General features: G+C 68.3%; 64 protein-coding genes and 1 riboswitch (2 of these 65 only partly in view). Of the genes, 5 read left to right on the top strand and 59 right to left on the bottom strand.

Annotated elements, in window-relative coordinates; all coding sequences use genetic code 11:
- A protein-coding gene (locus SALPAC3_RS0118190; RefSeq protein ID WP_018222613.1) for a sensor histidine kinase crosses the window boundary here: on the bottom strand, positions 1–1993 show its 5' portion. Its footprint begins 1082 nt before the window's first position; only the first 1993 of its 3075 coding nucleotides appear in the window; it begins with the start codon at positions 1991–1993; its stop codon lies beyond the left edge, outside the window.
- A 432-nt stretch (positions 1994–2425) separates the two neighbouring features.
- Between SALPAC3_RS0118190 and SALPAC3_RS0118185 the strand changes: the two genes are divergently transcribed.
- On the top strand, positions 2426–3604 hold the full coding sequence (locus SALPAC3_RS0118185; protein ID WP_018222612.1) for an ABC transporter substrate-binding protein: 1179 nt from the start codon (positions 2426–2428) through the stop codon (positions 3602–3604).
- A 63-nt stretch (positions 3605–3667) separates the two neighbouring features.
- Here the strand turns inward: SALPAC3_RS0118185 and SALPAC3_RS0118180 are convergent, their stop codons facing one another.
- Both SALPAC3_RS0118180 and SALPAC3_RS0118175 read right to left on the bottom strand, forming a co-directional pair.
- Positions 3668–4513, bottom strand: a complete 846-nt coding sequence (locus SALPAC3_RS0118180; RefSeq protein ID WP_018222611.1) for an ABC transporter permease — start codon at positions 4511–4513, stop codon at positions 3668–3670.
- 85 nt (positions 4514–4598) lie between these two features.
- Positions 4599–5618, bottom strand: a complete 1020-nt coding sequence (locus SALPAC3_RS0118175; protein ID WP_026185693.1) for an ABC transporter substrate-binding protein — start codon at positions 5616–5618, stop codon at positions 4599–4601.
- Positions 5619–5878: 260 nt separating this feature from the next.
- Between SALPAC3_RS0118175 and SALPAC3_RS0118170 the strand changes: the two genes are divergently transcribed.
- From SALPAC3_RS0118170 to SALPAC3_RS0118155, 4 genes are all read left to right on the top strand, one after another.
- Positions 5879–6655 carry an ABC transporter ATP-binding protein gene (locus SALPAC3_RS0118170; protein WP_018222609.1) on the top strand — a complete coding sequence of 259 codons (777 nt, stop codon included), beginning with the start codon at positions 5879–5881 and terminating at the stop codon, positions 6653–6655.
- Positions 6655–7605, top strand: coding sequence for an LLM class F420-dependent oxidoreductase (locus tag SALPAC3_RS0118165; RefSeq protein WP_018222608.1), 951 nt, complete (start codon positions 6655–6657; stop codon positions 7603–7605). Before SALPAC3_RS0118170 ends, SALPAC3_RS0118165 begins: the two co-directional genes overlap by 1 nt.
- The gene (locus SALPAC3_RS0118160; protein WP_018222607.1) at positions 7602–7904 is read left to right on the top strand and encodes a cupin domain-containing protein; all 303 of its coding nucleotides are present in this window, start codon (positions 7602–7604) and stop codon (positions 7902–7904) included. Before SALPAC3_RS0118165 ends, SALPAC3_RS0118160 begins: the two co-directional genes overlap by 4 nt.
- An 80-nt stretch (positions 7905–7984) precedes the next feature.
- Positions 7985–9310, top strand: a complete 1326-nt coding sequence (locus SALPAC3_RS0118155) for a hypothetical protein (RefSeq protein ID WP_026185692.1) — start codon at positions 7985–7987, stop codon at positions 9308–9310.
- Between the two features lie 95 nt (positions 9311–9405).
- Here the strand turns inward: SALPAC3_RS0118155 and thiC are convergent, their stop codons facing one another.
- From thiC to nusG, 56 genes are all read right to left on the bottom strand, one after another.
- Positions 9406–10998: a phosphomethylpyrimidine synthase ThiC gene (gene thiC / locus SALPAC3_RS0118150; protein WP_018222606.1), complete on the bottom strand. Its 1593-nt coding sequence runs from the start codon at positions 10996–10998 to the stop codon at positions 9406–9408.
- A gap of 17 nt (positions 10999–11015) precedes the next feature.
- The gene (gene thiD, locus SALPAC3_RS0118145; RefSeq protein ID WP_018222605.1) at positions 11016–11804 is read right to left on the bottom strand and encodes a bifunctional hydroxymethylpyrimidine kinase/phosphomethylpyrimidine kinase; all 789 of its coding nucleotides are present in this window, start codon (positions 11802–11804) and stop codon (positions 11016–11018) included.
- Complete coding sequence (locus SALPAC3_RS0118140) at positions 11801–12409, bottom strand: thiamine phosphate synthase (RefSeq protein WP_018222604.1); 609 nt, start codon at positions 12407–12409, stop codon at positions 11801–11803. Before SALPAC3_RS0118140 ends, thiD begins: the two co-directional genes overlap by 4 nt.
- Positions 12406–13185 (bottom strand): thiazole synthase, encoded by a 780-nt coding sequence (locus SALPAC3_RS0118135; protein ID WP_018222603.1) that lies wholly within the window; start codon positions 13183–13185, stop codon positions 12406–12408. The genes SALPAC3_RS0118140 and SALPAC3_RS0118135 overlap by 4 nt, the downstream gene beginning before the upstream one ends.
- Positions 13182–13382 carry a sulfur carrier protein ThiS gene (gene thiS, locus SALPAC3_RS0118130; RefSeq protein ID WP_018222602.1) on the bottom strand — a complete coding sequence of 67 codons (201 nt, stop codon included), beginning with the start codon at positions 13380–13382 and terminating at the stop codon, positions 13182–13184. Before thiS ends, SALPAC3_RS0118135 begins: the two co-directional genes overlap by 4 nt.
- Positions 13373–14569: a glycine oxidase ThiO gene (gene thiO / locus SALPAC3_RS0118125; protein ID WP_018222601.1), complete on the bottom strand. Its 1197-nt coding sequence runs from the start codon at positions 14567–14569 to the stop codon at positions 13373–13375. The genes thiS and thiO overlap by 10 nt, the downstream gene beginning before the upstream one ends.
- Positions 14563–15189 carry a thiamine phosphate synthase gene (locus tag SALPAC3_RS0118120; RefSeq protein WP_026185690.1) on the bottom strand — a complete coding sequence of 209 codons (627 nt, stop codon included), beginning with the start codon at positions 15187–15189 and terminating at the stop codon, positions 14563–14565. Before SALPAC3_RS0118120 ends, thiO begins: the two co-directional genes overlap by 7 nt.
- A riboswitch (TPP riboswitch) is annotated at positions 15184–15293 on the bottom strand. It overlaps the preceding gene by 6 nt.
- 142 nt (positions 15294–15435) lie before the next feature.
- A complete protein-coding gene (locus tag SALPAC3_RS0118115) occupies positions 15436–16404 on the bottom strand; it encodes an aldo/keto reductase (RefSeq protein ID WP_018222599.1) in 969 nt (322 codons plus the stop codon).
- Between the two features lie 16 nt (positions 16405–16420).
- Entirely contained in the window at positions 16421–18100 is a 1680-nt protein-coding gene (locus SALPAC3_RS0118110; protein WP_018222598.1) for an ABC-F family ATP-binding cassette domain-containing protein, read from the bottom strand.
- 77 nt (positions 18101–18177) lie between these two features.
- Positions 18178–18783, bottom strand: coding sequence for a class I SAM-dependent methyltransferase (locus SALPAC3_RS0118105; protein WP_018222597.1), 606 nt, complete (start codon positions 18781–18783; stop codon positions 18178–18180).
- A gap of 38 nt (positions 18784–18821) precedes the next feature.
- Complete coding sequence (truA, locus tag SALPAC3_RS0118100; RefSeq protein ID WP_018222596.1) at positions 18822–19652, bottom strand: tRNA pseudouridine(38-40) synthase TruA; 831 nt, start codon at positions 19650–19652, stop codon at positions 18822–18824.
- Positions 19653–19720: 68 nt separating this feature from the next.
- Positions 19721–20293, bottom strand: a complete 573-nt coding sequence (gene rplQ, locus SALPAC3_RS0118095; protein WP_018222595.1) for a 50S ribosomal protein L17 — start codon at positions 20291–20293, stop codon at positions 19721–19723.
- 32 nt (positions 20294–20325) lie between these two features.
- Positions 20326–21348, bottom strand: coding sequence for a DNA-directed RNA polymerase subunit alpha (locus tag SALPAC3_RS0118090; protein ID WP_018217041.1), 1023 nt, complete (start codon positions 21346–21348; stop codon positions 20326–20328).
- A 98-nt stretch (positions 21349–21446) separates the two neighbouring features.
- Positions 21447–22073 carry a 30S ribosomal protein S4 gene (gene rpsD / locus SALPAC3_RS0118085; protein ID WP_018222594.1) on the bottom strand — a complete coding sequence of 209 codons (627 nt, stop codon included), beginning with the start codon at positions 22071–22073 and terminating at the stop codon, positions 21447–21449.
- A 13-nt stretch (positions 22074–22086) separates the two neighbouring features.
- Positions 22087–22494, bottom strand: coding sequence for a 30S ribosomal protein S11 (gene rpsK / locus SALPAC3_RS0118080; RefSeq protein ID WP_012015102.1), 408 nt, complete (start codon positions 22492–22494; stop codon positions 22087–22089).
- A gap of 18 nt (positions 22495–22512) precedes the next feature.
- Entirely contained in the window at positions 22513–22893 is a 381-nt protein-coding gene (rpsM, locus tag SALPAC3_RS0118075) for a 30S ribosomal protein S13 (protein ID WP_018222593.1), read from the bottom strand.
- 265 nt (positions 22894–23158) lie between these two features.
- On the bottom strand, positions 23159–23272 hold the full coding sequence (gene rpmJ, locus SALPAC3_RS0118070) for a 50S ribosomal protein L36 (RefSeq protein ID WP_012184307.1): 114 nt from the start codon (positions 23270–23272) through the stop codon (positions 23159–23161).
- A gap of 91 nt (positions 23273–23363) precedes the next feature.
- Complete coding sequence (gene infA / locus SALPAC3_RS0118065) at positions 23364–23585, bottom strand: translation initiation factor IF-1 (protein ID WP_007073013.1); 222 nt, start codon at positions 23583–23585, stop codon at positions 23364–23366.
- Positions 23586–24112: 527 nt separating this feature from the next.
- Positions 24113–24958 (bottom strand): type I methionyl aminopeptidase, encoded by an 846-nt coding sequence (map, locus tag SALPAC3_RS0118060; RefSeq protein WP_018222591.1) that lies wholly within the window; start codon positions 24956–24958, stop codon positions 24113–24115.
- 79 nt (positions 24959–25037) lie between these two features.
- Positions 25038–25691 carry an adenylate kinase gene (locus SALPAC3_RS0118055; RefSeq protein WP_018222590.1) on the bottom strand — a complete coding sequence of 218 codons (654 nt, stop codon included), beginning with the start codon at positions 25689–25691 and terminating at the stop codon, positions 25038–25040.
- On the bottom strand, positions 25692–27017 hold the full coding sequence (gene secY / locus SALPAC3_RS0118050) for a preprotein translocase subunit SecY (RefSeq protein ID WP_018222589.1): 1326 nt from the start codon (positions 27015–27017) through the stop codon (positions 25692–25694).
- Positions 27018–27940: 923 nt separating this feature from the next.
- Positions 27941–28384, bottom strand: a complete 444-nt coding sequence (rplO, locus tag SALPAC3_RS0118045) for a 50S ribosomal protein L15 (protein ID WP_018217048.1) — start codon at positions 28382–28384, stop codon at positions 27941–27943.
- Positions 28384–28566, bottom strand: coding sequence for a 50S ribosomal protein L30 (gene rpmD / locus SALPAC3_RS0118040; RefSeq protein WP_012015110.1), 183 nt, complete (start codon positions 28564–28566; stop codon positions 28384–28386). Before rpmD ends, rplO begins: the two co-directional genes overlap by 1 nt.
- Positions 28566–29180 carry a 30S ribosomal protein S5 gene (gene rpsE / locus SALPAC3_RS0118035; RefSeq protein ID WP_018217050.1) on the bottom strand — a complete coding sequence of 205 codons (615 nt, stop codon included), beginning with the start codon at positions 29178–29180 and terminating at the stop codon, positions 28566–28568. The genes rpmD and rpsE overlap by 1 nt, the downstream gene beginning before the upstream one ends.
- 34 nt (positions 29181–29214) lie before the next feature.
- Positions 29215–29604 (bottom strand): 50S ribosomal protein L18, encoded by a 390-nt coding sequence (gene rplR / locus SALPAC3_RS0118030; RefSeq protein ID WP_018217051.1) that lies wholly within the window; start codon positions 29602–29604, stop codon positions 29215–29217.
- Positions 29601–30143, bottom strand: a complete 543-nt coding sequence (gene rplF / locus SALPAC3_RS0118025; protein WP_018222588.1) for a 50S ribosomal protein L6 — start codon at positions 30141–30143, stop codon at positions 29601–29603. Before rplF ends, rplR begins: the two co-directional genes overlap by 4 nt.
- 16 nt (positions 30144–30159) lie before the next feature.
- Positions 30160–30567: a 30S ribosomal protein S8 gene (rpsH, locus tag SALPAC3_RS0118020; protein ID WP_018217053.1), complete on the bottom strand. Its 408-nt coding sequence runs from the start codon at positions 30565–30567 to the stop codon at positions 30160–30162.
- 93 nt (positions 30568–30660) lie between these two features.
- Positions 30661–30846, bottom strand: coding sequence for a type Z 30S ribosomal protein S14 (locus SALPAC3_RS0118015; RefSeq protein ID WP_007073023.1), 186 nt, complete (start codon positions 30844–30846; stop codon positions 30661–30663).
- Between the two features lies 1 nt (position 30847).
- The gene (gene rplE / locus SALPAC3_RS0118010; RefSeq protein ID WP_018222587.1) at positions 30848–31417 is read right to left on the bottom strand and encodes a 50S ribosomal protein L5; all 570 of its coding nucleotides are present in this window, start codon (positions 31415–31417) and stop codon (positions 30848–30850) included.
- Complete coding sequence (gene rplX, locus SALPAC3_RS0118005) at positions 31417–31737, bottom strand: 50S ribosomal protein L24 (RefSeq protein WP_013288626.1); 321 nt, start codon at positions 31735–31737, stop codon at positions 31417–31419. The genes rplE and rplX overlap by 1 nt, the downstream gene beginning before the upstream one ends.
- Complete coding sequence (gene rplN, locus SALPAC3_RS0118000) at positions 31734–32102, bottom strand: 50S ribosomal protein L14 (RefSeq protein ID WP_007073026.1); 369 nt, start codon at positions 32100–32102, stop codon at positions 31734–31736. The genes rplX and rplN overlap by 4 nt, the downstream gene beginning before the upstream one ends.
- A gap of 97 nt (positions 32103–32199) precedes the next feature.
- The gene (rpsQ, locus tag SALPAC3_RS0117995) at positions 32200–32475 is read right to left on the bottom strand and encodes a 30S ribosomal protein S17 (RefSeq protein ID WP_012015117.1); all 276 of its coding nucleotides are present in this window, start codon (positions 32473–32475) and stop codon (positions 32200–32202) included.
- The gene (gene rpmC / locus SALPAC3_RS0117990; protein ID WP_012015118.1) at positions 32472–32708 is read right to left on the bottom strand and encodes a 50S ribosomal protein L29; all 237 of its coding nucleotides are present in this window, start codon (positions 32706–32708) and stop codon (positions 32472–32474) included. The genes rpsQ and rpmC overlap by 4 nt, the downstream gene beginning before the upstream one ends.
- Positions 32708–33133, bottom strand: a complete 426-nt coding sequence (rplP, locus tag SALPAC3_RS0117985) for a 50S ribosomal protein L16 (RefSeq protein ID WP_007465292.1) — start codon at positions 33131–33133, stop codon at positions 32708–32710. The genes rpmC and rplP overlap by 1 nt, the downstream gene beginning before the upstream one ends.
- Positions 33134–33136: 3 nt before the next feature.
- The gene (gene rpsC, locus SALPAC3_RS0117980) at positions 33137–34003 is read right to left on the bottom strand and encodes a 30S ribosomal protein S3 (protein ID WP_018222586.1); all 867 of its coding nucleotides are present in this window, start codon (positions 34001–34003) and stop codon (positions 33137–33139) included.
- On the bottom strand, positions 34003–34461 hold the full coding sequence (gene rplV, locus SALPAC3_RS0117975; protein WP_018222585.1) for a 50S ribosomal protein L22: 459 nt from the start codon (positions 34459–34461) through the stop codon (positions 34003–34005). The genes rpsC and rplV overlap by 1 nt, the downstream gene beginning before the upstream one ends.
- A 40-nt stretch (positions 34462–34501) precedes the next feature.
- Complete coding sequence (rpsS, locus tag SALPAC3_RS0117970; RefSeq protein WP_018222584.1) at positions 34502–34783, bottom strand: 30S ribosomal protein S19; 282 nt, start codon at positions 34781–34783, stop codon at positions 34502–34504.
- A 12-nt stretch (positions 34784–34795) separates the two neighbouring features.
- Entirely contained in the window at positions 34796–35635 is an 840-nt protein-coding gene (rplB, locus tag SALPAC3_RS0117965; RefSeq protein ID WP_018222583.1) for a 50S ribosomal protein L2, read from the bottom strand.
- A gap of 12 nt (positions 35636–35647) precedes the next feature.
- Positions 35648–35950: a 50S ribosomal protein L23 gene (gene rplW / locus SALPAC3_RS0117960; RefSeq protein ID WP_012015123.1), complete on the bottom strand. Its 303-nt coding sequence runs from the start codon at positions 35948–35950 to the stop codon at positions 35648–35650.
- A complete protein-coding gene (rplD, locus tag SALPAC3_RS0117955) occupies positions 35947–36597 on the bottom strand; it encodes a 50S ribosomal protein L4 (RefSeq protein WP_018222582.1) in 651 nt (216 codons plus the stop codon). The genes rplW and rplD overlap by 4 nt, the downstream gene beginning before the upstream one ends.
- Positions 36594–37253 (bottom strand): 50S ribosomal protein L3, encoded by a 660-nt coding sequence (gene rplC / locus SALPAC3_RS0117950; protein ID WP_018222581.1) that lies wholly within the window; start codon positions 37251–37253, stop codon positions 36594–36596. The genes rplD and rplC overlap by 4 nt, the downstream gene beginning before the upstream one ends.
- Before the next feature lie 11 nt (positions 37254–37264).
- Positions 37265–37573 carry a 30S ribosomal protein S10 gene (gene rpsJ, locus SALPAC3_RS0117945; RefSeq protein WP_007073037.1) on the bottom strand — a complete coding sequence of 103 codons (309 nt, stop codon included), beginning with the start codon at positions 37571–37573 and terminating at the stop codon, positions 37265–37267.
- A 348-nt stretch (positions 37574–37921) separates the two neighbouring features.
- The gene (gene tuf, locus SALPAC3_RS0117940; protein WP_018222580.1) at positions 37922–39115 is read right to left on the bottom strand and encodes an elongation factor Tu; all 1194 of its coding nucleotides are present in this window, start codon (positions 39113–39115) and stop codon (positions 37922–37924) included.
- Positions 39116–39335: 220 nt separating this feature from the next.
- Positions 39336–41432: an elongation factor G gene (fusA, locus tag SALPAC3_RS0117935; protein WP_018222579.1), complete on the bottom strand. Its 2097-nt coding sequence runs from the start codon at positions 41430–41432 to the stop codon at positions 39336–39338.
- 74 nt (positions 41433–41506) lie between these two features.
- Positions 41507–41977 (bottom strand): 30S ribosomal protein S7, encoded by a 471-nt coding sequence (gene rpsG / locus SALPAC3_RS0117930; RefSeq protein WP_012015128.1) that lies wholly within the window; start codon positions 41975–41977, stop codon positions 41507–41509.
- Position 41978: 1 nt separating this feature from the next.
- Positions 41979–42353 (bottom strand): 30S ribosomal protein S12, encoded by a 375-nt coding sequence (rpsL, locus tag SALPAC3_RS0117925; RefSeq protein WP_007465318.1) that lies wholly within the window; start codon positions 42351–42353, stop codon positions 41979–41981.
- Positions 42354–42830: 477 nt separating this feature from the next.
- Positions 42831–43202 carry a hypothetical protein gene (locus SALPAC3_RS0117920; protein WP_018222578.1) on the bottom strand — a complete coding sequence of 124 codons (372 nt, stop codon included), beginning with the start codon at positions 43200–43202 and terminating at the stop codon, positions 42831–42833.
- Positions 43203–43550: 348 nt separating this feature from the next.
- A complete protein-coding gene (locus SALPAC3_RS0117915; protein ID WP_018222577.1) occupies positions 43551–43922 on the bottom strand; it encodes a hypothetical protein in 372 nt (123 codons plus the stop codon).
- Positions 43919–44290 carry a VOC family protein gene (locus tag SALPAC3_RS0117910; RefSeq protein ID WP_018222576.1) on the bottom strand — a complete coding sequence of 124 codons (372 nt, stop codon included), beginning with the start codon at positions 44288–44290 and terminating at the stop codon, positions 43919–43921. The genes SALPAC3_RS0117915 and SALPAC3_RS0117910 overlap by 4 nt, the downstream gene beginning before the upstream one ends.
- 114 nt (positions 44291–44404) lie before the next feature.
- Positions 44405–48298, bottom strand: a complete 3894-nt coding sequence (locus tag SALPAC3_RS0117895) for a DNA-directed RNA polymerase subunit beta' (protein WP_018222574.1) — start codon at positions 48296–48298, stop codon at positions 44405–44407.
- A gap of 80 nt (positions 48299–48378) precedes the next feature.
- Positions 48379–51810, bottom strand: coding sequence for a DNA-directed RNA polymerase subunit beta (gene rpoB, locus SALPAC3_RS0117890; RefSeq protein WP_026185688.1), 3432 nt, complete (start codon positions 51808–51810; stop codon positions 48379–48381).
- 579 nt (positions 51811–52389) lie between these two features.
- Complete coding sequence (gene rplL, locus SALPAC3_RS0117885; RefSeq protein ID WP_018222572.1) at positions 52390–52776, bottom strand: 50S ribosomal protein L7/L12; 387 nt, start codon at positions 52774–52776, stop codon at positions 52390–52392.
- 55 nt (positions 52777–52831) lie between these two features.
- Positions 52832–53377, bottom strand: a complete 546-nt coding sequence (gene rplJ, locus SALPAC3_RS0117880) for a 50S ribosomal protein L10 (protein WP_018222571.1) — start codon at positions 53375–53377, stop codon at positions 52832–52834.
- 405 nt (positions 53378–53782) lie between these two features.
- Positions 53783–54499, bottom strand: coding sequence for a 50S ribosomal protein L1 (gene rplA / locus SALPAC3_RS0117875; protein ID WP_018222570.1), 717 nt, complete (start codon positions 54497–54499; stop codon positions 53783–53785).
- A gap of 80 nt (positions 54500–54579) precedes the next feature.
- Complete coding sequence (rplK, locus tag SALPAC3_RS0117870) at positions 54580–55011, bottom strand: 50S ribosomal protein L11 (RefSeq protein ID WP_018222569.1); 432 nt, start codon at positions 55009–55011, stop codon at positions 54580–54582.
- Positions 55012–55204: 193 nt separating this feature from the next.
- Positions 55205–55215, bottom strand: partial view of a transcription termination/antitermination protein NusG gene (nusG, locus tag SALPAC3_RS0117865; RefSeq protein WP_018217074.1) — the 3' end only. 718 nt of this gene lie beyond the right edge of the window; 11 of the gene's 729 nt are visible here — the last part of the coding sequence; the start codon falls outside the window, past its right edge; its stop codon occupies positions 55205–55207.

Here is a 55215-nt window from a genome sequence, read left to right as displayed (position 1 = left end):
CTGGCCCCCGCCCAACGGGCAGCACAACCGCGGCCGTCGGCAGGGTCACCTGCGCGACGATGCCCCCCTCGACGTTGCGGCGCAGCTCGACCCGAATGCTGTGCCGCTCAGCGAGCCGCCCCACCACGGCCAGGCCCATCAGCCGGAACGCCGTGACATCGACGCCCTGCGGCTCCGCCAGCCGCTGGTTGAGCGAGTCGAGCTGCTCGTCGGAGAGGCCGAGACCACGGTCCTCGACCTGGATGAGCACGTAGTCGCGGATCCGCCGCCCGTCAGCGACCACGGTGGTGTTCGGCGGCGAGAAGCGGGTGGCGTTGTCTAGCAGTTCGGCGACGAGCCGGACCGCGTCGTTAACCACGTGGGCGGCCACCGACACGTCCGTGTCAACGGTGCCGAACTCGATCCGGTTGTAGAGCTCGACCTCGGACTGTGCCGCCCGCAGCACGTCCACCAGGAGAGCGTCCTCCCGCCGAGGTGCGGTCGAGTCGGCTCCGGCGAGGACCAGCAGGTTCTCGTCGTTGCGGCGCATTCGGGTGGCCAGGTGGTCCAGTTCGAAGAGCTGGGCCAGCCGCTTCGGGTCCTCCTCACCACGCTCGATCGCGTCCAGTTCCCCGATCATGCGGTCAACCAGCGTCTGACTCCGCCGGGCCAGGTTGAGGAACATCGCTGAGACGCTGGTCCGCAGTGCGGCCTGCTCCGCCGCCACCCGGACCGCCTCCCGGTGCACCACGTTGAAAGCGACGGCGACCTGACCGACCTCGTCCTGGTTGGTGAGCCGGATCGGATCCCGGATCCCCCGGACGATCTCGTCAACCCCGCCCTCGTCAACCGCCTCCATGCTCTGCAGGCGACGCACCGCTTCCGGCAGATCGTGGTTGGCCACGGCCAGGGCGCCCTCCCGCAGCCGGTGCAGCGAGTGGTTCAGCGAACGGGCCAGCACCACGGCGAGGGTGACGGCGATAATCAGGGTCAGCAGGACCAGTAGCAATTCGATGACAGCCTGCCGGAGGACGTCCGAACGGTCCTGCTCGGTGTCGGCGAGCAGCTCCGCCTGGAGCCGGGCCTCGGTCCACCGCATGAGGTCGTGGACGGCACCGACGGCGGCGCTGGCCTCCTCCGCGCCCACCAGGGACTGCTGCCCGACCGAGCGGCCGATGTCCACGGCGACGGTGTCCGACAGTGTGACCGCGTCGCCCGAGATGGTGTTCTCCACGAACGAGCGTTGCTGCGGCTCCGCCGCGAGGGCGAAGCGGAGTAGCGCATCCTGCTGGCTGGTCAACGTCGCCACGAAGGAGGAGTACTGCTCCTCGTCGAAGCCACCGGCGCTCAACGCGGTGTAGGCGACGGACTCTTCCTCGGCGACTGCTGCCTTGGCCCGGGCGAAGGCCGCGACCGCCCGCCGGGCCTCTGCCAGCCGCTCGTCGCCGGGGAGCTGGGCGAGGCCGTCGCCGTACGCCACCAGGTCGGTCAGGATGACGCCGTAGCGCAACGCCGACTCGGCGACCGCCATCTGCTTACGTTCCCGCACCTGCTGTCGAATCGCGTCCAGCGTCTCAAGGTGCCCGTCGATAGCCGCCACCCGGTCGCTGACAGCGGCGGGCAGCTCGTCGAAGAGCTCGCGCTCCTCCCGGTATGCCCGTACCCGCTCGTCGGTACGGCGCACCTGCAGGTTGTAGGCGTCGGCGGCTGCTTCCGCCTCTCCCGTCGATGCGATATAGACCGCAGCCGCCATTCGTTCGGTATGCAGGTCCTGGGTAAGGGCCGAGATGTCGATGGAGAGTTCGGTGAGCGCTTTGGCCCGCGTGGCGTCGTACGCACCCTCGCCGACTGTGATCAGACGAACAGTTGCCAGCGCGATGACTGCGGCGACCGGCACGACCAGGATCAGCGCCAGCTTCGAGCGGATTCGCGCATTGTGGAGCTGAGGCAGCCGGCGCCGCTTCGGCTGCGGAATGCCGCTCCTTGCGGACAGGGTCGTCGGTCCGGTGCTCACGACATCGCCTCCGTCATTTCACCCACGCCTGAACCGCCGACCCATGTCTGGTCCAGCAGAAGAGAAACCATGCGCGGCACGGCCGCGATTTCATCAGACGAGACGAGTTTTGGGAAGTCGAGCTGGAGGTGAAAGGGCCAGATGACGGCCAGCCGATGCGACAGTCCACAGATGCTACCAATTCAACACCGCCCTGAACAGGCAATGTAGACGTACATTGCTGCACCAATACGGTTTGGAATCAGGCGCAAACTTTACGTGACCCCAGCATGTGAGATTTTCGTCCCGAAACGCCTCCGCCCGGCCCGCTTGACCACGGGGGCCCGACATTGGCAAGGTTCTCCAGGCTGCGCGCACACCGTACGGGAAGTGATCGACTCCCAACGATAACGGACGATCCGCTGGCTCCCGTGCCGTACCTGGAGGACAACGTTGAGCCCCATCCGCTCCGCAACCGCGGCACTCACCTCGGCCGTCCTGGCCGCCACGCTCACCGCCTGCCAGCTCGGCACGGAGGAGCAAGATACCAGCCCGATCATCATCGCCGCCGACCTCGAATTGTCCGGGCCCGGCGCGCCACTGGGCAAGACCTACCAACGGGCGCTCGAGCTCAAGGCCGAACAGCTCAACGCATCCGGCGCGCTCAACGGACGGCAGATCGAGCTCCGGGTCAGGGACAACCGCTCCGAGGCGAGCGAGTCCCTCCGCAACGTCACCGACTTCAGCGCCGATCCCCAGGTCAGCGCGATCGTCATGGGCGGTTGCAACGAATGCGCGATGGACGCGGTGGAGACCGTCAACGGGCAGCGGATGCCGACGGTGGCGCTGGCCGCCGCCGAGGCCATCACCAGCCCGGCAACGGAGCGCCGGTACGTGTTCAAGCTGGCTCCGAGCGCCCCTGACAGCGCCGAAGCCCTCGCTGTCGAGCTTCGCCGCAACAAGATCAATGAGGTGGGGGTACTGCGCAGCGACGACGCCTACGGCGAAGAGGGGCTCACCGCCCTCGAGGCCGCGCTGGACAAGGCCGACATCAAGGTCTGGGGTGTCCAGACCGTCCGCGCCACCGACACCGATGTCTCCAGCCAGATCACCGCGCTGGCTGGGGTACGACCCAGGGCACTGGTGCTCTGGACCCGCGCCGAGCAGGCTGACCTCGCCGCCGTCGCCGCGCGAAAGGCCGGCTTCGAGGGCGCGCTCTACTTCGATGCCTCGGCCGCGGGCGAACTCTTCCTCGGCCCGACGGCCCAGGCCGCGGAGGACGCCACGATGGTCTTCACCCAGACCATGGTGATCGACGACGTGATCGCCACCACCCCGGCGAAGGCGGCCCGGCGACAGTGGTTCCAGGACTACACCGCCCGCTTCGGTGGATACCACGGCTCCTCCTCGTTCGCCGCCGATGCCCTCCAGCTCATCACCGATGCCGCGGTGCGGTCCGGCAACATCGGTGGGGAGCCCGACCGGGAGGGCATCCGGGACGTGCTGGAGACCACCCAGCTGGATGGTCTGTCGGGTCCGATCCGACTGACTCCGGACAACCACTCCGGCCTCATGCCGCAGGCACTGACCACACTGGTCGTGCGCAACGGCCGCTGGCATCTGGCCGGGTGACACCCCGGCCCGGCCCGGTGTGGACCGGGCTGGGCCGGGCCGGGCCGGTCCACACCGGCTGGGTCACCGAGCCGACGTGGTCGCGCGAACCCAGGGCAGGGCGAGGCGTTCGACGAGGTAGAGCAGGGAGTAGAGCCCGATGCTCATCGCGGCGATCAACACGATCGCCGCCCACGCCGTCGCGGTCTCCCCGATTCCGTTGTACTGCAGGATCTGGTAGCCCAGGCCCGGCTGGTCCGAGTAGAACTCCCCGATCACCGCCCCGATGGCCGCCAGCGGCATCGCCACCTTGAGGCCGACGAAGACCTGCGGTAGCGCGGCCGGGAGGCGCACCTTCCGGAACGACTGCCACCAGGAGGCGTGCAGCGACCGCGCCAGTTCGGCGAGGTCCGCCGGGGTGGTCGTCAGACCAGTCGAGGTGGAGAGCACGATCGGGAAGAAGCAGAGCAGGAACACCATCGTCAGGACCGGCTTCGCACCCCAGCCGAAAGACACCACGAGTAGCGGGCCAAGCGCGATCTTCGGTACCGCGTTGACGGCGACGAGCAGCGGTGCGAACATCCGCTCCAGGTGTCGAGACGCGGCCAGGGCAATTCCGATCAGCACCCCGGTGGCCGCCGAGAGCAGGAAACCCACCACCGTCATCAGGGTGGTGATCCCGAGCGCGGGTAGGAGCACACCGCTCCGATCGGCCATCGAGGCCCCGACGGCCTGCGGTGACGGCAGGGCAGCCGGGTGCACCAGGCCGAACCCGGTGGTGACCAGCCACCAACAGGCCAGTGCGATCACCAGTCCGAGGAACGGAAGCCCGGCGGCCCCGACCGGAATCGCACGCCGTCGGCGGGCCGGCGCGGACGGGTTCCCCACCCCCGCCGACGGTCCCTCAATACGGGTCCGGGTCTCGGTCACCGCCTCCTCCTTCCTGCCGGCTGCGGGCCGGCACACGGCGGGGGTGTGGACCGGGACCCGGTCCACACCCCCGAATGGTGGTCGATCAGGCCTTCGGGGTGAGGCTGAAGTCGATGACCTGGTCCGGCTCGAGCTCCTGCGTGAGCTGTCCCGCACCACGCAGGATGGCGATGCTCTTCGCTACCCGGGCACTGTCCAGCGTGCCCAGCGTCGCACCACTGTTGCTGGACCGAACGTAGCCGGCCATCAGCTCGAGCTCCGCCTGGGCGGACTCGACGTTCGTCGAGTCCACGTTCTTCTTCAGCAGCTCGGCTGACTCCTTCGGGTTCTCCAACGCGTACTCCAAGCCCTTCAACAGGGCCTCGCTGAACCGCTTGACCATCTCCGGCTTTTCTTCGGCGATCTTCGCGGAGGTGATCAGCACGTTGCCGTAGAGGTCCTGCATGTACTCGCTGTACGGCAGCATGAACGCCTTCTTCTTGGCGATCGCCTCGATGGTTGGCTGGCCCACGACGAACTGCCCGATGCCGTCGACCGTGCCGGCGGCGAGGGTGCCCATCAGGTCCTGCGGCTGACCGTTGACCCAGGTCACCTTGCTCGCGTCCACGCCGGCCAACTCCGCGTACGTGGGGAAGAGGTTACGGACCACCGAGGTGGGGGAGTCCGCGATCTTCTTGCCCTCGAGGTCCTTCGGCGTGGCGATGTTCGTACCCTCGACGGTGGCGATGCCGGCCATAGTGCGCTGTTGGATCGCGGCGACGACGACGAAGTCCTTGGCCTCGCCGTTGCCGAACTGGAGCAGGCTACCGGTGAGGTCGACCGGCCCGAAGTCCGCCTGGCCGGCGGAGACCGTCTGAATAGTACTCCCGGTGCCCTGTCCCGGCTTGATCTCGACGTCAAAACCCGCGTCGCGGAAGAAGCCCTTCTCCTGCGCCACCCAGGCGTAGGAGTCCCGGCCGAAGTTCCCAAAAGAAGTGAGGTAGGTGACCTTCTCCAGCGCGTCGTCACCCCCCTCAGTGGATTCCGAGTCGCTGCTACACGCCCCAACCGTCGCCAGCGCAGCGGCCATCGTAGCCGCGGCGACCGTACGGGTCAGCCTTCTCATCTGTACACCTTGTCCTTTCCGACCGGGGCCGAGCGCCACCGGAGGGTAGTCGGGTGGCGGCGGCCCGAAGGATGAAGCCAGCGCCGCCATCGTCAGGGGACTCTTCGGGGGCACAGCGTACGAGAAAACCGCCGCCGCGCCACCAGGCATATCGGGTTGCGGAACGGACACAACTAATCCCACCCCAGCCAGCATCATTGCCACGCCCGACCGGTACTCTGTCGCTTGATCACTGACCGTCAACTCAGGAAGGTCCGCGGATGATCCGGCTGTCCGGGGTATCCCGGAGCTTCAATGGCCGCTCCGGCCAGGTCGAGGCCCTGCGTGACATCGACCTTGACATCGGCGACGGCGAGTTCGTTGCCGTACTCGGCCGCTCCGGCTGCGGCAAATCCACTCTGCTCCGACTCATCGCCGGGCTACTCCCGGTTACGGTCGGGGAAGTCACCGTCGCTGGCGCGCCGGTCACCCATCCCCGGCCGGACGTCGCGATGCTGTTCCAGCGACCCGCCCTACTGCCCTGGCGCACGGTGCTCGACAACGTCCTCCTCCCGGTGGAGATCTTCGGCTGGAAGCGGGCCCAACACCGCGACCGGGCCCGGCAGCTGCTGGAGCTGACCGGCCTCGCCGGGTTCGAGAAGCGGCTGCCACACGAGCTCTCCGGCGGCATGCAACAGCGGGTCTCGCTCTGCCGCTCACTGATCGGCGAGCCCCGGGTGATGCTGATGGATGAACCCTTCTCCGCCCTGGATGCGCTCACCCGCGAGGAGCTCTCCGGCGAGCTACAACGGGTGCACATGGAGACATCGGCGACGGTCGTCTTCGTCACCCACTCCATCGAAGAAGCAGTCCTGCTGGCTGACCGGGTGGTCGTGCTCAGCCCTCGCCCCGGCCGCATCCGCGACCTCGTTGACGTCTCCATCCCCCGCCCGCGCACGCTTGGCCGCAACGCACATCTGGCCGATGTCGCCCGGGTCAGCGCCGACCTGCACGAGCTGCTCGCGGAGCAGGAACCCGGATCGGTGGAGGCACCCTGATGCGCGTCTCGGTATTCACCGAACCACACCGTGGCGCCAGCTACGAAGACCAGCTCCGGTTCGCCCGCCACGCGGAGCGCTGCGGCTACGACGCCTTCCTCCGCGCCGACCACTACCGGGCGATGGGCGACGAACCGGCGCTGCCCGGTCCCACCGATGCCTGGCTGACGCTGGCCGCGCTGGCCCGCGAGACCAGCCGGATCCGGCTCGGCACGCTGGTCACGTCGGCCACCTTCCGGCTACCCGGCCCACTGGCCGTCATGGTGGCGCAGGTCGACCAGATGAGCGGTGGCCGGGTCGAGCTGGGTATCGGCGCCGGCTGGTACGAGCGGGAGCACACCGCCTACGGGATTCCCTTCCCCGGCGTCAGGGAACGGTTCGACCGGCTGGCCGAGCAGCTGGAGATCGTCACCGGCCTGTGGCGTACCCCTCCGGGGGCCGGGTTCAGCTACTCCGGAGAGCATTACCAACTCGTTGACGCGCCAGCACTGCCGAAGCCAGTCCAGCGCCCCGGTCCACCGGTGATCGTGGGCGGTCGCGGTGCGAAGCGTACCCCGGACCTGGCTGCCCGGTATGCCGACGAGTTCAACATGCCGTTCACCTCCGTCGCCCAGACGGCGGCGGCGTATGAGCGGGTCGGGGAGGCATGCGATGCCACTGGCCGGGCCGAGTCCGGGCGGCAACCACTGACGCTCTCGGCGGGGATTGTGGTGGCCGTCGGCCGCACCGACGCCGAGGCACGCCACCGTGCCGCTCCCCTGCACCGACCCAGCGCCCTGCCCCCGGAGGATCCGGTCGTGGGCTCGCCCGCGCGGCTCGTCGATCGCATCGGCGAGTTCGCCGCGATCGGAGCGAGCCGCGTCCACCTGCGCCTCATCGACCTCGCCGACCTCGACCACCTGGAGCTCATCGCCGCCGAGGTGCTCCCCCAACTGGATGGACCACAATGACCACAACCGACCTTGAGCTGGGCCCGGTGGGCCAGGAGATCGTTTTCGAGAACGACCGGGTACGGGTCTGGCACATCAGACTGGCACCCGGTGAGCGGCAGCCGCTGCATCGGCACGACCACCCGTATCTGGTGGTGGCGATCCAGGGTGCCAAGAACGTCGTGCAGACCATCGACGGCGACCGAATCGACGCCGATGAGCCAACCGGCGGCGTCGTCTACCGGGATCCGGGAGCGGTGCACATGCTGACCAACACGGGCGACACGACCTACCTGGCCCGGCTGGTCGAGCTCAAGTAACCCAATGCCGGGGCGGGCTACCGCACCCGGCCCGGCGTGCCAGTGGCGCCCGCCCGCGCCGGGACCGTAACCTGCCCGGCATGGCGTTTCGGACCTTGGGCAAGCTACTGCTCACGGCGCTTGGGGTAAGTCTGCTGGCCGGAGCCGGACAGCTCGGCGTCGCATTCGGCTTTGGCATCGTGCGCTTCTCCGGCGCCTTCACCGACGCGAGCGTCAACCAGTGGCCAGCACAACTCGCCTGGGTCGCCTGGTTTGCGGCGAACGCCGCTGTCACCGGTGCCGTCTGTGCCGAACGGCTGGCGCGCCGGGGAGCCCCACTGATCAGCGTTCGTCGGCGGGCCGCCGTGGCGGGCGCCGCCGCGCTCGGTGCCATGGTCGTCGCGCCGCTGGGAATGCAGTCGGCCCGAGCTGCCGACGTGGGTGCCGTGGAACCGGTCTGGTCTGTCGCCGCTGGTGCACTCCTCGGCGCGGTGCTCGGCGGGGGTGCGGCGCTGGCCGTCCTCATACGACCCCCGCTGCTCTGGAACATGGCGATCGTCGCCGGCCTGGTCTGGTTCCTCGCCCTGGCCTCGGTTGCCCCGTCGCTGAACGACACCGGCCCACTGCGGGCAGTACGCCTCGGGGTGTGGGAACCCTCCTGGCTCGACCCCGCCGCGGCGGACCGCCTCTGCCTGCTGGGCCTTCCGGCGGCGGCGCTGCTGGCCGGAGTCGGCGCCGGCGGCCTCGCCCGTCGACGCGGGCAGGCCACATCCGTCGGCGCGCTGACCGGGCTGCCCGGGCCGATGCTGTTAGCCGGCGCGTACCTGGTGGCGGGCCCCGGGGCGGATGCGGACCAGTACCAGACCACGCCGTACTACGCCGCCCTGCTCACGGTGGTCGCCGGCGGACTCGGCTCGGCCGTCGCCGCGACGCTGCGCTGGCCACTGATCGAACGCCCGGTCGAACGAGCCACCACGTTACTGCGCTGGCCACCGAGGAAACGCCCACCGGCAGCCAAACCCGAGCCAACACCGGGCCCCGAACCGCTGCTCGCCCCCGCGCCGACGGTAGTCCCCCCGATATCTCCGGCTCCGGCCGAGGTCGACACGGCCGCGCCGACCACCGGCAGCCCCGTCCCGGCGGCCCGACCGCGTCCGGTAGCGGACGAGGCCGACCCGGGCGCCGCGGACGACCAGTTGGTGGCCGGCGCGACGCCTCCCGCCCCGCGCCGCCGAAACCTGTTCCGACGCAGTCGCTCCCGGGCCGACGAGGTGGCGGAGCCGACAGCGGAGGTCCCGCTACCAGCACAGGACGAGGAGTTCGTTGACTGGGTGACCGGTCTGAGCGAGCCGGTCCCCAACAACGAGCCCAATCGGGAAGGCGCTCGCCGCTCGTTGCGCTCTGTCGGCCGGCATCACGCCGACTGACCAGCCGCCCCCGTCTCGACGGGCCCGGTCAACGCGGTGCCCGATGACCACCGCGGCACCCCGCCTGCTGCTCGGGGTGCCGCGGTGGTCAGAGATCACGCAATCGGAAGGTAGACCCGACCGCCGGACTCAACGAATTCCTCCGACTTCTCCTTCATACCGCGTGCGGCGTACTCCTTCAGCTCCTGGGTGATCTTCATGGAGCAGAACTTTGGTCCGCACATCGAACAGAAGTGGGCCGTCTTCGCTGGCTCAGCCGGCAGGGTGGCGTCGTGGTAGGCGCGCGCGGTCTCCGGGTCCAACGCCAGGTTGAACTGGTCCTCCCAGCGGAACTCGAACCGCGCCTTGGAGAGCGCGTCGTCCCACTCCTGGGCCCCCGGGTGACCCTTGGCCAGATCGGCGGCGTGCGCGGCGATCTTGTAAGCGATCACGCCGGCCTTCACATCGTCCCGGTCCGGCAACCCGAGGTGCTCCTTCGGGGTGACATAGCAGAGCATCGCGGTACCGAACCAGGAGCTCATCGCCGCGCCGATAGCGGAGGTGATGTGGTCGTACGCGGGCGCGATGTCCGTGGCCAGTGGGCCAAGCGTGTAGAACGGCGCCTCGTGACACCACTCCTGCTGCAGGTCCACATTCTCCTTGATCTTATGCATCGGCACGTGCCCCGGACCCTCGATCATCACCTGGACGTCGTATTCCCAGGCGATTTTTGTCAGCTCACCGAGGGTACGCAGCTCGGCGAACTGTGCCTCGTCGTTGGCGTCCGCGATGGAACCGGGGCGCAGCCCGTCGCCAAGCGAGAAGGTCACGTCGTAGCGGGCCAGAATCTCGCAGAGCTCCCGGTAGTTGGTGTAGATGAAGTTCTCCTCGTGGTGGGCGAGGCACCACGCTGCCATGATCGAACCACCGCGGGAGACGATCCCGGTCACCCGCTCCACGGCGAGCGGCACGTAGGCCAGCAGCACCCCGGCGTGCACGGTCATGTAGTCGACGCCCTGCTCGGCCTGCTCGATGACCGTCTCCCGGAACACCTCCCAGCTCAACTTCGCTGGATCGCCGCCCACCTTCTCCAGGGCCTGGTAGACCGGCACGGTGCCGATCGGCACCGGAGAGTTCCGGACAACCGCCTCCCGGGTTTCGTGGATCCGTTTACCGGTCGACAGATCCATCACCGCGTCCGCGCCCCACCGGGTCGCCCAGGTCAGCTTCTCCACCTCATCGGCGATCGAGGAGGTGACCGCCGAGGTGCCGATATTCGCATTGATCTTCACCAGGAAGGCCTTGCCGATGATCGCCGGCTCGCACTCCGGGTGGTTGACGTTCAGCGGCAGCACGGCCCGCCCGGACGCGATCTCCTCCCGCACCAGCTCCGGCGCCACCCCCTCACGGATCGCCACGAACTCCATCTCCGGCGTCACCACCCCGGCCCGGGCGTACGCGAGTTGGGTCGGCCGCTGGCCGTCCACCCCCGCCAACGGGGTACCGGCGCCGCGAACCGGGGCGACATCCCCCCGGGACGCGATCCACCTGCCGCGCATCGGCGGTAGCCCCGCCTCCGGGTCGGAGCCCGGTCCCGAGGTGTCGTAGAGCCGCACCGGCGGGTTGTCTCCGGCGAGGTCGACCTCGGCGAAGGGCACCTGGATGTCCGGCCGCGACCCCTCGACGTAGACCTTGCGACGTTTCTGCATGACAGCCTCCCTATAGGTCAGACGGACCAGCTGAAGTGATCGAGTGGTCCGCGTCCCGCGCCCAACTCCCAGCCCCGAGCGCCGATCAGCGCCCGGGTCACATATTCCTTGGCCGCCGCGACGGCAACCGGCACCGAATCACCGAGCGCCAGCCGGGCGGCGATGGCCGCCGAGAACGAGCACCCAGTGCCGTGGTTGTGCCGGGTCGATACCCGGGCCGCCCGGAGCTGGGTGGTGACGTCCTCGCCGTGGAGCACGTCCACCGCCGCTTCATCACCGTCGGTGTCCCCGCCGGTGACCACGACATACTCCGGTCCGCCGGCGGCCAGTGCCTTCGCCGCGACGATCATCTCCTCGACCGTCTCGACCCGCGCGCCGGTGAGGGCCGCGGCCTCCGCCCGATTCGGCGTCGCCACCCGGGCGAACGGCAGCAACCGCTCCACCGCCGCGACCGTGCCCAGCCGGCGCCCACTGGTCGCCACCAGCACCGGGTCGACGACGAGATGCGGCAGTCGACCCTCCCCCGCCGCAACAGCGACCGCGTCGGCGATCGCCGGGCTGCCGAGCGTACCGGTCTTCACCGCCCGCACCGTGAAGTCGGTGAGCACGCTCTCCAGTTGGTCGGTGACGGTCTGCGGGGGCAACGACAGCACGGCGTCAACACCGCAGGTGTTCTGCGCGGTGACGGAGGTGATGACGCTGGTGCCGTACGCCCCCAGCGCCGCGAAGACCTTCAGGTCGGCCTGGATGCCGGCGCCCCCGCCGGAGTCCGAGCCAGCGATGGTGAGGACGGTGCGGGGCGTCATCGCACACCTGCGCTGGAGACGGTGTCGAAGGCTCCCTGAAGGGCGGCGGCCACGGCGCCCGGGTCCTCGGCCCGCATGATCGCACCCAGGACCGCCACCCCGGCGGCTCCCGCCCGCACACAGTCGCGCACCTGCCCGGACGTCTCGATCCCGCCCAGCGCCACCACCGGGACCGGACTGGCCTTGAGCAAGCTTGCCAGCCCGGACGGAAGCAACGGTGGGCCGTAGCCGGGCTTCGTCGGCGTCGGATATACGGGGGAGAGAGTGGCGTAGTCCTCAACCGTGAGCCGGCCCAGTTCCGCCTCGTCGTGGCAGGAACGGCCGATCAGCCCGAGTCGCGGCGGCGGGTACGGACCAGCCGCCGACAGGTGCACCGCGTCGCCGCCGAGCGGGTCCGGGCCGGCAACGACCAACGTGCCACCGACCGGGGTGAGGACCTGACGCAGCTCATCGGCGAGGGCGGCTCGCTCAGCCCGGGGAAGATCTCGCTCCCGCAGCACCACCCAGCGCGTACCGCCGGCCACGGCCGCGGCGACAACCTCGACGAGCGGTCGCCGCGCCATCCGGCGATCGGTGAGTACCACCAGGCCGGTCGGCCCGGTCACAGCTCTGGCCGCCCGTCGTCCGGAGTCGAGGCGAGGGCGTGGAAGCGGCGCGGTATCCGGCCGGCCTGGTACGCGAGCCGGCCGGCATCGACCGCGTACCGCATCGCCGTCGCCATCGCCACCGGATCGGCGGCCCGAGTCACCGCGCTGGCCAGCAGCACCGCGTCGCAGCCCAATTCCATGGCGAGCGCCGCATCGGAGGCGGTGCCGATCCCCGCATCCAAGATCACTGGCACCGCCACGCTCTGCCGGATGAGCCGGATGTGGTGCGGGTTCGACACCCCGAGCCCCGACCCAATCGGGGAACCCGCCGGCATCACCGCCGCGCAGCCGACATCGGCGAGCCGACGCGCCAGGATCGGGTCGTCCGAGGTGTACGGCAGCACGGTGAAACCGTCGGCGACCAACTCCTCCGCGGCCCGCAACAGCTCCACGCCGTCGGGCAGCAGGGTGCGCTCGTCGCCGATCACCTCAAGCTTCACCCAGTCGGTCTCGAACGCCTCCCGGGCCAGCTGGGCCACCTTGACCGCCTCACCCGCCGTGTAGCAGCCGGCGGTGTTGGGTAGCAGCCGGACCCCGCAACGGTCGACCAGGTCCAGTAGGCCACCCGAAGGGCCCCCGGTGGTGTCCACCCGGCGCAGCGCCACGGTGACCAGGCCGGTGCCGGAGGCTCGGATCGCCTCTTCCAGGACGGTGAGGTTGGCGGCCCCGCCGGTGCCGAGGACCAGGCGCGACGGGATCGGTACTCCACCCAGTTCGAAAGTCACCCCGCTCACCCGCCCTGCGCGGCGCTGAGCACCTCGACCCGGTCGCCCTCGCACAGCAGGGTGACCGGCCAGCCACCCCGCGGCACGACCTCGCCGTTGACGGCGACCGCCAGACCACGCTCCTGTTCGGTCACCGCCCGGACCAGGTCCGCGAGGGTGGAGCCGGTGGGCAGGCTGCGCCCAAGGCCGTTCACCATCAGTTCCACGACTCCTCCAGTGGGGTCGGCCGGGGCACGGCGGATCCGCACGCCGGGTCGGCGGTGGCGGGTGGACGGGAGCGCCCCGGACCGAGGCGCTCCGGGGTGAAGGCGGCGAGTAGCGGATCCGGCGTACCGGTGCTGATCAGGTCGGCGATCAGGTCGGCGGTGACCGGGGTGAGCACGACCCCGTGCCGGTGGTGCCCGGTCGCGGCGAGCACCGCTGGCCGCCCGGGCAACGGACCGAGGATCGGCGCGTTGTCGGGGCTACCCGGACGGAGCCCGGCGACCGCCTCGACCAGCTCGTACTCAGCCACCTCGGGTACCAGGTCGGTGGCGGCCCGGAGTAGCCGCAACACCGCACCGCTGGTCACCATGGTGTCGGTGCGCTCCTCCGAGGTCGCCCCGACCACCACCTCCCCGTCCGGCCGCGGGACGAGATAGACCTGTTCCCCATCGGCGAAACCCCGGATCACGTGCTGGAAGCCCGGCGCACCGGGAGCACGGAGCCGAAGCACCTGGCCCTTGACCGGGCGGACGGGCAGCCCGGTCAGGGCAGCGGAGCCACAGCCGGCCGCGACGACCGTGGTCCCCGCTGTCACCTCGGTCAACTGCTGGACCGGCGTCGGCACCAGCACTCCCCCGGCCCGCTCGGTGGCGGTGCGCAACGCCGACACCAACCGCCGCGGGTCCACCTGGTGGTCGGTGCCGGCGTAGGCGCCACCCCGCATCCGGGGTGACAGCGCCGGCTCCCGGTCTCGAAGCTCGGAGGGGCGCAGTGGGGTGACCGGCAGCCCCAGCCCCTGCTGGTACGCCCAGAGCCGACGGGCCACCGCAAGATCGTCGGTGGTGAGCCCGACCATCAGGGTGCCCTCGCTGCGGTAGCCGACGTCGGTACCGGAGGCGGCGGCCAGCTCCGCGGCGAACGCCGGCCAGCGCGCCGCCGACTCGGTGAGCAGGCCAGTCAGCTCGTGCTCCCCGAAGTACGCCTCGGCGACCGGCGCGAGCATCCCCGCCGCGGCGTGCACCGCACCCGAGCCGGGATCCGGGTCGTGTACGACGACCCGCAGCCCGCGGGCCGCGCACCGCCAGGCGATGGCCAGGCCGATCGGCCCGGCCCCGACCACCGCGACGTCGGGAGTGGACAGCGAGTTCCGGTTGCCGCCCCGGGGGGTACCCGGCAGTTTGCTCACCACGTCAGCGCCTTGATCAGTTCGGCGGTGGTCCGGGCGGGGTCGGCGGCGTGCGAGAGCGCGCCGATCACCGCCACTCCGTACGCGCCCGCGGCCCGCAGGGCCGGCACGTCCGCTGCGGTCACCGCCCCGATGGCGATCACCGGCACGCTGACCGCGGCGGCAACCGCCCGTACCCCCGCCACGCCGATCGCGGGCGGCAGGCCGTCCTTTGAGGTGGTGGAGTGGACCGGCCCGACCCCGAGGTAACTGGCCCCGGCGACGACCGCCTCGACAGCGGTGTCCGCGTACCGGGCGGTGGCGCCGAGGACAGCGGCGGAGCCGAGCACCGCGCGGGCCGCCCCGACGGGCAGGTCGTCGGCGCCCACGTGTCCACCGGCGGCACCAACCGCCAGGGCCACGTGTAGCCGATCGTTCACCAGGCAGGTCGCACCGTACGGGGCGCAGAGCGCGGTCACCTGGCGGGCCAGGTCGTACGCCTGCCGGTCGGTCGCGTCGTCGGTCACGCGGACCTGGACGACCAGTTCGGTACGGGCCACCGACAAGGCGGCCCGCACCACGGTGAGCGGGTTGCGCCCAGGTCTGGTGTCGGTAATCAGATGTAGACGCCCAAGGGACGACACGGCAACTCTCCTCCCTGCGCCGGCACTACCCGGATCAGGTTCAACGGTCGGGGGCTCTCAGCCCCCCTCTCAGCCCGGTTTACCGGGCTCCCGTGGGTTACTACCCACCACCGTACGGCAGGCGCCGTGTGGCTGCCAAGACGGCGTCCTCGGCGCAAGTGTGCGGACCGGCCGCTGCCGGAGCCGGCCCGGACACGAATCGGCCTCCCACCATTGAGACGATGGGAGGCCGAGATTCTCCACTCGCTAGCTGTCGAGTACCGCCCGCAGGGCGGCCAGGTCGTCGGCGTCGGGCACCCAGGCACCGGCCGCCGCGTTGGCCCGTACCTGGTCGGGGGTGGTGGCACCGGCGATCACCGAGGCCACCGCGGGCTGGGCGGCGAGCCCGCCGATGGCGACCTGAAGCAGGCTGAGGCCGCGCTCGGCCGCGTAGGCCTCGAGCGCCTCGATGGTGTCCCAGTCGGCGGCGGCCAGCCGGGCCGCGTACCGGCCGCCACCGGCGAGGCGACTGCCCGACGGCGCGGCCTCGCCGCGCTTGTACTTGCCGGTGAGCAGGCCGTTGGCGAGGGGAAAGAAGGGCAGCAGGCCCAGCCCGAACCGCTCACACGCCGGGACAACCTCGGCCTCGACACCCCGTTGGAGCAGCGAGTAGTGGTTCTGGGCGGAGATGAACCGGGTCGACCCGCGCGAGCTGGCGGTCCAGTCCGCGTCGGCGATCTGCCAGCCGTCGAAGTTGGAGTTACCCAGGTAACGCACCTTGCCGGCGGTGACCAGATCGTCCAGTGCGGCCAGCGTCTCGTCGATCGGGGTGCCGGGGTCCGGCTCGTGCAGCTGGTACAGGTCAATGTGGTCGGTCTGCAGCCGACGCAGCGAAGCCTCCACCGCCCGCATGATATAGCGACGGGCACCGCGGGCACCGTAGTCCGGTCCGTTATGGCCGTCCATGTCCATGCCGAACTTGGTGGCGATCACCACATCGTCCCGGCCTCCCTTGAGCACCTGGCCGAGGAGTTCCTCGGAGCCACCCGGCGGAGCACCATAGATGTCGGCGGTGTCGAAGAAGTTGATCCCGGAATCGAGGGCGGCCGCCACCACCGCCCGGGTCCCGTCCAGGTCGACCCGGCGGCCAAAGTTGTTGCAGCCGATGCCGACCGCGGACACCACGAGCCCGGAGTCGCCCAACCGGCGGTACGTCATCTCAGTCACGAGATCCACCCTATGCCGCCCGCGCTCAGGCCACCTCCCAGACCGGCTCGGCGGCCTCCACCACCTCGCCGTCCCCTTGGAACAGCAAGAATCGATCAAACGAACGGGTGAACCATCGATCATGCGTCACCGCCACCACCGTCCCGGCGAACGCGGCCAGCCCCGATTCGAGCGCCTCCGCCGAGGCCAGGTCCAGGTTGTCGGTCGGCTCGTCAAGCAGCAGCAAAGTCGCCCCGGACAACTCCAGCAGCAGCACCAGGAACCGAGCCTGCTGGCCGCCGGAGAGCGTACCGAACCGCTGGTCCCCCTGCCCGGCCAGCTCGTACCGGGACAGCGCGGCCATCGCCGCGTGCCGATCCATGCCGGCGCGGTGTTCGTCGCCCCGCCAGAGGATGTCGACCAGCGTCCGCTCCATCAGCTCCGGCCGGTCGTGGGTCTGGGAGAAGTGGCCGGGCCGGACCCGGGCACCGAGTCGGGCCACCCCGTCATGCCCGACGGGTGTGAGCCGCGTACCGCCGTCAACCGGCTGATTCGCCGGATCGGGGTCGGTTCCGCCCCGGGCGATCAGGCGGAGGAAGTGCGACTTCCCGGTCCCGTTGGCACCGAGCACGGCGACCCGGTCGCCGTACCAGAGCTCCAGGTCAAAGGGGTAGGTCAGGTCATCGAGCGCCAACTGCTCGCAGATCAGGGCACGCTTACCGGTGCGGCCGCCGGCCAGCCGCATCCGGATGTCCTGCTCCTTCGGGGGTACGGGCGGCGGCCCGGCCTCCTCGAACTTCCGCAACCGGGTCTGGGCGGCCTGGTAGCGGGAGGCCATACCCGAGTTGTACGCGGCCTTCTGCTTGTACATCAGCATCAGTTCCCGCAGCTTCTGGTGTTCCTCGTCCCACCGCCGACGCTGCTCGTCGAGACGGTCGTGCCGGGCGACGCGGGCCTCGTGCCAGCTGGCGAAGCCACCCGGGTGCACCCACGCGCCACCGCCCTCGACCGCCACCACCCGGTCCGCGGTGCGGGCCAGCAACTCCCGGTCGTGCGAGACGTACAGCACCGACTTGCCGGACTCCCGCAGCCGCGCCTCCAACCAGCGCTTCCCGGGCACGTCGAGGAAGTTGTCCGGCTCGTCGAGCAGGAGCACCTCTTCCGGACCACGCAGGAGCAGCTCCAGGGCGAAGCGCTTCTGCTGGCCGCCGGAGAGCGTCCGGACCGGACGGTGCCGCGCCGTGTCCCACGGCAGGTCGAGCACGATCGTGGTCACCGTGTCGAAGAGCACCTCCGCGTCGTACCCGCCCGCCTCCCCCCAGGCGGCGAGCGCGTCCGCGTACGCGAGCTGGGCCTTTCCGGCGGCGGTGCTGTACTTGCCGCGCACCTCAGCCGCCCGCATCGCCGACTCCGTCCCGGCGACCCGCCTACCCGCCTCGCGCAGCCGGGGCGGGGCGAGGGAGAGGGCCAGGTCGGCGAGGGTCGACTCGTCGCCGATCATCCCGATGAACTGACGCATCACCCCCAGCCCGCCGGCCCGGGTGACCACGCCGCGCTGCACCGGCAGGTCGCCGGCGACCATGCGCAGCAGCGTCGTCTTGCCCGCGCCGTTCGGCCCGACCAGGGCGATCTTGGCACCATCACCGACCCGGAACGACACATCGCCGAAGAGCTGTCGCCCGTCGGGCAGCCAGTGCCCAACGGCTGCCACATCCACGTAACCCACGTTGGCATCCTGCCGGGCCAGCCCGGCCGGGCCAACCCGTTTTACCGGACCAACGCGCGCTAGGGGACCAACCCGTCCTACCTGGTCACCCGCAGCAACCGGTAGCCCTTCTGGCTCGCCGGCCGCGCCACCTGCCAGCCCCGCTCGGACAGCCAGCGGTGTAACGAGTCACCACCAAGGTGCCGGGCGACAACCAGCCAGGCCACCCCGTCCGGCGCCAGCCGGGGCAGCCAGCGCAGCAGGAGCTGGTGCAGCTCGTTCTTGCCGATCCGGATCGGCGGATTCGACCAGATCTGATCGAACGTCACCGCCGCTGGCACCGCGTCCGGCGGGGCGACGCGGACCCGGGCCGCCGCCCCGACCCGCGCGGCGTTGGCCGTGGTCAGCTCACGAGCCCGCTCGTTGACGTCGACGGCCCAGACGGTGGCCGACGGCACCGAGGTGGCGAGCACACAGGTGATCGGTCCGAAGCCGCAGCCGAGGTCGAGCAGGTGACCGGTGCTCTCCGGCGCCGGTAGCTCGGCCTTCCGCAGCAGCACCGCCGTCCCCGGGTCAAGCCGCCCGGCGGAGAAGACACCGCCGGCGGAGGCCAGCGTGTAGTCGCGGCCGGCCGCGGCGAAGACCACCTCCCGGGGTTGGGCGGCAGTCGCCGGTTCAGCGGTGAAGTAGTGGTCGCCGGTCACACCGTTGATTCTCGCACCGGCCCCGCCGACGCCCCGCCTCAGGCCGGGGGCGGCACCCGCAACCGGCGGGTCCGGGTGGCCCGCCGGCCGTACTCGGCCGGGTCATCCGGGTAACCCACCTCGACCAGGGTCAAGCCGTGTGCCGGGGCGACGTTCACCTCACTGGCGCGCTCCCGACGGGCGAGCAGCCCGGCCGGCCAGTCAGCGGGGCGGCGGCCATCCCCGACGGCCAGCATCGCACCGACCAGACTGCGCACCATCGCCTGGCAGAAGGCGTCGGCCTGCACGGTCGCCACGAGAATCCCGTCCGGGGCACGCCGCCAGTCCAGCCGGGTCACCTCCCGCAACGTCGTCGCGTTCTCCTTACGCCGGCAGTACGCGGCGAAGTCGTGCTCCCCCACCAGCCCGTCGGCGGCGGTGTTCAGCGCGGCCAGGTCGAGCCGGCTCGGCCAGGACAGGGTGTCGTGGCGCCGCAACGGCTCCGCCCCCCAGGGCGCGTCTGTGACGCGGTACTCGTACCGCCGGAAGGTCGCCGAGAAACGGGCGTCGAAGTCGGCCGGCGCTCCCGTCATCGCCCGAACCCGGACGTCGGTGGGGAGCAGCCGGGCCAGCCGCCGCAGCAGGGTGTGCTCGTGCTGGTGCCACAGCTCGGTCCGCAGGTCGACGTGGCAGACCTGCCCGGTGGCGTGGACGCCGGCGTCGGTCCGACCGGCGACGGTCAGCCCGGTCGCCGCGCCGGCACCGAGCACCAGGTCAAGCGCCGCCACGAGGGCACCAGCGACCGTACGTCGCTGCGGCTGGACCGCCCAGCCGGAGAAGTCGGTGCCGTCATACGAGACATCCAGCCGTACCCGGGTGCGCTCCTGCACTCGTGTCCCCTTCCGCGCGTCGGGCCCGACACCCGGGTGGGTGTCGGGCCCGACGGGAGCCTGGCCGATCAGGCCTTGTTCTGCTCGTTGTTCTCCTCGACAGCGAGGTCGCTGTCCGCGCGGGCCGCAGCGGTGTCACCCGAGACCGAGACGGGCGCCTCGGCGTCCTGGTCGCCGCTGCTCGGCGCCGGGGCCTCCGCGGCTGGGGCGAGCGCCTCGACCTTGTCCTGCTGCGCGGCCTTGCGGCCGGCGGTCTTCTTGTTCGCCTTCGGCTGCGCGACCGCCAGCTCCTCGACCAGCTCGATGATCGCCATCGGTGCGGCGTCACCCTTACGCGGACCGGTCTTCACGATCCGGGTGTAGCCACCGTTGCGGTTGGCGTACCGGGGCGCGATCTGGTCGAACAGGGTGTAGACCACGTCCTTGTCCTTGACGACCCCGAGCACCCGACGCCGGGCGGCCAGGTCACCGCGCTTCGCCTTGGTGATCAGCTGCTCCGCGAGCGGGCGCAGCCGCCGGGCCTTGGTCTCGGTGGTCTGAATCTTGCCGTGCTGGAACAGCGACATGGCCAGGTTGGCCAGCATCAACCGCTCGTGCGCCGGGCTACCGCCGAGGCGGGCACCCTTGGTGGGCGTGGGCATTCTCGGTGCTCCTCGTCAATCCTCAGCCGCGCTTACAGCTGCTCAGTCTCGCGGTAGTCCTCGGTGTCGTAGTCGGCCTCACCGAAGGCGTCCACGACGTTCGCCGGGTCGAAGTTCGGGGCCGAGTCCTTCAGCCCCAAGCCCATCCCGGCGAGCTTCATCTTGACCTCGTCGATCGACTTCTGGCCGAAGTTCCGGATGTCGAGGAGGTCAGCCTCGGTACGCCCAATGAGCTCACCAACGGTGTTGATGCCCTCGCGCTTGAGGCAGTTGTAGGAGCGGACGGTGAGGTCCAGCTCCTCGATCGGCAGCGCCAGATCCGCTGCCAGCTGGGCGTCCTGCGGGGACGGCCCGATGTCGATGCCCTCCGCGGTCTCGTCCAGCTCCCGGGCCAGGCCAAAGAGCTCGACCAGCGTGGAACCGGCCGAGGCCAGGGCAGTGCGGGGCCCCATCGACGGCTTCGACTCGACGTCGATGATCAGCCGATCGAAGTCGGTCCGCTGCTCGACCCGGGTCGCCTCGACCCGGTAGGTGACCCGGAGCACCGGCGAGTAGATCGAGTCGACCGGGATCCGACCGATCTCGGCACCCGCCTGCTTGTTCTGTGCCGCGGTGACGTAGCCACGGCCCCGCTCGACGGTCAGCTCCATGTCGAGCCGGCCCTTGCCGTTGAGGGTGGCGAGCTTCAGATCCGGGTTGTGCACCGAGACGCCAGCCGGGGGCTGGATGTCACCTGCGGTCACGTCGCCCGGGCCCTGCTTACGCAGGTACATGCTGACCGGCTCGTCATGCTCGGAGCTGACGCAGAGCTCCTTGATGTTCATGACGAGCTCGACCACATCCTCCTTGACCCCGGGGATCGTGGTGAACTCGTGCAGCACACCGTCGATCTTGATCGAGGTCACCGCCGCACCGGGGATGGACGACAGCAGCGTCCGGCGCAGCGAGTTACCCAGGGTGTAGCCGAAGCCGGGCTCCAGCGGCTCGATGGTGAACCGGGACCGGGTCTCGTTGATCGACTCCTCGGAGAGCGAGGGCCGCTGGGAGATGAGCATCTCTTCTCTTTTCTTCCGGGGCGCCCGCCATATGACGCCCACGACACACACCGTTGTGGTGGCCCGCCCCGGGAGGGGGCGGACCACCACCCGAGCACCTACTTGGAGTAGAGCTCGACGATCAGCTGCTCCTGGACCTGGGTGTCGATCACCTGGCGGCTCGGGAGCGAGTGCACGAGCACCTTCATCTGGCTCGGAATGGCCTCCAGCCACGCCGGCACGCTCTTGGAGCCGGCCTCGGCCTGCGCCACCAGGAACGGGGTGAGCTCCTTGCTCTTGCCCCGGACCTCGATGATGTCGTGCTCCTTGACGCGGTACGACGGAATGTCGACCTTCTTGCCGTTCACCGTGAAGTGACCGTGCTTGACCAGCTGCCGGGCCATGTCCCGGGACTTGGCGTAGCCGGCCCGGTAGACCACGTTGTCCAGCCGCGACTCGAGGATCTGCAGGAGGACCTCACCGGTCTTGGCCTGCTTCGCCACGGCCTCGTCGTAGTAGCCGCGGAACTGCTTCTCCAGCACGCCGTAGACCCGGCGGGCCTTCTGCTTCTCGCGGTGCTGGAGCAGGTACTCCGTCTCCTTCGTGCGGCCACGGCCGTGCTGCCCGGGCGGGAACGGCCGGGACTCGAACGGGCACTTCGGGCCATCGCACTTGCTGCCCTTGAGGAACAGCTTCATCTTCTCCCGCCGGCAACGGCGGCAGTCAGCACCGGTGTAACGAGCCATCTCTTCCTACCTCTCAGACCCGGCGACGCTTCGGCGGACGGCACCCGTTGTGCGGCTGCGGGGTCACGTCGGAGATCTGACCGACCTCCAGGCCGACGGCCTGCAGCGAACGGATGGCGGTCTCCCGGCCGGAGCCGGGGCCCTTGACGAACACGTCGACCTTGCGCATGCCGTGCTCCATCGCGCGACGCGCGGCGGCCTCGGCGGCCAGCTGCGCGGCGAACGGAGTCGACTTGCGGGAGCCCTTGAAGCCAACCTGGCCGGCGGAGGCCCAGGAGATGACCGCACCGGTCGGGTCCGTGACGGACACGATGGTGTTGTTGAAGGTGCTCTTGATGTGCGCCTGGCCGTGGGCGACGTTCTTGCGTTCCTTGCGCCGGACCTTCTTGACGGCGGCTCCGGCACGAGCCTTCGGTGGCATAAGTCTTCTGCGCTCCTATTACTTCCTGCCGGGCTTCTTCTTGCCGGCGACGGTCCGCTTCGGGCCCTTGCGGCTGCGGGCGTTGGTCCGCGTCCGCTGACCACGAACCGGTAGACCCCGGCGGTGCCGGATACCGGCGTAGCAGCCGATCTCGACCTTGCGACGGATGTCCGCGGCGACCTCGCGGCGCAGGTCGCCCTCGACCTTGTAGTTGGCCTCGATGTGGTCGCGGAGCTGCACGAGCTCCTCGTCCGTGAGGTCCCGGGCGCGCTTGTCCGGCGAGATGCCGGTGGCGGCGAGCGTCTCCAGGGCGCGGGTGCGACCCACGCCGAAGATGTAGGTGAGCGCAATCTCCAACCGCTTCTCGCGGGGGAGATCCACGCCGACTAGCCGTGCCATGTGCGGGCGTACTCCTCGTGGTTTCTGGCGGAGGTGTGGTCCCGTCCCATCCCGCTACCGACCTCCCCGTCTCCGACGCCGATACCGACGCCGGCGACCGGTTCGGTCGCTGCCCGAGCGGGCCCCGGCCTCCGACCGGGGGTTAACCACGACGAGGTACGCGCTGCGCACTCCCTGCGGCTGGAACGAGCATGTGCTGTGTTGTGACGGAATCTGCGGCCGGGTCCGGTGTCGACCGGTCGCGTTGTCACGACCGGCCGGACAGTCAGCCCTGGCGCTGCTTGTGGCGCGGGTCGGTGCAAATGACCATGACCCGGCCGTGCCGGCGGATCACCCGGCACTTGTTGCAGATCCGCTTGACGCTCGGCTTGACCTTCACGGTTGCCTTACTTCCGATCTGGCCCGGCGACGCGACAGGCACGACTCCGGGCGACGATGACGGACACGGGATCACCCGGCCGCCGTCAGGCTTACTTGTAGCGGTAGACGATGCGCCCTCGGGTCAGGTCGTACGGCGAAAGTTCGACGACGACCCGGTCCTCCGGCAGGATGCGGATGTAGTGCTGCCGCATCTTGCCGCTGATGTGAGCCAGCACCTTGTGCCCGTTGGCGAGCTCCACCCGGAACATGGCGTTCGGCAGGGGCTCGATAACCCGGCCCTCGATCTCGATGGCTCCGTCTTTTTTCGGCATGTCCTCCGCTGTCCTGACGTCGGTTGCTCCGGACGGCCCACAACGTCTTTCACGGGATGACTGATCGAAATCAGGTGACCCGCGCCAGCCGCGGCTCCAGCACCCGCCGAAGCGCGGGCGGGCATGCCGGAGTGGACGCTGTGCGCCGATCAGAAAGTGTACGCCGGCCCGTACGCCGTCGCCAAACCGACCACCCGACCGGGCAGTTGACCTCATCGAACCGGACGATCGAACAGTCATCGCCCCCGTCGGAGTGCTGGGAGGCGGGCCGCACCAACCCGTCACCCCCACCGGAGGCCCAGGCCGTCACGAGTCTGGACCGCGGCGGCGGCGTGGTCAATGCCCGCCAGGGCCCCGATGAAGATGCCGCCGCCCGCCGCGACGCCGAGCGCGTCGGCAACCCGAGGCCGGGCAACTCCTCGGCCGAGCCGGCCGCTCCCGGGCTGGCGCCACGCTGCCCACGGGCTGTCCCGGGCTGCTCGCGGTCAGCTGGCTGCTCGCGGGCCTGAGCTGGATGGTCTCGGGCTTCAGCCGGCAACCGCTGGTTGCCGCGCGGTCACCAGGTCACCGAGGCGCTCCCGCCCTCCGTCAACCGCGGTGAGCACCCACACCCCGTCCGGCAACAGTGCCATGCTGTGCTCCACGTGCACCGCCCGGGAGCCGTCCCGCGTCACCACCGTCCAGCCATCGGCCAGCTCTGCCGTCCGGGGCGAGCCCAGCGTGATCATCGGCTCGATGGCCAGCGCCATCCCCGGCACCAACCGGGGGCCCCTACCCGGGCGGCCGTGGTTGAGCACGTGCGGATCCTGGTGCATCTCGGTGCCGATTCCATGACCGCCATACCCGTCGACGATGCCGTACCGCCCGCCCTTGCGGACCGCCGTTTCGACGGCGTGGGAGATGTCGGTAAGCCGTCCCTTGCCACTGGCAGCGCCGCGGGCGGCCGCGGCGATGCCGGCCCACATCGCGTCCTCGGCGACCGCGGCCATCCTCAGTAACGCCGGCTCCACGTCGCCCACCGCGACGGTGATGGCCGCGTCCCCGTGCCAACCGTCCAGCACCGCACCGCAGTCGAGGGAGATGATATCTCCGTCCCGGAGCACCTGGGTGGGGGCCGGAATACCGTGCACAACCTGCTCGTTGACCGATGCGCAGATCGAGGCCGGGAAGCCGTGGTAGCCCTGGAAGGACGGGGTCGCCCCCGCCGCCCGGATCGTCGACTCGGCGATCGCGTCCAACTCCGCGGTGCTGACCCCGGGAGCCACCGCCTCCCGCATCCGGCGCAACGCCTCCGCCACCACCAGCCCGGCGGCGCGCATCTTCTCGATCTGGTCCGGGGTCTTCAGCTGGATATCCAGCTGGGGACGACGCATCGGGGTAAACCTCTCTCACCGAAAAGCGGGCACGCCGCCACGTACCCCGCTACCGGGGCTCTATCCGCGGTGCTGGGACTCAGCCGCCGTAGGACCGCAGAGCATCGATTGCCCGAACGGTGACATCCTCGACCGGGCCGGTGGCGTCGATACCCACGAGCTTGCTCTGGGCACCGTAGTAATCCACCAATGGCGCGGTCTTGTCCGTGTACTCCCGCAACCGGGTGGCGATGGTCTCCGGCTTGTCGTCGTCGCGCTGGAACAGCTCGGCGCCACACCGGTCACAGCGCCCCTCCTGACTGGGGGCGTCGAACTCGACGTGCCAGACCTTGCCGCAGCCCCGGCAGGTACGCCGGCCGGAGAGCCGCCGAATGACCTCGTCGTCGTCAACCACCAATTCCAGCACCAGGTCCAGCGCGGCGCCCAGGTCAACGAGGAGCTTGTCCAGCGCGACCGCCTGTGGGGTGGTCCGCGGGAAGCCGTCGAGAAGGAACCCCGCACCGGCGTCCGGTTCGGCGAGCCGGTCCCGGACCATGCTGATGGTCACCTCATCCGGCACTAACTCGCCGGCGTCCATGTACCGCTTGGCCTGGACCCCGAGGGGCGTGCCCTGCGAGACGTTGGACCGGAAGATGTCCCCGGTCGAGATCTTCGGCACCGCGAGGTGCGCGGCGACGAACTCTGCCTGCGTGCCCTTGCCCGCGCCCGGCGGGCCAACCAGAACGAGTCTCATCTACCGCAGGAACCCTTCGTAGTTCCGCTGCATCAGTTGGCTCTCGATCTGCTTGGTGGTCTCAAGGCCGACACCAACCATGATCAGCACTGCGGTACCGCCGAATGGGAAGTTCAGGTACTGCTGGCGGTCGAGCCAGATGAAGAAGAAGTTCGGCAGGATCGAGACGACGGCCAGGTAGAGCGCGCCCGGCAGGGTGATCCGGCTGAGGATGAAGTCGAGGTAGTCGGCGGTCGGCTTGCCCGGACGGATGCCCGGAACGAAACCGCCGTACTTCTTCATGTTGTCCGCGACCTCGGTCGGGTTGAAGGTGATCGAGACGTAGAAGTACGTGAAGAAGATGATCAGCAGGAAGTAGACCACGATGTAGATCGGGCTGGTCGGGTCGACCAGGTTGTTCTGGATCCACACCTGGGTCCGGCCCGGGTTGTTCTGGTCGAAGAACTGCAGGGCCAACTGCGGCAGGTAGAGCAGCGACGAACCGAAGATGACCGGGATGACACCAGCCTGGTTCACCTTCAACGGGATGTAGGTGGACGTGCCGCCGTACATCCGCCGGCCGATCATGCGCTTGGCGTACTGCACCGGGATCCGGCGCTGCGACTGCTCGATGAAGGTAACCGCGGTGATGATGACCAGCACCAGGGCGATGACGAGCAGGAACTTGGCCCAGCCCTGGCTCTCCTTGATCGTCCAGCCCTCGGCGGGGAGCCGCGCCGCGATCGAAGTGAAGATCAGCACGGACATGCCGTTGCCGACACCGCGGCCAGTGATCAGCTCGCCGAGCCACATCACCACACCGGTGCCCGCGGTCATCGTCATGACCAGGATGCTCAGAGTCAGCCAGTCCGGGATTCCGGTGTTTTCCGGGATGATCGGGAACTGGTCGCACTGGTTGTTGAAGAGCTGCCCGGAGCGGGCCAGCGCCACGAAGGCCGACGCCTGCAGAACGCCGAGCCCAAGGGTCAGGTAGCGGGTGTACTGCGTGATCTTCGCCTGGCCGGCCTGGCCCTCCTTACGGAGCTGCTCCAGCCGAGGGATCACCACGGTCAACAGCTGCAGGATGATCGACGCGGTGATGTAGGGCATGATGCCCAGCGCGAAGACCGAGAGCTGCAGCAGCGCCCCACCGGAGAAGAGGTTGAGCAGGTTCAGTACGCCGGTGCTGCCCTGGGTCGCGTCGATGCACTTCTGCACGTTGGTGTACGACACACCGGGGCTGGGCAGCGCGGCACCGAGGCGGTAGATCGCAATGATGCCGATCGTGAACAGCAGCTTCTTGCGCAGGTCAGGCGTACGGAACGCACTGAGAAAGGCAGACAGCAAGTTCTTCCTCCTGCGCGAAGGCCGCGTGGCCTTTCGCCAACACGGGCACCATCAGACTGGCGACCTAGACGACGCCGAAGTCACACCTTAACAGGCTTGCCCAACACCACACCACTGGGTGCCTACATGTCTCGTTCCGTCAGGCCGCGGCATACGCACCTGACAGACGAGGGAGCGAACCTCCACGGCCTCCCACATCGGGGCCCGGAGCAGCTTGCGCGCCCATCCGACGACCAGAGAGCGACGCGCCGATTTATCGAGCCTATAAGCTTCTATTGACCCCGGCACCACCCGTACGCTAGCGTGCAGAATTGTTGAAAACTATAGCGAACGGCTACGGGCGGCTCCCGCGCACCCCGACCTGACTCCGACCTCGATCCCCTGATCTGGGTCTCGGCCTCGGTCCGGGTCTCAGGCTCGGTCTCGCCACCGCCGTCACGCTGGTGCTCGCCACAGTCCAACCGGACCTCAGCCACGCCTCCACCCTGGCCGGTGAAGTCCGCGTCAGGTGCGCCACGCGAGCACGAAAGTGGTATCGCTGACCATTCCCGCATCAGGGCTTCGAGTCCGCCGGACCGTAACGCGGCAGCACCTGGAAAGAGGGTTACCCAGCCCGTCGGTCAATTCGAAATATTTCTACCGCGACCAACCCGGCCACATTTCTCGAAGCTACCGCAGGCGTAGCGAACGCGGGCCACAAGACCACGGTCTCACTCTTTCGGGAAACAAACCCGAAAGCGGTCGCGGTCGGCATTACCAAAACGCGGTGCGACTCACTGGTCATTCAAACGGCCAATCACAGGGCAGCGGGTTCAGGACGCTTCACGTTTCCCACGAACCAGGCCCACACCACATAACGACGGCCAACGAGTCGCGGCGGGGGCATGGTCGGTTTCCCCAACCATGCCCCCGCCGCAGACCTCTTACAGCTCGGTAATCGAACCACCGGCGGCAGTGATCTTCTCCTTGGCCGACGCGCTGAACGCCTGCGCCGAGACCTGGAGGGTAACGCCACCGAGGTCACCGGTCCCGAGGACCTTGATCGGCTGCCCCTTGCGCACCGCACCGGCATCAACCAGCTCGGCCGGGCCAACCTGGCCACCATTCGGGAACAGCTCGGCGAGCCGCTCCAGGTTGACGACCTGGAAGGTCACCTTGAACTTGTTCTTGAAGCCCTTCATCTTCGGCAACCGCATGTGGATAGGCATCTGCCCACCCTCGAACGCTGCCGAGATGTTCTTCCGGGCCTTCGACCCCTTGGTACCGCGACCGGCGGTCTTGCCCTTGGAGCCCTCACCACGACCCACCCGGGTCTTGGCGACCTTGGCACCCGGCGCCGGACGCAGGTGGTGGACCTTGATCGTCATTACTCGACCTCCTCGACCTTCACGAGGTGGTTGACCGTGAAGATCATGCCGCGAATCTCCGGACGGTCTTCCTTGACCACCACGTCGTTGATCCGCTTGAGCCCGAGCGAACGCAGCGAGTCCCGCTGGTTCTGCTTGGTCCCAATCTCGGACCGGACCTGGGTGACCTTCAGGCGAGCCATCAGGACGCCACCTCCGCCCGCGACGCCAGCATGGCCGCCGGCGCGACGTCCTCAACCGGCAGGCCCCGCCGGGAGGCGACGGCCTCAGGGGACTCAAGCCCCTTCAGCGCCGCCAACGTGGCGTGCACGATGTTGATCGGGTTGGACGACCCGAGGCTCTTCGAAAGCACATCGTGAATGCCGGCGCACTCCAGCACGGCACGGACCGGGCCACCGGCGATGACACCGGTACCGGCCGAAGCCGGCTTCAGCAGCACGACACCGGCGGCGTCCTCGCCCTGCACCGGGTGCGGGATGGACTGACCGATCCGCGGCACCTTGAAGAAGTGCTTCTTGGCCTCCTCGACACCCTTGGCGATCGCCGCGGGCACCTCCTTGGCCTTTCCGTAGCCCACACCGACGGTGCCGTCGCCGTCGCCCACGATCACCAGGGCGGTGAAGCTGAAGCGACGACCACCCTTCACGACCTTTGCGACGCGGTTGATTGCGACGACCCGCTCGAGGTGCGGGGTCTTCTCGACGGGCGCGTTTCCGCGGCCGCCCTCACGGCGGTTGTCGCGGCGACCACCCTCGTTGCCACCGGACCCGCCGCCACGGCGCTGTTGACCTGGCATCAGCAGCCTTCCTTCTCTCTCGTGACGGGGTTTGTCAGAACTCGAGCCCGGCTTCGCGGGCGGCGTCGGCCAGCGCGGCGACCCGCCCCGCGTACCGGTTGCCACCGCGGTCGAAGACGACCTTGGCGATACCAGCGGCCTTCGCCCGCTCGGCGAGCAGAACGCCGACCTTGCCGGCCAGAACACTCTTGTCGCCCTCGGTGCCCCGCAGCGAGGCATCCAGGGTCGAGGCCGACACCAGGGTGTGCCCCTTGGTGTCGTCCACGATCTGGGCGACGATGTGCCGCAGCGAACGGGTGACCACCAGGCGGGGACGCGCGGGCGTCCCACTGACCTGCCGCCGGACCCGGAAGTGCCGGCGCGCCCGCCCGACGGCGCGCTTGGCGGCGACACCGCGGCGACGCTTGAGCAGCGTGGCGCTCACTTCTTACCTGCCTTTCCGGCCTTACGGCGGATCACTTCACCCTGGTACTTCACGCCCTTGCCCTTGTAGGGCTCCGGCGGACGGATCTTCCGGATGTTCGCGGCGACCTCACCGACCAGCTGTTTGTTGATGCCGGCCACGTGGAACAGCGTGGGCTTCTCCACCGAGAAGGTGATGCCTTCCGGCGCCACCACGGTGACCGGGTGCGAGAACCCGAGCGCAAACTCGAGGTCCTTGCCCTTCGCGGTTACCCGGTAACCGGTGCCCGCGATCTCCAGACTCTTCCGGTAGCCCTCGGTCACACCGACGATCATGTTGGCGACCAGGGTACGGCTCAGTCCGTGCAGTTCCTTGGCCGTGCGCTCGTCATTCGGGCGAGCCACGTTCAGCTGCCCGTCCTCCGCCCGCTCGATCGTGATCGGCTCGGCGACGGTGTGCGAGAGTTCGCCCTTGGGGCCCTTGACCGTGACGGTCTGGCCGGCGATCGTGACGTCAACGCCGGCTGGCACCGGGATCGACTTACGTCCAATACGCGACATTTCTACCTGTCTCCCGTTACCAGACGAAGGCGAGGACTTCCCCGCCAACGCTCCGCTTGCGGGCCTGCCGATCGGTGAGCAGCCCCTGGGACGTCGAAATGATCGCCACGCCAAGCCCGCCGAGCACCCGCGGGAGCTCACCCGACTTGGCGTACACCCGGAGGCCGGGCTTGGACACGCGCTTGATGCCGGCCAGGCTCCGCTCGCGGTTCTGGCCGTACTTCAGCTCGACGACCAGTCGCTTGCCGACGGCGCTCTCCTCGGGCTCCTCGACCAACCAGGTGCTGATGTACCCCTCGGACTTGAGGACCTCGGCGATATTCGCCTTGATCTTCGAGTAGGGCATCGTCACCCGGTCGTGGTACGCCTGGTTGGCGTTACGCAGACGCGTGAGCATGTCTGCGATCGGGTCGGTCATCGTCATTAAACTCGTCAACCTTTCTCGCCGGGGTTCCCGGGCGATCCCGGGCCTACGGCGAAGAGACAGTGCAGCTGACGCGCGGAGCGCGCCGGGCTATTACCAGGAAGCCTTGGACACGCCGGGCAGCTCACCGCGGTGGGCCATCTCCCGGATGCAGACCCGGCAGAGACCGAACTTGCGGTAGACCGCCTTCGGACGCCCGCACCGCTGGCAGCGGGTGTACGCGCGAACCGAGAACTTCGGCTTCGCGGCCGCCTTGAGGATCAGCGCCTTCTTGGCCATCTCAGTTCTCCTTGAACGGGAAGCCCAGGAACTTGAGCAGCGCCCGGCCCTCATCGTCGGTCGTGGCGGTGGTGACCACCGTGATGTCCATGCCCCGCTGGCGATCGATCTTGTCCTGGTCGATCTCGTGGAACACCGACTGCTCGGTCAGACCGAACGTGTAGTTACCGTTCCCGTCGAGCTTGCGCCCGTCGAGACCGCGGAAGTCACGGATACGCGGCAGCGCGATGGAGAGCAGCCGGTCCAGGAACTCCCACATCCGGTCGCCGCGCAGCGTGACCTTCGCGCCGATCGGCATGCCCTCCCGCAGCTTGAACTGCGCGATGGACTTGGTGGCCCGCCTAACCTGCGGCTTCTGGCCGGTGATGGTGGCCAGATCGCGGACGGCGCCGTCGATCAACTTGGCATCCCGGGCGGCCTCGCCGACACCCATGTTGACGACGATCTTGACCAGACGCGGCACCTGCATCGGGTTGCCGTACTTGTACTGCTCCCGCAGCTGGCCCACGATCTCGTTACGGTACCGCTCCTTGAGGCGCGGCATGGTCTTGGTTTCGGTAGCCGTGGTCATCACAGGTCCTTACCGGTGCTACGCGCGATGCGGACCTTCTGGCCATTGTCATCGATCCGGTAACCGACTCGGGTCGGCTTGCCGTCGGAGTCCAAGACCATCACGTTCGAGACGTGGATCGGAGCCTCCTGGGTGACGATGCCACCGGTCTTCGCGCCACGCTGGGTGGTGCTGATGCGGGTGTGCTTCTTGACCCGGTTCACGCCCTCGACCAGGACCTTGTCCTGCCGCGGGTAGGCCGCGATGACCTTACCCTTGGCACCCTTGTCCTTGCCGGCGATGACGACGACCGTGTCGCCCTTCTTGACCTTCACGGTCACAACACCTCCGGCGCGAGAGAAATAATCTTCATGAACCGCTTGTCCCGCAGCTCCCGGCCAACCGGGCCGAAGATACGGGTGCCACGCGGATCCCCACCGTCCTTGATGATGACGGCGGCGTTCTCGTCGAAGCGGATGTACGAGCCGTCCGGCCGCCGCTTCTCCTTGGCGGTACGAACGACGACCGCCTTCACGACATCGCCCTTCTTGACACCGGCGCCCGGGATCGCGTCCTTGACGGTGGCCACGATGACGTCGCCGATGCTCGCGTAGCGCCGACCGGAGCCACCGAGCACCCGGATGCACAGGATCTCCCGGGCACCCGTGTTGTCGGCGACGCGCAGTCGCGACTCCTGCTGAATCACGTCTATCTCCTATGTCTGCCGGTTCTCCGGCCGCACACGGCGGCCGGAGCCTGGCGGAACCTGCGCCCGACCGGAACCGGCCGAGCTCGAGCCTTCGCTACTTGGCCTTCTCGAGGATCTCCACGAGCCGCCACCGCTTGGTGGCAGACAACGGCCGGGTCTCCATGATCAGGACCCGGTCGCCGATGCCGGCCGAGTTCTGCTCGTCGTGGACCTTCAGCTTGCTGGTGCGGCGCATGATCTTGCCGTACAGCCCGTGCTTGACGCGGTCCTCGACCTCGACGACAACGGTCTTGTCCATCTTGTCGCTGACCACGAGGCCCTCACGAACCTTCCGGCGGGCCCGCGTGGTCGCGGTGGTGTTCTCGCTCATCCTGCAGTCACCTCAGTCGGCGCGGCCGAGAGCCCCAGCTCGCGTTCACGCATGATCGTGTAGATCCGGGCGATCTCCCGACGAATGACCTGCAGCCGCCGGTTGTTGTCCAGCTGCCCGGTTGCGGCCTGCACGCGGAGGTTGAACAGCTCCGCCTTAGCCTCGCGCAGCTTCGTGACCAACTCCTCCTCGGAGAGCTCACGCAGCTCGGCGGCCTTAACGCCCGCTGCCATCAGGATTCACCCACTTCGCGTGTAACAATCCGGCACTTCATCGGGAGCTTGTGAATCGCGCGACGCATCGCCTCACGCGCGATCTGCTCGTTGGGGAAGGACATCTCGAAGAGAACCCGCCCCGGCTTCACATTCGCGACCCACCACTCGGGAGAGCCCTTACCGGAACCCATCCGGGTCTCCGCCGGCTTCTTGGTGAGCGCCTGGTCCGGGAAGATCGTGATCCAGACCTTGCCACCACGCTTGATGTGCCGGGTCATCGCGATACGCGCCGACTCGATCTGGCGGTTGGTCACGTAGGCCGGCTCGAGAGCCTGGATCCCGAACTCGCCGAACACCACCCGGTTACCGCCCTTGGACGCGCCACTGCGGTCCGGGTGGTGCGGCTTGCGGAAGCCCTTCGGGGGCTTGCGCGGCATCAGCATCTGTCAGCCCTCCTGCTGCGTTTCTGCCGGCTGGGTGGCGGCCGACGCGATCGCGCCAGCGTCCACCGACTCGCCGCTCGGCGTCTCGGCCGCCTGCGCGATGGTGGTCGCGGCGGCGCGGCCGGCCTCGGTGCCACCAGCGGTGGTGCCGGACGAACCAGACCTACCCCGACGCGGACGCTCCGAGCGGTCGCCGCGCTCCCGGCGCGGACGCGACGGAGCCTCGGCCGGGGTCTCCCGGCCCGGCACCGCGTCGCCCTTGTAGATCCAAACCTTCACACCGATCCGGCCGAAGGTGGTCCGGGCCTCAAAGAAGCCGTACTCGATGTTGGCCCGTAGCGTGTGCAGCGGGACCCGGCCCTCGCGGTAGAACTCGGTCCGGCTCATCTCGGCACCACCGAGCCGCCCCGAGACCTGCACCCGGATGCCCTTGCAGACCGGGTTCTTCATCGCCGACTGCATGGCCTTGCGCATCGCCCGACGGAAGCTGACCCGGCTGGACAACTGCTCGGCCACGCCCTGCGCGACGAGCTGCGCGTCCGACTCGGGGCTCTTCACCTCGATGATGTTGAGCTGGACCTGCTTGCCGGTCAGCTTCTCCAGCTTGCCGCGGATCCGGTCGGCCTCAGCACCCTTACGGCCGATCACGATGCCCGGTCGGGCGGTGTGGATGTCGACGCGGACCCGGTCCCGGGTGCGCTCGATGTCAACCTTGGAGATTCCCGCCCGCTCCAGGCCCTTGGACATCATCCGCCGGATCTTGACATCCTCGCCGACGTAGTCCTTGTAGAGCTTGTCCGCGAACCAGCGCGACTTCCAGTCGGTCGAGATGCCGAGCCGGAACCCGTGCGGGTGAACCTTCTGACCCATTACTCGGCACCCTCCGTCTTGCTCTCGGTCGCAGCTGGCGTGGTCTCCTTCGCCGGGGCCGCCTTCTTCGCCGCCGCCTTCTTGGGCGCAGCCGGCGCGACCGCCTCAACCACCACCGTGATGTGACAGGTGCGCTTCCGGATCCGGTACGCCCGGCCCTGGGCGCGCGGCTGGAACCGCTTCATCGTCGGGCCCTCGTCCACGTACGCCTCGCGGACGAGCAGCGCATCGGGGTCCAGCCGCTCGTTGTTCTCCGCGTTGGCGATCGCGCTCGCGAGTACCTTGTACACCTGCTCGCTCGCGGCCTGTGGCGCGAACTGCAGCACCGTGAGCGCCTCCTTCGCGGGCAGGCCGCGGACGAGGTTGACCACCCGGCGCGCCTTCATCGGCGAGATGCGCACGTACCGCGCAACCGCCCGCGCGCCCGGAAGCACCGGAGCGTCGCCCTTTCCTGGCATCGCTGTAACCCCTTGTTCCTCTATCCGTATGCCCGCGGCGTCAGCGCCGACGGCTCTTCCGGTCGTCCTTCTCGTGACCCTTGAACGTGCGGGTCTGCGCGAACTCGCCGAGCTTGTGCCCGACCATCGCCTCGGTCACGAACACCGGGACGTGCTTGCGTCCGTCGTGCACAGCGATCGTGTGACCCAGCATCTCCGGGATGATCGTCGAGCGCCGCGACCAGGTCTTGATGACGTTCTTGGTGCCCTTGTCGTTCTGCGTCTCCACCTTCTTGAGCAGGTGGTCGTCGATGAACGGGCCCTTCTTCAGGCTGCGAGGCATCTCTTATCTCCCTCAGCCGCGCTTACGCGTGGCGTAGCGACGGCGGACGATCAGCCGGTCACTCGGCTGGCCCTTACGGCGGGTACGGCCCTCGGGCTTACCCTGCGGGTTGACCGGGTGCCGGCCACCAGAGGTCTTACCCTCACCACCACCGTGCGGGTGGTCGACCGGGTTCATGGCCACACCACGGACGGTCGGGCGCTTGCCCTTCCACCGCATCCGGCCGGCCTTGCCCCAGTTGATGTTTGACTGGTCGGCGTTGCCGATCTCACCGATGCTGGCCCGGCAGCGCACGTCAACGCGGCGGATTTCACCGGAGGGCATCCGCAGGGTCGCGTAGGCGCCCTCCCGGCCGAGCAGCTGGATTCCGGTCCCCGCGGAGCGGGCCAGCTTGGCGCCGCCCCCCGGACGCAGCTCCACGTTGTGGATCGTCAGACCGACCGGGATGTTCCGCAGCGGCAGGTTGTTGCCCGGCTTGATGTCGGCGCCCGGACCCGACTCGACGATGTCGCCCTGCTTCAGGTCCTTCGGCGCGAGGATGTACCGCTTCTCGCCGTCCAGGAAGTGCAGCAGTGCGATCCGCGCGGTGCGGTTCGGGTCGTACTCGATGTGCGCGACCTTCGCCGGCACGCCGTCCTTGTCGACTCGCTTGAAGTCGATGATCCGGTACTGGCGCTTGTGGCCGCCACCCTGGTGCCGGGCGGTGATCCGGCCGTGGGCGTTCCGCCCACCCTTCTTCGGCAGCGGGGCCAGTAGCGACTTCTCCGGCGTGGACCGGGTGATCTCGGCGAAGTCGGCGACACTCGAGCCACGCCGGCCCGGCGTCGTCGGCTTGTACTTACGGATAGCCATTGTCTACACCCCTCAGCTGACCGGGCCGCCGAAGGCCTCGATGCGGTCACCGTCAGCCAGCTTCACCATCGCCCGCTTGGTGTCCTTGCGCTTGCCGAACCCGGTCCGGGTCCGCTTGCGCTTGCCCACGCGGTTGAGCGTGTTGACCGTCAGGACGCGGACGTTGAAGATCTGCTCAATGGCGATCTTGATCGCGGTCTTGTTCGCGTCCGGGTGCACCAGGAACGTGTACCAGTTGCGGTTCAGCTCGCTGTAGCTCTTCTCCGAGACGACCGGCGCAATGATGATGTCGCGCGGGTCGGCGATCGTGCTCACTTGCCACCCTCCTCGGTGGTCTCAGCGGGAACGCCCAGGAACTCCTCCAGGGCCTCCTTGGTGAAGACCACGTCGTCGGCCAGCAGCACGTCGTACGTGTTGAGCTGGCCGGACTCGATCAGGTGCACCCGCGGCTCGTTGCGCAGCGACACCCAGTTCACCTCATCGGTGCTGCTCAGCACCACCAGCACCCGGCGTGCGTCGGTCAGCTTCGCCAAGGTGGTCAGAGCCGCCTTCGTTGACGGCTTCTCACCGGCGACGAACGCCTCGACGACATGCACCTTCTCCGCGCGGGCCCGGTCCGAGAGGGCACCCCGCAGCGCGGCGGCCTTCATCTTCTTCGGGGTGCGCTGGCTGTAGTCGCGCGGCACCGGGCCGTGTACCACGCCGCCCCCGGCGAACTGCGGAGCGCGGATCGAGCCCTGGCGGGCCCGGCCGGTGCCCTTCTGCTTGTAGGGCTTCTTGCCGCCGCCGGCGACCTCGCCCCGCGTCTTGGTCTTGTGCGTGCCCTGTCGAGCCGCCGCGAGCTGAGCCACCACGACCTGGTGCATCAGCGGGATGTTGGCCTGCGCGTCGAAGATGTCAGCGGGCAGCTCGACGGAGCCGGCCTTGGTACCTTCGACGGTGAGGACATCAACGGTGGTCACTTGGCTGCCCCACCCTTCTTCGCCTTGGCCGCGGTGCGGACCAGGACCAGCGCGCCCTTGGGGCCAGGGATGGCACCCCGGACGAGCAGGAGATTGTTCTCGGTGTCAACCGCCTGGACGGTGAGGTTCTGGACGGTGTAACGCACGCCACCCATCCGGCCGGCCATCCGGGTGCCCTTGAAGACACGTCCCGGCGTGGCGCAGCCGCCGATCGAACCCGGCGAGCGGTGCTTGCGCTCGACACCGTGACTGGCGCGCAGGCCGTGGAAGCCGTGCCGCTTCATCGGGCCGGCGTAGCCCTTGCCCTTGGTCTTTCCGGTCACGTCAACCGAGATCCCGGCCGGGAACTCCTCGACCGTGACCTCCTGGCCGAGCGAGTACTCGGTGGCGTCGGTGGTGCGCAGCTCGACGATGTGTCGGCGCGGCGCGACTTCGGCCTTCGCGTAGTGGCCGCTGATCGGCTTCTTGACCTTGCGCGGGTCGATGGCGCCATACGCCAACTGAACGGCCGCGTAGCCGTCCTTTTCCTGGCTACGGACCTGGCTGACGACACACGGGCCGGCCTGCACCACAGTCACCGGGACAACACGGTTGTTGTCCCAGACCTGGGTCATGCCGAGCTTCGCGCCCAGGATCCCCTTGACTTGCCTGTCCATTTGTCCGATCCCTACAGCTTGATCTCGATGTCGACGCCAGCCGGCAGGTCGAGGCGCATGAGCGAGTCGACCGTCTTCGGGGTCGGGTCGATGATGTCGATCAGCCGCTTGTGCGTGCGCATCTCGAAGTGCTCGCGCGAGTCCTTGTACTTGTGCGGCGAGCGGATAACGCAGAAACGGTTGATCTCCGTGGGCAGCGGCACCGGCCCTGCGACCTGCGCCCCGGTGCGCGTCACCGTCTCGACGATCTTCCGAGCCGAGGAGTCGACGACCTCGTGGTCATAGGCCTTGAGCCGGATGCGGATCTTCTGTCCCGCCATAGTGGCTTCTGTTCCTTCTCTCGATGCCGCTGTGTTGCGGACGCCCGTGCCGAGTGGCACCGGGCCCGCTTCGCCGACCCCCGCGGTCGGGCGTGTCGCGCCCTTGGTTCAGAGTCCGCCCCGGGATTCCGGAGCGATTCTGCCGCGGTGGGTCATCACGTCAATCGCACTATGGCGACCTAGACGCCGCGCGAGGGTGGTCAGCGAAGAATCGCCGACCACCCTGCGCCCGACTGGTTCCCCCGCCCGGAGGTTCGGCACTGCCGAACGCAAACGGGCGAACCATCGTTACGCAACCTGACTAGTATGCCGCACGAGCGGCGGCACACCTAATCGGGGTTACCTAGCTCACTGGATGATCTTGGTGACGCGGCCCGCGCCAACCGTGCGGCCACCCTCGCGGATCGCGAACTTGAGGTTCTCCTCCATCGCGACGGGCTGGATCAGCTTCACGGTCATCGTGGTGTTGTCGCCCGGCATGACCATCTCGGTGCCCTCGGGGAGGGTAACAACGCCGGTAACGTCCGTGGTCCGGAAGTAGAACTGCGGACGGTAGTTCTGGAAGAACGGCGTGTGGCGGCCGCCCTCCTCCTTGGAGAGGATGTAGACCGTCGCCTCGAACTCGGTGTGCGGGGTGGCGGTGCCCGGCTTGATGACGACCATGCCGCGCTCGACGTCCTCGCGCTTCACGCCACGCAGCAGCAGACCGACGTTCTCACCCGCGCGCGCCTCGTCCAGCAGCTTGCGGAACATCTCGATGCCGGTGCAGGTGGTCTTCGTCGACTTCTCGCGGATGCCGACGAGCTCCACCTCCTCGTTCGGCTTCAGCACGCCACGCTCGGCGCGACCGGTGACGACCGTGCCCCGGCCGGTGATCGTGAAGACGTCCTCGATCGGCATCAGGAACGGCTTCTCGGTCTCGCGCTCCGGCTGCGGGATCGAGGTGTCGACCGCGGTCATCAGCTCCATGAGCTTGCCGGCCCACTCCGGGTCGCCCTCAAGGGCCTTCAGCGCGGACACCCGCACGACCGGCAGGTCGTCACCCGGGTACTCCTGCGAGGAGAGCAGCTCACGGACCTCGAGCTCGACGAGCTCAAGGAGCTCCTCGTCGTCAACCATGTCGCTCTTGTTGAGCGCCACGACGATGTACGGCACGCCGACCTGGCGGGCCAGCAGCACGTGCTCGCGGGTCTGCGGCATCGGGCCGTCGGTCGCCGCGACCACGAGGATCGCGCCGTCCATCTGTGCCGCACCGGTGATCATGTTCTTGATGTAGTCGGCGTGCCCGGGGCAGTCGACGTGCGCGTAGTGCCGCGCCTCGGTCTGGTACTCGACGTGCGCGATCGAGATCGTGATACCGCGGGCCTTCTCCTCCGGCGCCTTGTCGATCTCGTCGAACGGCATGTACGGGTTCAGGTCCGGGTACTGGTCGTGCAGGACCTTGGTGATGGCCGCCGTCAGCGTCGTCTTACCGTGGTCGATGTGACCAATGGTGCCGATGTTGACGTGCGGCTTAGTCCGCTCGAACTTCGCCTTCGCCACTGGTGTCCTCCTGTGGACTTTCTTGGTTCGTTCGCCCCGGCGCGCCGGTCGGCGCTTAGGACTCTGTCGACAGCCTTTCCGGCCTGACGGCCGGGAAGCCATTTGTGAGCTCTGCGGCGATGAAGCCTACAGGCCCAGATTCATGCCCTCCGACCGAGGTGGTCACGGGCGGGAGACCCTCCCGCGACCGCCCCGGCTCATCAACCGGCTCAGGCGAGTGTCACTCGCCGGTCGCCTTGGCGATGATCTCCTTCGCCACCGAGGCCGGGACCTCGGCGTAGGAGTCGAACTGCATGCTGTAGCTAGCCCGGCCCTGGGTCTTCGACCGCAGGTCGCCGACGTAGCCGAACATCTCCGACAACGGCACCAGGGCACGGACGACGCGGGCACCGCCGCGATCCTCCATCGCCTGGATTATGCCTCGACGGGAGTTAATATCACCGACGACGTCACCCATGTTCTCCTCTGGAGTGGTGACCTCAACGGCCATCATCGGCTCGAGCAGTGCCGGATCGGCCTTGCGGGCCGCGTCCTTCAGCACCATCGAACCGGCGATCTTGAACGCCATCTCAGACGAGTCGACCTCGTGGTACTGACCGTCCACCAGCGTCAGCTTCACCCCGACCAGCGGGAAGCCGGCCAGAATGCCGTACTGCATGGCATCCTGCGCACCCGCGTCCACCGAGGGGATGAACTCCCGGGGGATGCGACCACCGGTGACGGCGTTGGCGAACTCGTAGGTTGGAGCGTCGTTGTCCAGGGGCAACGGCTCCAGACTGATGATCACCCGGGCGTACTGGCCGGAGCCACCGGTCTGCTTCTTGTGGGTGTACTCAACCTTCTCCACCTTGCGGCGGATGGTCTCGCGGTACGCCACCTGCGGCTTACCGATGTTCGCCTCGACGTTGAACTCGCGGCGCATCCGGTCCACCAGGATGTCCAGGTGCAGCTCACCCATGCCGGAGATGACCGTCTGCCCGGTCTCGTCGTCCAGCTTGACGCGGAAGGTCGGGTCCTCCTCGGCCAGCCGCTGGATGGCGGTGCTCAGCTTCTCCTGGTCGGCCTTGGTCTTCGGCTCGATGGCCACCTCGATGACCGGCTCCGGGAAGGTCATCGACTCAAGGATGACCGGGTTCGCCGGGTCGCAGAGGGTGTCACCGGTGGTGGTCTGCTTGAGGCCCTGAACCGCGATGATGTCGCCAGCCTTGGCGGAGCCGCGCTCCTCCCGCTTGTTGGCGTGCATCTGGTAGATCTTGCCGATCCGCTCCTTGCGGTCCTTGGTGGAGTTGACCACCTGCGAACCGGTCTCGACCACACCGGAGTAGACCCGGACGTAGGTCAGCTTCCCAAGGTGCTTGTCGGTCTGGATCTTGAAGGCGAGACCGGAGAACGGCTCCGAGGTGGACGGCTTCCGCAGCAGCGGGGTCTCACCGTCGGTCGCGGTGCCCTCGATCGCCGGGACATCCAGCGGCGACGGCAGGTAGTCGACCACGGCGTCGAGCATCGGCTGGACGCCCTTGTTCTTGAAGGCGGAGCCGCAGAGGACCGGGTTGGCCTTACCGGCGATGGTCGCCCGGCGGATGGCAGCCTTGATCTCCTCGATGGAGAAGTCCTCGCCCTCCAGGTACTTCTCCATCACCGCGTCGTCGACGTCGGCCAGCGTCTCCATCAGCTTCTCGCGCCACTCGGTGGCGACGTCGGTCAACTCGGCCGGGATCTCCTCGACCGCGTAGTCCTCGCCCTTCTGGGTTTCCCCACGCCAGGTGAGGGCACGCATGCCGATCAGGTCAACGACGCCGATGTGCTCGGACTCGAGCCCAATCGGGACCTGAAGCACCAACGGGGTGGCGTTGAGCCGGTCCACCATCATCTGGACGCAGCGGAAGAAGTCTGCACCGGTCCGGTCGAGCTTGTTGACGAAGCACATCCGCGGGACGTTGTACTTGTCGGCCTGACGCCAGACGTTCTCCGTCTGCGGCTCCACGCCGGCGACTCCGTCGTAGACCGCGACCGCACCATCCAGAACCCGCAGCGACCGCTCGACCTCGACCGTGAAGTCGACGTGGCCGGGCGTATCGATGATCTGAATCGTGTGGCCCTTCCACTCGCACTTCGTGGCGGCGGAAGTGATCGTGATACCGCGCTCCTGCTCCTGCGCCATCCAGTCCATGACGGCAGCGCCCTCATGAACCTCACCGATCTTGTAGGTGATACCGGTGTAGAACAGGATTCGCTCGGTGGTAGTGGTCTTACCGGCATCGATGTGCGCCATGATGCCGATGTTGCGTACGTTGGCGAGCGCGTCTGCGGCGGCCACTTCAATCCCTACTTATCGTCGTCTCGACACAACTGGTGTGGTTCCGGCGCCGAGACGGCGCCGGAACCCGGGTGTTACCAGCGGTAGTGCGCGAAGGCCTTGTTGGACTCGGCCATCTTGTGAGTGTCCTCGCGCCGCTTGACGGCGGCGCCGAGGCCGTTGCTCGCGTCCAGCAGCTCGTTCATCAGCCGCTCAACCATGGTCTTCTCGCGCCGGGCACGGGCGTAGGTAACCAGCCAGCGCAGGCCCAGGGTGGTGGCGCGGGCGGGACGAACCTCGACCGGTACCTGGTAGGTGGCGCCACCAACCCGACGGCTACGCACCTCGAGCGTCGGCTTGACGTTGTCCATCGCCCGCTTGAGGGTGACCACGGGGTCGGTGCCGGACTTCTCCCGGCAACCCTCCAGCGCCGCGTAGACGAGGGTCTCGGCGAGCTGGCGCTTGCCGCGCAGCAGGATCTTGTTTACCAGCTGGGTGACCAGCGGCGAGTTGTACACCGGGTCAGCGACCAGTGGCCGCCGCGGAGCGGGTCCCTTACGCGGCATGTCAGCTCTTCTCCTTCTTCGCGCCGTAGCGGCTACGCGCCTGCTTGCGGTTGCGGACACCCTGGGTGTCCAGCGAGCCACGCACGATCTTGTACCGCACACCGGGGAGGTCCTTCACCCGGCCACCGCGGACCAGCACGATCGAGTGCTCCTGGAGGTTGTGACCGACGCCCGGAATGTAGGCGGTCACCTCGATCTGGCTGCTGAGCTTGACCCGAGCGACCTTACGCAGCGCCGAGTTCGGCTTCTTCGGGGTGGTGGTGTACACCCGGGTGCACACGCCCCGCCGCTGCGGGGACCCCTTCAGGGCGGGGGTTTTCGTCTTGGTCGTCTTGGCCTGACGGCCCTTTCGGACCAGCTGCTGAATGGTGGGCACCGGGTTTCTCCGCTCCCTTCGGTCGCCAGCAGGCAACCGCGCCGTCTGCTTCTAGCCGGCCGGATGGACGGCTCTCCTACACTCCAACCAGGGCCACCTGCCGGGGTCCCAGCACCCGCGGTCGGGCGTGTCGCCGATTCGCGGTTTCCCGGTCGTCACTCACGGGCGAAAACCGGGTTTGGTCACCGGCGCGAGGCGGCCGGATCTCTGGTTGTCGTCGTGCACCGTGAGAACACCCACGAAGCGAGATCACAGCGCACGCACGAACTGCCCAGGCATGCCTGGGCACAAGAAGAAAGGGTACCTACCACAACCGCGCAGGTCAAAACCGGGCGGCCAGCGGGTTCACCCACCGGTCGAGACCGTTCGGCCTGCGCGCCCGTGCCGGGCACCCACCGAGTGTACCGGCTGCACCCGGCGACGATTCCGCGGCCCTCGGTTCCCCACGCCCCACACAATCAGCCCTAAACCCGACGATCAGGACAACCCCACGAGCAGTGCCAACCCAAGCCCACCCAGGTTGAGCAGCAGCCCGGCACCACCGCAGCTCACTCCGGCCCAGGCCAATCCCCGCCCGGAGAACCGGACCGCCGGCGGCGGCATCCGCCGACGGATCTGCCGCAGGCCGAAGAAGCCGACACCAACAGCGCCCGCCCCGGTAAGGACGCCCAACATGGCGAAGGCTCCCGCAGCCCACGCACCGTCCCCACCCGCCCCAATCACGCCGAAACCGACCACCGGCAACGAGACCAGAATCGAAACAATCCCCACGACCAGGGACCCCACCGCGAGACCGGAGGTGACCGCCGGCACGTCGAGGTGCACAACCCCGAACGGCGTACCCGGCACCGGATGAATCTGACTCGGCCGACCCAGCGCCTCCCGCGGTGGCGGCGGAGACACCACCGGCAGGGGGCCCCAACCGGGCGTTGCGGTCGGTGGCGTGCCCGCCGGACCGGACGGCGCTGGTGGCCGGGCCCACGGGTCTGGCGTCGGCGCCCGCAGCGGTGATGGCGGGGGCGCCCCCTCGACTGGCCCCTGCGGCCCGCCGGGCGCCGTCGGGTCGGTGCCCTGTGGGCGTGCCGGATCGGTCACAGGTCCTCCAGGTCGGCAGTCGACGCCCAAGCGCCGAACATCGGTCAGGCTACCGCTGCGCGGCCCACGGGCGGTGCCCGACTTGGTCAACGCTGCCAACGGTCAGTCCATGTTCGGGGCGAAATCCTGGCCGTAGGGAGCCTCCGCCAGCCGAATGACACCCATCACCACCAGGACGGTCAGCACAACCATGGTCAGCACCAGGCCGGTCCAGGCCAGTCGCTCCCCCCGCCGCAGCCACGCCGCTCCGGTGAGAAACCCCCCAGACCGGTACGCCTCACGACGCGCCTGTCGCGCCAACACGAGTGCCACGGTGGCCGGCACCACTCCCCCGACGAACAGGCCGGTCAGGGCCCCGAACAGCCCGAGCGCGAAGACCGCCCGCGCCTTGGTTGACCGCACCGGCTCGGGGTCCTGCGGGTGCCGGGGCAGCCCCAGCAGGGCGACCGGGGTGGGCTCGGCAGCGGTGCTCATGCCCCCATCATGCCCGGACCTGGATAGGAACAGACCTCGAGCCGGTTACCCAGCGGATCACGAAACCAGAACCAGATCACTGGCTGGTCCGGGGCCTGATTCAGCTCACCGACCTCGGCCCCACGCTCGATCAGCCACCGCCGGGCGGCGACGGCGTCGGGGGCGTGAAAGTTGAAACCGGACCACTCGCCTCCCGCCGGGTTGATCAGAGTCACCGGCGGGCCCTCGGGGGCCTGGAGCACCACGATGTGCGAGGTGCGGAAGCGCTCGGGCCAGCCCAGGGTCTCCTGGTACCACTGCGCCACGGCATGTGGATCATCGACCTTGACGAAGACGGTGTCTACCCTACGCAGCGGACTGTCGGACATGCCGAGGACGGTAGCGGCCGGCACCGACACCGACACCGACACCGACACCGACACCGACACCACCGAACACGACGCGGCCCCCGGCAACGCCGGGGGCCGCGTACAGCACGGGGTCTAGCGGTACGACCCGAAGTCGAAGTCGTCCAGCGGGACCGCCTGGCCACTGGCCGGCCCGAAGCCGTAATCGGTCTCCGGGTAGCCGGTCATCGAGTAGACCTTGGCCTTCGCCTCCTCGGTCGGCTCGACCCGGACGTTGCGGTACTTGCTGATGCCAGTACCAGCCGGGATGAGCTTACCGATGATCACGTTCTCCTTGAGACCGATCAGCGAGTCGCTGCGGGCGTGGATCGCTGCGTCCGTCAGCACCCGGGTGGTCTCCTGGAAGGAGGCCGCCGAGAGCCAGGAGTCGGTGGCCAGGGAGGCCTTGGTGATACCCATCAGCACCGGACGGCCAGCGGCAGGCTCGCCGCCCTCGGAGACGAGCCGGCGGTTCTCCGACTCGAACAGCGCCCGGTCCACGAGTACGCCCGGCAGGAACTCGGTCGAGCCGGAGTCGATCACCGTCACCCGCTTGAGCATCTGCCGGATGATGATCTCGATGTGCTTGTCGTGGATGAGCACACCCTGCGAGCGGTAGACCTCCTGGACCTCCTGGGTCAGGTGGACCTGGACCGCACGCGGACCGAGGATGCGAAGCAGCTCGTGCGGGTCGATCGTGCCGACCGTGAGCTTCTCGCCGACCTCGACGTGGTCGCCGTCGTTGGCCAGCAGTCGCACCCGCTTCGAGATCTTGTCGTAGGCGATCTCGTCGCTGCCGTCGTCCGGCACCACAATGATCTTCCGGGACCGCTCGCCATCCTCGATTCGGACCCGACCAGGGGTGTCCGCGATCGGAGCCTTGCCCTTCGGGATACGAGCCTCGAAGATCTCCTGGACCCGGGGCAGACCCTGGGTGATGTCCTCCCCAGCGACACCGCCGGTGTGGAAGGTACGCATCGTCAGCTGCGTACCCGGCTCACCGATCGACTGGGCGGCGATGATGCCAACCGCCTCGCCGACGTCCACGGTCTTGCCGGTCGGGAGCGAACGGCCGTAGCAGGCCCCGCAGACGCCCAGCTTCGACTCACAGGTGAGCACGCTGCGGACTCGGACGGACTCCACTCCGGCGGCGACGATCTTGTCCACCAGAATCGAGTTGATGTCCGCGCCCCGCTCGGCGACGACGGTGCCGTCCGGCCCCTTGATGTCGTCAGCCAACGTGCGGGCGTGCACGCTGGTCTCCGCGTGCTCGTGCACGGCCAGCGAACCGGCGTCGCCGGCGTGCTGGCCCACCTGCATCGGAATGGCCCGGTCGGTGCCGCAGTCCTCCTCGCGAATGATCACATCCTGCGAGACATCCACCAGACGACGGGTCAGGTAGCCCGAGTCGGCGGTACGCAGGGCGGTGTCCGCCAGACCCTTACGGGCACCGTGGGTGGAGATGAAGTACTCCAGTACCGACAGGCCCTCCCGGTAGGAGGCCTTGATCGGACGCGGAATGATCTCACCCTTCGGGTTCGCCACCAGGCCACGGATCGCGGCGATCTGCCGGAGCTGAAGCAGGTTACCGCGGGCCCCCGAGTTGATCATCTTCCAGAGCGGGTTCTCCTGCGGTAGCGCGGTGTCCATCTCCTTGGCGACCTCGTTGGTCGCCTTGGTCCAGATCTCGATGAGCTCACCGCGACGTTCCTCGGCGGTCATCAGACCACGCTGGTACTGCTTGTCGATCCGGTCGGCTTCCTTCTCGTACCGACCAAGGATCTCCCGCTTACGCGGCGGCGCGAGGACGTCCTCCATCCCGATGGTGACGCCGGACCAGGTGGCCCAGTGGAAACCGGCTTCCTTGAGACCATCCAGGGTGGCCGCGAGGGCGACCTTCGGGAACCGCTCGGCGAGGTCGTTGACGATCGCGGAGAGCTGCCCCTTGCGGATCTCGTAGTTCACGAACCGGTAGCCCGGCGGCAGGGTCTCGTTGAACAGAACCCGGCCGAGCGTCGTCTCCACCGTGATCGGGTCGCCCTCGACCCAGCCCTCCGGCGCGGTCCACGGCTCGGCACCGGGGCCACTCTCGACCCCGACGAGGCCCCGCAGCCGAATCTTCACCGGCGCCTGCAGGTGCAGTTCACCGTTGTCGAACGCCATCCGGGCCTCGGCGTCCGAGCTGAACGCCCGGCCCTCGCCCCGCTCACCCGGAGTGAGGTGGGTGAGGTGGTAGAGACCGATGATCATGTCCTGGGTGGGCATGGTCACCGGCTTGCCGTCAGCCGGCTTGAGGATGTTGTTGGACGAGAGCATCAGGATCCGCGCCTCGGCCTGCGCCTCGGCGGACAGCGGCACGTGGACCGCCATCTGGTCACCGTCGAAGTCAGCGTTGAACGCGGTGCAGACCAGCGGGTGGATCTGGATCGCCTTGCCCTCGACCAGCTGCGGCTCGAACGCCTGGATACCCAGTCGGTGCAGGGTCGGCGCCCGGTTGAGCAGCACCGGGTGCTCGCCGATGACCTCCTCGAGCACATCCCAGACGACCGGCCGCTGCCGCTCGACCATCCGCTTGGCGGACTTGATGTTCTGGGCGTGGTTGAGGTCCACCAGCCGCTTCATCACGAACGGCTTGAACAGCTCCAACGCCATCTGCTTGGGCAGGCCGCACTGGTGCAGCTTGAGCTTCGGACCGACCACGATAACCGATCGGCCCGAGTAGTCGACCCGCTTGCCGAGCAGGTTCTGCCGGAACCGGCCCTGCTTGCCCTTGAGCATGTCGGACAACGACTTGAGCGGACGGTTACCCGGACCGGTGACCGGTCGACCACGACGGCCGTTGTCGAACAACGCGTCAACGGCCTCCTGGAGCATCCGCTTCTCGTTGTTCACGATGATCTCGGGAGCACCGAGATCGATCAGCCGCTTGAGCCGGTTGTTCCGGTTGATCACCCGGCGGTAGAGGTCGTTCAGGTCGGAGGTCGCGAAGCGGCCACCGTCGAGCTGCACCATCGGGCGCAGGTCCGGCGGGATGACCGGGACGCAGTCCAGCACCATGCCGAGCGGCGAGTTGCTGGTGTTCAGGAACGCGGCGACCACCTTGAGCCGCTTGAGCGCCCGAATCTTCCGCTGGCCCTTACCGGTGCGGATGGTCTCCCGCAGGCTCTCCGCCTCGGTGTCGAGGTCCATGTTCTGGACCAGGGCCTTGATCGCCTCGGCCCCCATCCCGCCGGTGAAGTACTCGCCGAACCGGTCGCGCAGCTCCCGGTAGAGCAGCTCGTCGGTGACCAGCTGCTTCGGCTCCAGCTTGCGGAAGGTTTCCAGCACCTCGTCCAGGCGGTCGATCTCGCGCTGGGCCCGGTCGCGGATCTGGCGCATCTCGCGCTCTCCGCCCTCCTTGACCTTGCGCCGGACGTCCGCCTTGGCGCCCTCGGCCTCCAGCTCGGCGAGGTCGGCCTCCAGCTTGCCCGCCCGCTTCTCGATCTCCGAATCCCGGCTGTTCTCGGACTGCCGCTTCTCGGCGAGAATCTCGTTCTCGATCGTGGCCAGATCCCGGTGACGCGCGTCGGCGTCCACACTCGTCACCACGTACGAGGCGAAGTAGATAATCTTCTCGAGGTCCTTGGGGGCAAGATCCAGCAGGTAGCCCAGCCGGCTCGGCACGCCCTTGAAGTACCAGATGTGGGTCACCGAGGCAGCGAGCTCGATGTGCCCCATCCGCTCCCGGCGGACCTTGGACCGAGTCACCTCAACGCCGCAGCGCTCACAGATGATGCCCTTGAAACGGACTCGCTTGTACTTACCGCAGTAGCACTCCCAGTCCCGCTGAGGACCAAAGATCTTCTCGCAGAAAAGCCCGTCCTTCTCCGGCTTGAGAGTGCGGTAGTTGATCGTCTCCGGCTTCTTGACCTCGCCGTGGGACCACTGCCGGATGTCGTCGGCGGTGGCGAGGCCGATGCGCAGCTCGTCGAAGAAGTTGACGTCGAGCACGTTATATCCCTCGTGTCGTGTCTGATCTCTAGCTAGCTCTCGGCGGGGTTGCGGGCCGGCCGGCCCGCAACCCTCGCCACTCACACCTCTTCGACCGAGCTCGGCTCACGCCGGGACAGGTCGATGCCCAGCTCCTCCGCGGCCCGGAACACCTCGTCGTCGGTCTCCCGCATCTCCAGGGCCACACCGTCGCTGGAGAGCACCTCGACATTGAGGCAGAGCGACTGAAGCTCCTTGAGTAGCACCTTGAACGACTCCGGAATGCCCGGCTCCGGGATGTTCTCGCCCTTGACGATCGCCTCGTAGACCTTCACCCGGCCGAGGACGTCATCGGACTTGATGGTCAGCAGCTCCTGCAGTGCGTACGCGGCACCGTACGCCTGCATCGCCCAGCACTCCATCTCACCGAAGCGCTGGCCACCGAACTGCGCCTTACCACCCAGCGGCTGCTGCGTGATCATCGAGTACGGACCGGTCGACCGCGCGTGAATCTTGTCGTCGACCAGGTGGTTGAGCTTCAGGATGTAGATGTAGCCGACCGCGATCGGGTCCGGCAGCGGCTCACCGGAGCGACCGTCGAAGAGTTGGGCCTTACCGGACGAACCGATCAGCTGCTTGCCATCCCGGTTGGCCCGGGTGGACGCGAGCAGCCCGGAGATCTCCTCTTCGCGGGCACCGTCGAAGACCGGGGTGGCCACGTTGCTGTCCGGCTCGGACTCGTCGGCACTGATCGCCTGGAGCTGCCGCTTCCACTCGGCGTCGTCACCCTCGACCTTCCACCCGGTCTTGGCCACCCAACCGAGGTGCGTCTCCAGCACCTGGCCGATGTTCATCCGGGATGGCACACCGAGCGGGTTCAGCACGATGTCGACCGGGGTTCCGTCCTCAAGGAACGGCATGTCCTCCACCGGCAGGATCTTGGAAATGACACCCTTGTTGCCGTGCCGGCCGGCGAGCTTGTCGCCGTCCTGGATCTTCCGCTTCTGAGCGACGTAGACCCGGACCAGTTCGTTGACGCCCGGCGGCAGCTCGTCGCCGTCCTCGCGGGAGAAGGTACGCACCCCGATGACCGTGCCGGTCTCGCCGTGCGGCACCTTCAGCGAGGTGTCCCGGACCTCGCGCGCCTTCTCGCCGAAGATCGCGCGGAGCAGCCGCTCCTCGGGGGTCAACTCGGTCTCACCCTTGGGCGTGACCTTACCGACCAGGACATCGCCGGGGACGACCTCGGCACCGATCCGGATGATGCCCCGCTCATCGAGGTCGGCGAGCATCTCCTCGCTGACGTTCGGGATGTCGCGGGTGATCTCTTCCGGCCCAAGCTTGGTGTCCCGGGCGTCAACCTCGTGCTCCTCGATGTGAATCGAGGTCAACACGTCCTGCTGCACGAGGCGCTGCGACAGGATGATCGCGTCCTCGTAGTTGTGGCCCTCCCAGGTCATGAACGCCACGAGCAGGTTGCGCCCGAGCGCCATCTCGCCGTCGTCGGTACACGGACCGTCGGCGATCACCTGGCCGGCCTCGACCCGGTCCCCCTCGAACACGACCGGCTTCTGGTTGACGCAGGAGCCGGCGTTGGAACGGCGGAACTTGTGCAGCAGGTAGGTGCGGCGGTGGCCGTCGTCCTGGTGCACGGTGATGTAGTCGGCGCAGAGGTCCTCGACGACACCGCCGAACTCGGCGACCACCACGTCACCGGCGTCCACCGCGGCCCGGTACTCCATGCCGGTACCGACCAGCGGCGCCTCGGCCTTGACCAGCGGCACCGCCTGACGCTGCATGTTCGCGCCCATCAGCGCGCGGTTGGCGTCGTCGTGCTCGAGGAACGGGATCATCGCGGTCGCGACCGAGGTCATCTGTCGCGGCGACACGTCCATGTAGTCCACGGCCGCCGGGGCCACGTCCTCGGTCTCGCCACCCTTACGACGGACCAGGACGCGATCCTCGGCGAACGAGCCGTCCGCCCGCAGCGGTGCGTTGGCCTGCGCCTTGACGAAGCGGTCTTCCTCGTCCGCGGTCAGGTAGTCGATCTGGTCGGTGACCCGACCGTCAACGACCTTCCGGTACGGCGTCTCGATGAAGCCGAACGGGTTGACCCGGGCAAAGGTGGACAGCGCGCCGATCAGCCCGATGTTCGGGCCTTCCGGCGTCTCGATCGGGCACATCCGACCGTAGTGCGACGGGTGTACGTCGCGGACCTCGAATCCGGCCCGCTCCCGGGACAGACCACCGGGGCCGAGAGCACTCAGCCGACGCCGGTGGGTGAGGCCCGCCAGCGGGTTGGTCTGGTCCATGAACTGGGACAGCTGCGACGTGCCGAAGAACTCCTTGATCGCCGCCACCACCGGACGGATGTTGATCAGAGTCTGCGGCGTGATCGCCTCGACGTCCTGCGTGGTCATCCGCTCCCGAACGACCCGCTCCATCCGGGACAGGCCGACCCGGACCTGGTTCTGGATCAACTCACCCACGGTACGTAGCCGACGGTTACCGAAGTGATCGATGTCGTCGGCCTCGTAGCCCTCCTCCCCGGCGTGCAGCCGGCAGAGGTACTCGACGGTGGCGACGATGTCGTCCTGGGTGAGCACCCCGGTGTCGATCGACAGGTCCAGTTCGAGCTTCTTGTTGAACTTGTACCGGCCGACCTTGGCGACGTCATACCGCTTCGGGTTGAAGAAGAGGTTGTCGAGCAGGGTCTGGGCGTTCTCCCGGGTCGGCGGCTCACCCGGACGCAGCTTGCGGTAGATGTCCAGCAGCGCCTCGTCCTGGCTGGCGATGTGGTCCTTCTCGAGCGTGGTCATCATCAGCTCGGACCAGCCGAACCGCTCGCGGATCTGCTCCGCCGTCCAACCGATCGCCTTGAGCAGCACGGTGACGGCCTGCCGACGCTTACGGTCGATGCGCACCCCGACCGTCTCGCGCTTGTCGATGTCGAACTCCAGCCAGGCACCCCGACTGGGGATGACCTTCACGCTGGAGAGGTCGCGGTCGGAGGTCTTGTCCGGCTGCTTGTCGAAGTAGACACCCGGCGACCGGACGAGTTGGCTGACGACGACGCGCTCGGTACCGTTGATGATGAAGGTGCCCTTCGGCGTCATCATCGGGAAGTCACCCATGAACACCGTCTGGCTCTTGATCTCGCCGGTGGTGTTGTTGGTGAACTCCGCGGTCACGAAGAGCGGGGCGCAGTAGGTGAGATCCTTCTCCTTGCACTCCTCGATCGAGGCCTTGACCTCGTCGAAGCGTGGGGCCGAGAAGGAGAGTGACATAGTGCCGGAGAAGTCCTCAATGGGACTGATCTCGTCGAGAATCTCCGCGAGACCCGAGCGCGCGTGCGGATCGTCCGCCGACCGGCCCTGCCACGCCTCGTTGCCAACCAACCAGTCAAAAGACTCGGTCTGAATGGCAAGGAGGTTGGGGACCTCGAGGTGTTCGGTAATCCGACCGAAAGAAACTCGGCGGGGAGCGAAAGCGCTCGACGTACGACTGGTCTTCGCAGGGCGGGAAGCTGCCAAGATGCGTCCTTCCGAGGACCGGTGCTGCAGAACGGCTGGTACGCGCGCACTCCAATAACCCCACCAGAAATATCCACAATCGGACATTTCCGAGCAGGGGTAAATTCGGAAGGCAGCGCAAACTAGCAGTGTAGCCGAGAGGCTGGCCGCTGTCCAGCCAACCCCGCAGGTCATCGCGGAACGCGCCTCGGAACCTCATGCCGGGCCGCTCGGAACGCGACACTCCCACCGGGCCACCTTGCGGCCGTCGGGCGACTCGCCGAGCCCGCACCCACGTGGCGACCGTTGCAAGCGCGGAAAGTCTTGCTGGTTTCAGCGTGCCTGCCGGGCCCGGCCGCGTCAAGAGCCGGCTACCGCCAGCTGCGACCCACCGCTCCCCGTCGGCGCCGGAGACCCGGCGCAGCTGCGTGGGCGGACCGACAGGCCAGGCTCCAACCAACCGCGCCTACCGCCCAGCTCGGCTGGGCGGTAGGCCACCAACACGGGCGGGCGGCGATCCGCTGACCGGATCGCCGCCCGTCGTGCCGCAGGGTGCCCCGGCACACGTACACCGGACACCCCACCGGGGTTAGCACAAGGTCACTTGAGGGTGACCTTGGCGCCCTCGCCCTCGAGCTTGGCCTTGGCCTTGTCGGCGGTCTCCTTGTTGGCCTTCTCCAGGATCGCCTTCGGCGCGGACTCAACCAGGTCCTTGGCCTCCTTGAGGCCCAGGCCGGTCAGCTCACGCACGACCTTGATGACCTGAATCTTCTTGCCACCGTCGGCCTCGAGGATGACGTCGAACTCGTCCTGCTCCTCCTCGACCGGGGCAGCAGCACCGGCGGCCGGGGCGCCAGCGGCCACGGCGACCGGAGCCGCGGCGGTGACCTCGAAGGTCTCCTCGAACTGCTTCACGAACTCAGAGAGCTCGATCAGCGTCATCTCCTTGAACGCGTCGAGCAGCTCGTCGGTGCTGAGCTTCGCCATGTCTGGCGTCCTTTCTCAAGTGGTGTTGCTAAGAATCGTGTGCACCGGGGCAGCCTCAGGCCGCCTCGGCGCCTTCCTTCTCGCGCTTGTCCTGCAGGGCAGCCGCCAGGCGGGCCGTCTTGGCCATCGGCGCCTGGAACAGCGACGCGGCCTTGCTCAGGTTGCCCTTCATGGCACCGGCCAGCTTGGCCAGCAGCACCTCGCGGGACTCCAGGTCGGCGAGCTTCGTGACCTCGGCCGCAGTGATGGCCTTGCCCTCGAAAACACCGCCCTTGATGACCAGCTTCGGGTTGGTCTTCGCGAAATCGCGAAGACCCTTGGCCGCCTCGACGACGTCGCCCGAAACGAAAGTCAGCGCGGTAGGACCGGTGAACAGCTCATCGAGCCCGGAGATACCCGCGTCCGCCGCGGCACGCTTGGCCAGCGTGTTCTTGGCGATCGTGTAGGTGGTCTCCGTGCCGAGCGAGCGCCGCAGCTGGGTGAGCTGGGAGACCGTCAGACCACGGTACTCGGTCAGCACGGTCGCGCCCGCGTTGCGGAAGCTCTCGGTCAGCTCGACGACGGCCGTGGCCTTGTCGGCCCGGATCGGCTTGTCCGCCATGTCCCTCCTCTCTCGTTACTCCAGGCTGGTCACCGTCATCGGCGGTAGCCGACGGCGGATCCGGAGGAACACCGCAACGAGAAAAGCCCCGGCGCAGGGCGCACGGGGCGAAAGGCTGGGCCTGGAACCACAGTCGGCGGACCGTGGGAGACAACCTGTTTTCGCTTGCCGCCCTGCGCGGGTCGCCCGTCATCGCGGAACCTTCGACCGTGCCGAGGCACGGTGACCAGCGGTCTCTGGGTGGAACTTCGCGACAAGAATACGCGATCCCCGCCGGGGCCGCCACACCGCCCCACCCGGCCTGCCCCAGCCCCCACACGTCAGGGTCCTCGGTGGCGACAAGTCAGCCAGAAAGCCGAACGGGGCCCCACCAGCTGGCAGGGCCCCGTTCGAACGCAGTCGTGCTCAGCCCTCGGCGGAGCCCTCCTGCAGGTTCTTCACCACGTTCGGGTCGACCGGAACACCCGGGCCCATCGTGGTGGTGAGGGTGACCTTCCGCAGGTACTTACCCTTGGCCGCGGACGGCTTCACCCGCAGGATCTCGTCGAGGACCGCCGCGTAGTTCTCCACCAGCTGGCCCTCGGAGAACGAGGCCTTCCCGATGATCAGGTGCAGGTTGGAGTGCTTGTCCACCCGGAAAGCGATCTTACCGCCCTTGATGTCCGCGACCGCCTTGGCGACATTCATCGTCACCGTGCCGGTCTTCGGGTTCGGCATGAGACCGCGCGGGCCCAGGATCCGCGCGATCCGACCAATCTTGGCCATCTGGTCCGGCGTGGCGATCGCCGCATCGAAGTCGAGCCAGCCGCCCTGGATCCGGGCGACCAGCTCGTCCGTGCCCACCTCGTCGGCGCCGGCGGCAACGGCCTCCTCGGCCTTCGCACCGGCGGCGAACACGATCACACGCGCGGTCTTACCAGTGCCGTGCGGCAGGTTGACCGTGCCGCGAACCATCTGGTCCGCCTTGCGCGGGTCGACGCCGAGGCGCATCGCGACCTCGACCGTGGCGTCGAACTTGACGGAGGTGCTCTCCTTGGCCAGCTTGACGGCCTCGGCGGGGGTGTACAGCTTCGACCGGTCGATGGCCGCAGCCGCCTTACGGTAGTTCTTGCTGTGCTGCATCTGTGGTTACTCCTGTGGTCTCTGGCGGGCCGCGGTGCTCGCGAGCCCTCCCACAAACGGGATCGGCGGGTCGGCGTGGGTCAGTCGACGACGTTCAGGCCCATCGACCGGGCGGTACCGGCGATGATCTTCTCGGCCTGGTCGAGGTCCTTGGCGTTGAGGTCAGCCATCTTCTTCTCGGCGATCTCCCGCAGCTGAGCGCGGCTGACCTGGCCGACCTTCTCCAGGTGCGGGACGCCCGAGCCCTTCGCCACACCAGCGGCCTTGATCAGCAGTCGGGCGGCGGGCGGGGTCTTCAGCACGAAGGTGAACGTGCGGTCCTCGTAGACGCTGATCTCGGCGGGGACGATGTCGCCCCGCTGGGACTCGGTCTGGGCGTTGTAGGACTTGCAGAACTCCATGATGTTCACACCGTGCTGACCCAGCGCGGGGCCAACCGGCGGCGCCGGGGTGGCCTGGCCCGCCGGCAGCTGAAGCGTGAACGTCTTGACGAGCTTCTTCTTCGGAGGCATGTCACTTCCTGGGACGTGAAACGGGAATTCGCACCGCCAGTCGGGGCATGCACGGTCAGCATGCCGCGTAGACGGCGACGTTCTAGGGTAGCGCACGCCGACTGCCGGCCTTCCGGGGTCCGGCTGCCAGCCGCCCTGGCCAGAAACGAGTACGTCGGCGGTGGGTAGCTACCCACCGCCGACGTACTGAAGATCAGATCTTGG

It is taken from the genome of Salinispora pacifica DSM 45544 (assembly GCF_000378845.1).
GTDB lineage: Bacteria > Actinomycetota > Actinomycetes > Mycobacteriales > Micromonosporaceae > Micromonospora > Micromonospora pacifica.
Note: the sequence above shows the minus strand (reverse complement) of the source record. Positions and strands in the feature narration are given on the sequence as shown.

What these genes read in the sequence shown, in the direction of transcription:
- SALPAC3_RS0118175 (WP_026185693.1), bottom strand. Translation starts at nt 5,618, where the DNA reads ATGAGAAGGCTGACCCGTACGGTCGCCGCGGCTACGATGGCCGCTGCG.
- SALPAC3_RS0118170 (WP_018222609.1), top strand. Translation starts at nt 5,879, where the DNA reads ATGATCCGGCTGTCCGGGGTATCCCGGAGCTTCAATGGCCGCTCCGGC.
- SALPAC3_RS0118165 (WP_018222608.1), top strand. Translation starts at nt 6,655, where the DNA reads ATGCGCGTCTCGGTATTCACCGAACCACACCGTGGCGCCAGCTACGAA.
- SALPAC3_RS0118160 (WP_018222607.1), top strand. Translation starts at nt 7,602, where the DNA reads ATGACCACAACCGACCTTGAGCTGGGCCCGGTGGGCCAGGAGATCGTT.
- SALPAC3_RS0118155 (WP_026185692.1), top strand. Translation starts at nt 7,985, where the DNA reads ATGGCGTTTCGGACCTTGGGCAAGCTACTGCTCACGGCGCTTGGGGTA.
- thiC (WP_018222606.1), bottom strand. Translation starts at nt 10,998, where the DNA reads ATGCAGAAACGTCGCAAGGTCTACGTCGAGGGGTCGCGGCCGGACATC.
- thiD (WP_018222605.1), bottom strand. Translation starts at nt 11,804, where the DNA reads ATGACGCCCCGCACCGTCCTCACCATCGCTGGCTCGGACTCCGGCGGG.
- rplQ (WP_018222595.1), bottom strand. Translation starts at nt 20,293, where the DNA reads ATGCCCACGCCCACCAAGGGTGCCCGCCTCGGCGGTAGCCCGGCGCAC.
- SALPAC3_RS0118090 (WP_018217041.1), bottom strand. Translation starts at nt 21,348, where the DNA reads ATGCTCATCTCCCAGCGGCCCTCGCTCTCCGAGGAGTCGATCAACGAG.
- rpsD (WP_018222594.1), bottom strand. Translation starts at nt 22,073, where the DNA reads ATGGCTCGTTACACCGGTGCTGACTGCCGCCGTTGCCGGCGGGAGAAG.
- rpsK (WP_012015102.1), bottom strand. Translation starts at nt 22,494, where the DNA reads ATGCCACCGAAGGCTCGTGCCGGAGCCGCCGTCAAGAAGGTCCGGCGC.
- rpsM (WP_018222593.1), bottom strand. Translation starts at nt 22,893, where the DNA reads ATGGCACGGCTAGTCGGCGTGGATCTCCCCCGCGAGAAGCGGTTGGAG.
- infA (WP_007073013.1), bottom strand. Translation starts at nt 23,585, where the DNA reads ATGCCGAAAAAAGACGGAGCCATCGAGATCGAGGGCCGGGTTATCGAG.
- map (WP_018222591.1), bottom strand. Translation starts at nt 24,958, where the DNA reads ATGCGTCGTCCCCAGCTGGATATCCAGCTGAAGACCCCGGACCAGATC.
- SALPAC3_RS0118055 (WP_018222590.1), bottom strand. Translation starts at nt 25,691, where the DNA reads ATGAGACTCGTTCTGGTTGGCCCGCCGGGCGCGGGCAAGGGCACGCAG.
- rplO (WP_018217048.1), bottom strand. Translation starts at nt 28,384, where the DNA reads ATGACGATCAAGGTCCACCACCTGCGTCCGGCGCCGGGTGCCAAGGTC.
- rpmD (WP_012015110.1), bottom strand. Translation starts at nt 28,566, where the DNA reads ATGGCTCGCCTGAAGGTCACCCAGGTCCGGTCCGAGATTGGGACCAAG.
- rpsE (WP_018217050.1), bottom strand. Translation starts at nt 29,180, where the DNA reads ATGCCAGGTCAACAGCGCCGTGGCGGCGGGTCCGGTGGCAACGAGGGT.
- rplF (WP_018222588.1), bottom strand. Translation starts at nt 30,143, where the DNA reads ATGTCGCGTATTGGACGTAAGTCGATCCCGGTGCCAGCCGGCGTTGAC.
- rpsH (WP_018217053.1), bottom strand. Translation starts at nt 30,567, where the DNA reads ATGACGATGACCGACCCGATCGCAGACATGCTCACGCGTCTGCGTAAC.
- SALPAC3_RS0118015 (WP_007073023.1), bottom strand. Translation starts at nt 30,846, where the DNA reads ATGGCCAAGAAGGCGCTGATCCTCAAGGCGGCCGCGAAGCCGAAGTTC.
- rplE (WP_018222587.1), bottom strand. Translation starts at nt 31,417, where the DNA reads ATGACCACGGCTACCGAAACCAAGACCATGCCGCGCCTCAAGGAGCGG.
- rpsQ (WP_012015117.1), bottom strand. Translation starts at nt 32,475, where the DNA reads ATGAGCGAGAACACCACCGCGACCACGCGGGCCCGCCGGAAGGTTCGT.
- rpmC (WP_012015118.1), bottom strand. Translation starts at nt 32,708, where the DNA reads ATGGCAGCGGGCGTTAAGGCCGCCGAGCTGCGTGAGCTCTCCGAGGAG.
- rplP (WP_007465292.1), bottom strand. Translation starts at nt 33,133, where the DNA reads ATGCTGATGCCGCGCAAGCCCCCGAAGGGCTTCCGCAAGCCGCACCAC.
- rpsC (WP_018222586.1), bottom strand. Translation starts at nt 34,003, where the DNA reads ATGGGTCAGAAGGTTCACCCGCACGGGTTCCGGCTCGGCATCTCGACC.
- rplV (WP_018222585.1), bottom strand. Translation starts at nt 34,461, where the DNA reads ATGCCAGGAAAGGGCGACGCTCCGGTGCTTCCGGGCGCGCGGGCGGTT.
- rpsS (WP_018222584.1), bottom strand. Translation starts at nt 34,783, where the DNA reads ATGCCTCGCAGCCTGAAGAAGGGCCCGTTCATCGACGACCACCTGCTC.
- rplB (WP_018222583.1), bottom strand. Translation starts at nt 35,635, where the DNA reads ATGGCTATCCGTAAGTACAAGCCGACGACGCCGGGCCGGCGTGGCTCG.
- rplC (WP_018222581.1), bottom strand. Translation starts at nt 37,253, where the DNA reads ATGGACAGGCAAGTCAAGGGGATCCTGGGCGCGAAGCTCGGCATGACC.
- rpsJ (WP_007073037.1), bottom strand. Translation starts at nt 37,573, where the DNA reads ATGGCGGGACAGAAGATCCGCATCCGGCTCAAGGCCTATGACCACGAG.
- rpsG (WP_012015128.1), bottom strand. Translation starts at nt 41,977, where the DNA reads ATGCCGCGTAAGGGACCCGCTCCGCGGCGGCCACTGGTCGCTGACCCG.
- SALPAC3_RS0117915 (WP_018222577.1), bottom strand. Translation starts at nt 43,922, where the DNA reads ATGAGCACCGCTGCCGAGCCCACCCCGGTCGCCCTGCTGGGGCTGCCC.
- SALPAC3_RS0117910 (WP_018222576.1), bottom strand. Translation starts at nt 44,290, where the DNA reads ATGTCCGACAGTCCGCTGCGTAGGGTAGACACCGTCTTCGTCAAGGTC.
- rplL (WP_018222572.1), bottom strand. Translation starts at nt 52,776, where the DNA reads ATGGCGAAGCTCAGCACCGACGAGCTGCTCGACGCGTTCAAGGAGATG.
- rplJ (WP_018222571.1), bottom strand. Translation starts at nt 53,377, where the DNA reads ATGGCGGACAAGCCGATCCGGGCCGACAAGGCCACGGCCGTCGTCGAG.
- rplA (WP_018222570.1), bottom strand. Translation starts at nt 54,499, where the DNA reads ATGCAGCACAGCAAGAACTACCGTAAGGCGGCTGCGGCCATCGACCGG.
- rplK (WP_018222569.1), bottom strand. Translation starts at nt 55,011, where the DNA reads ATGCCTCCGAAGAAGAAGCTCGTCAAGACGTTCACGCTTCAGCTGCCG.